This window comes from Tianweitania aestuarii, from assembly GCF_018457165.1.
GTDB lineage: Bacteria > Pseudomonadota > Alphaproteobacteria > Rhizobiales > Rhizobiaceae > Tianweitania > Tianweitania aestuarii.
Map to the genome: position 1 here is coordinate 511002 of NZ_JAFMNX010000001.1, position 55681 is coordinate 566682.

The window sequence follows — 55681 nt, forward strand, 5'->3', positions numbered from 1 at the left end:
GCGCGACATCGCGCGACACGACGGCACCCGCACCGATCACTGCGCCATTGCCAACCGAAACGCCCGGAAGCACGGTTGCGCCATGGCCGATCCACACATCGTGCCCGATCGTCACGCGCAGGCTGCGGCGCTTGGCAAAGAAGTCGGCTTCATCGTCCGCGCCGTCGAAATAGTCGCCGGCGCGATAGGTGAAATGATGCAGCGTCGCACGCTCGGTCGGGTGATTGGTCGCGTTGATGCGCACGGTCGATGCGATGTTGGCGAACTTCCCGATGGTGGCGCACCAGATCGCGCAGTCCTGCATCACGTAGGAATAATCGCCGAGCTCTGTTTCGCTGACGCGCGAACGTTCCTCGATCTCGACGTATCGGCCGAAGGTCACCTTTTCGACCTGAGCGGTCGGGTGGATCAGAGGCGTGTGTTCACTCAGCTTCGGCATTACGCGGCCTCGCGGGCGGAAAAGGCCGAAACGTCGATGATGCGGGTAGCAACTGCTTCGCGCACGGGGATGTCGTGGAAGATGCCAAGAATGGCGGTGCCCACGCCGAGCTTTTCCTTGATCATCGCCACAACGACATCGCGGTTCGCCGCATCGAGCGAGGCAGTCGGCTCATCAAGAAGCAGGATCGGGTGGTCGGTGATGAAGCCGCGCGCGATGTTGACGCGCTGCTTTTCACCGCCGGAGAAGGTGGCGGGCGGAAGCGTGAACAAGGCCGAAGGCAGGTTGAGCCGCTCCAGCATTTCGCCGGCACGGCTGGTTGCCACATTACGCTCGACGCCGCGCGTCACGAGGGGCTCCGCCACCACATCCAGAGCCGATACGCGCGGCACTGCGCGCAGGAACTGACTGACATAGCCGATGCTGTTTTGGCGCAGATCCAGCACAAGGCGTGGGTCGCCGGTGGCCAGATCGGCCATCTCTTGGGTTGTTTGATCGCGCACAAGGATCTGGCCGGCATCCACGGCGTAGTTGCCATAGACCATGCGCAGAATGGACGACTTGCCGACGCCGGATGGGCCGCCCAGCACCACGCATTCACCGGGATGAACGGTAAAGGCGACATTGGCGACCACCGGCAAACGAAGGCCGCCGCGCAGATGCATGGTGAAGGACTTGGCGACGCTCGAAACGTCGAGCAGCGGGGCGGAGGTATCCATGTCTGGCATCTCAGCTCTCATCTTGGTTCTCATCTCAGTTCTCTGGGATCGAGGCGACGAGGAGTTGTGTGTAGGGGTGGCGGGGATCGTCGAGCACGCGGTCCGTCAGACCTTGTTCGACGACATGGCCGCTCTTCATCACGATCATGCGCTGCGACAAAAGACGCGCAACCGCGAGGTCATGCGTGACGATCACCACCGAGAGGCCGAGATCGGCCACCAGCATGCGCAAGAGATCGAGCACGCGCGCTTGAACCGATACATCGAGGCCACCTGTCGGCTCGTCCATGAAGATCAGCCGTGGATGGGTGACCAGATTGCGGGCGATCTGCAGGCGCTGGCGCATGCCGCCGGAAAAGGAGACCGGCTTGTCGTCGATGCGCATGGCGGCGATCTCGACGCGCTCCAGCCAGTCGGCGGCCGTTTGCCGGATGTTGCCGTAATGACGGTCGCCGATCGCCATCAGGCGTTCGCCGACATTGGCGCCGGCTGAAACGCGCATTCGCAATCCATCCGCAGGGTTCTGGTGCACGAAGCCCCAATCGGTGCGGGCAAGAAAGCGGCGTTCGGCTTCGCTGAGATCCTGAAGATCGGGGAAGCGACCGTCTCGCATGCGATAGCGAACTTCGCCGGAACTGCGCTCCATGCGGCCGGAGATGCAGTTCAGCAGCGTGGTCTTGCCGGAACCGGATTCGCCGACAATCGCCACGACCTCGCCCGGCCAGACATCAAAGGAGATGTTTGCGCACGCAACGAAAGCGCCATAGCGCCGCGCCAGATCGCGAATGGAAAGAATGGGTTGCGTGCTCATTCCGCAGCCTCCCGGCTGGTTGAGGCAGTTTCGCCCCCTTCAGTTTGCGGCAGGCCCGTTCCCCGGTGACCCTCAGTGCGGCGGGTTTCGCAGTGATCGGTATCGGAACACACGAACATACGGCCGCCCCGATCGTCGGTGACCACTTCGTCGAGATAAACGTTGCGCGCATCGCACAGGGCGCAATGCGCTTCGAAGCGCTGGATTGCGAAAGGATGATCCTCGAAATCCAGGCTCACCACATCGGTAAAGGGCGGCAGCGCGTAGATGCGCTTTTCGCGACCGGCGCCGAACAGCTGCAATGCGGGCGAGCAGTGCATCTTGGGATTGTCGAATTTCGGGACAGGCGACGGATCCATCACGTAACGATCCTCGACCTTCACGGGATAAGCATAGGTCGTCGCGATATGGCCGTGCTGGGCGATATCCTCGTAGAGCTTCACATGCATGAGGCCGTATTCTTCCAGGCCGTGCATGACCCGCGTTTCGGTTTCGCGCGGCTCGAGAAAGCGCAGCGGCTCCGGGATCGGCACCTGGTAAACCAGGATCTGTCCGGCCTCGAGCGGCGTTTCGGGAATGCGGTGGCGCGTCTGGATGATCGTCGCTTCGGTGGTTTTCGTGGTGGTGGCGACATCGGCGACCTTGGCGAAGAAGGCGCGGATCGACACGGCATTGGTGGTGTCGTCGGCGCCCTGATCGATCACCTTGAGCACGTCATCGGGACCAAGAACCGAGGCCGTTACCTGCACGCCGCCCGTGCCCCAGCCATAAGGCATTGGCATTTCGCGCGACGCGAACGGCACCTGGTAGCCGGGAATGGCGATCGCCTTGAGGATCGCGCGGCGGATCATCCGCTTGGTCTGCTCGTCGAGATAAGCGAAGTTGTAGGCGGGAAGTGCGTCGGTGCCGGTCATTGTGCCGCCTCGCTGAGAGGTGCCTGATCATCGTCGATCGTGGCCGTTGTCGTGTCTTCGTGGAGCTGGCGCAGCAGATCGAGCTCGGCCTGGAAGTCCACGTAATGCGGCAGTTTCAGATGCTCCACGAAGCCGGTCGACTGCACGTTGTCGCAATGCTCCAGAACGAACTCCTCGTCCTGCGCAGGCGCCAGCCGCTGTTCGTCGAACTCATCGGCGCGCAGGGCGCGATCAACCAGGCTCATCGCCATCGCCTTGCGTTCGGAATGGCCGAACACAAGGCCGTAGCCACGGGTGAAGCGCGGTTTAACACCGGCCGAGCCCTTGAACTGCGATACCATCTGGCATTCCGTGACCCGCACGGAGCCGACGGTGACGGCAAAGCCGAGTTCGGGCATGTCGATCTCGACATCCACCATGCCGATGCGGATTTCACCCACGAACGGGTGCGTGCGGCCATATCCGCGCTGGGTGGAATAACCGAGCGCCAGAAGAAAGCCTTCGTCGCCGCGCGCCAGCGCCTGAAGCCGCAGATCGCGATCAACCGGATATTCGGTGGGTTCGCGGGTCAAGTCGGAAGGCTCGGCGTTGCTGAACACATCGGGCTCGATCAGGCCTTCGCCGTTCAGGATGTCCGTGACGCGCGGCGCACAGGCGTCGCTTTCCACGGGCCTGCGATGACCAGGTTCGACCGGACCATCTTCGGTCATCGCCGGATCGATCAGGCGATGCGTGTAATCGAAGGTCGGGCCGAGCAATTGCCCGCCGGGAATGTCCTTATAGGTCGCCGACACGCGCCGTTCGATGCGCATGGTGGCCGTATCGATCGGTGTGCTGTTGTTGAAGCGCGGCAGCGTCGTGCGATAAGCGCGAAGCAGAAAGATCGCCTCGATCAGATCGCCGCGCGCCTGACGCACGGCCATTGCGGCTAGGTCCGGATCATAAAGCGATCCTTCCGCCATGACCCGATCGACCGCGAGCGCCAACTGGCCGGCGATCTGCTCGATCGTGAGACCCGGCACGTTGCGATCGCCACGCCGACGATCCGCCATGAGGCGATGCGCATTGTTGATCGCTGCCTCGCCGCCTTTAACCGCCACATACATGGTCAGTTCTCCATAATGCGGGTGGTGCGCGGCAAGGCAATCAGCTCGCTGCCGCAAACAAGAAGAAGATCGAAACCGAGCGGGAAGAGCTTGGCATTCTCGCCCATTGCAGACGCAAAGCCCTCCGGCAGACCGGCCGGTGCGATGTCGGCCGCGTGTTCGATGCCGGGGCCGTTCAGCGTCAGCCGCTTGCCCGATCGAAGGTCTTCAACCGGCAGAAGGAGCGTGGTCGACCGGTCTGGGAAAGATGATGTGCCAATGGCAAAGTCCGACCATGTTCCAACGGCGCTGCGGGATACAAGAACCGCAAAGGCTGCGTTGGCACGATCGGCGGTGACCGGTGCGCCCGTGTGGAAGGTCAGCCAGGCTGCGGCATCGGCGTTGTTTTGGGCTTCAAAGCAGAGCGGTGTGTCGTAATCGGCCAGTGCTGCAAGAACTGCACCCGCGGCAGGCTCAAGGGGCGCGGGAGCCTGGGTGAGTTGGCCGAGATCGATAACACGACCCGGATTGGCCATTGCATCCATGACCGCGCGGAACACCGTTTGCGAGCCGAAGACCGGATCGGAAAAGCCGCCTTCGTAGATCTGGGTGGAAACCTGCGCGGTCATCAGTCTTCTCCCCGCACCATGGTGAAAAAGTCGACGCGTGTTGCTTCGGTTTCTTCGGCTTGACGCTTGCGCTCGGCGTCCCGCTGAGCGAGCGCCGGTTGCACCACATCCTGTTCGATGCGAGGTGCCCATTCGCTGCGCTGAGCCAAAGCATCGAGATGGGCCACAATCTGCGCCTTGCGCGCATTACGGCCGAGGATGAGCGAATGCCCCACTTCGCCGCTCGCCAATTTGACGCTTGCCCGTGTGACGGATGCTTCACCGAGATTGAAAGGAGCCCCTCCGCCACCTGCGCGACCACGCAGCATGATCATGCCGATTTCTGGACCACGCACGGGCGCAGCGGCCGGAAGATCGCCCAGTGCGTGGTAGCGCTCGGAAAGAAGCACGGGATCACAGGCGGCGAACGCATCCAGCATGCGTTTGCGCTTAGTCGGGACGATTGATGAAGACATCGCTTTCTCCTAAATGTCTATTTGTATAGACAACTAGTCATAGGCGTGTTCTAACGCAGCGATGGTGACGAGCATGTGACACTGTCCGTCACAACAGGAGGAAGCATGGTCTCAGTAGGTGACGGTGTGGCGCGCTGGCGGCGCGTGGCCGATGAAATTAGGAGCGCGATCACCGATGGGACCATCGTCGAGATGCTTCCACCAGAAGTCGACCTCGCGCAGCGATTTGGCGTGAACCGGCACACCGTTCGACGGGCGAAAGCTGCCTTGGCTGATGATGGACTGCTGCGGGCAGAGCGCGGGCGCGGCACCTTCGTCAATGCCGTGCCGAAGCGTCTGGTTTATTCCGTGGGGACGCGAACGCGATTTTCGGAGAACATGCTCAGGCAGTCTCTCGAACCCTCAGGCCGATTGATCCGCTCCGAGCAGGTCGCCGCCGATCGTGACAAAGCCGAGTTGCTGAAGACGAAGATTGGCGCGCCACTTCACCGGCTCGAAAAGCTGTCGGTTGCGGACGGCATGCCCCTGTCGCGTTCAATCTGCTATTTTTCCGTCGAACGCTTCCCCGCCATCATCGAAAGCTACGCCGAAACCGGCTCGATCACGCAGGCTTTGCGGATGTGTGGCGTTCATGATTACCGTCGAGGCGAAACGCGGCTGACGGCGGAGCGGGCGTCTGTCCGAGATATCGAACTCCTGAACTGCGCGGCCGATGCCATCATGCTGATCTCTTCCGCACTGGACATCGATCTTGACGGCAAGCCGATCCAAGCGATCCGCACCAAGTTCTTGGCCGATCGGATGGAACTGGTTTTCGGCGGCTCATGAACAGAACAAGCAATGATCTATGATGCCTTGGCAGACAGCTTGCTGGTGGAGAAACGGCAGGTTCAAGCATCCGTTCAACAGCCGAGAGGGTCATTGTGATTGACTGACTTCCTGACCGCGTCTGGCAGTCCGCTTCAGTGACAGGCAGCGGCGTGACATCGTGGAAACAGGAACGGCAAGGCAACCGATAAGCTATGTAAAGCCGGACGCTTTCATGGACCTGACACGATCGGCAGCCAGAGCCAGAGCGCCATGAGGGTTGCGAGAAGAACAGGCGGGGTCAGAACAAGGCCGACCTTCATGTACTGGCCCCAGGTGATGCGCTGCCCCTTGCCGGCCAGCACATGCAGCCAAAGCAGGGTGGCGAGCGAACCGATCGGCGTGAATTTCGGGCCGAGATCGTTGCCCACGACGTTGGCGTAGACCATCAATTCCTTCGTCATGGAATCGAGGGTGGCGCGGTCGATCGCCAAGGCGCCGACGAGGGTTGCAGGCATGTTGTTCATGACGGAGGCGAGCGCCGCCACGACAAAGCCGGTGCCAACCGTTGCAACGAGCGTGCCCTGGGTGGCAAGCCAATGCAGGACGCCCGCCGCGATGTCGGTGAGCCCCGCGTTGCCCAAACCGTAGACCACGAGATACATGCCGATCGAAAACAGCACGATTTGCCAGGGCGCATCGCGCAGCACTCTCCCAAGCGGCACGACGGCACCGCGCCCAGCCGTGAACCAGCGTCCGGCAATCGCCATGAGAACAAACGCTGCGGCACCCGTGACGAACGCGATCGGGACACCCAGGGGGCCTGTCACGAAGTAAGCCACAAGCAGCAGGCCGAGCAGCGGAAACGCCGCACGGAAAACCGCATGATCGTTGATCGCCGATGCGGGCAGCTCAAGCTCAGACACCGCGTAGGTCTGCGGTATGTCGCGCCTGAAATGGGCCCACAGCACCAGCAGCGTTGCGGCGAGCGATACCAGGTTCACCGGCACCATGACGGCCGCGTAGCGTCCAAACGAGACATCGAAGAAGTTGGCTGTCACGATGTTTACGAGGTTGGACACGACCAGCGGCAGCGAGGTCGTATCGGCCACGAAGCCGCAGGCGACAACAAAGGCGAGCGCGGCGGCGGGCGGGAAGTTCAAGCGCAGAAGGATCGCCAGAACGATCGGCGTGAGGAGGAGTGCGGCGCCATCATTGGCAAAAACGGCGGCAATGGCTGCGCCGAGCAGGACGGTGAGGGGAAACAGCCGCCGCCCGTTTCCACCGCCCCAGCGCGCGACATGAAGTGCGGCCCAGGCGAAAAAGCCCGCCTCGTCGAGGATCAGCGAAATGATGATGAGCGCAACAAAGGTAAAAGTCGCGTCCCAGACGATGGTCCAGACGATGCCGACATCCGCCCAGCCAACCACGCCAGTCAGGAGGGCAACGGCTGCACCCGCAAGCGCGGACCATCCGATGCCCAGATTGCGCGGTTGCCAGATGACGAGAACGAGCGTGGCGACGAAGATCGCAAGGGCGAGCATGGAAGCGTCCGGGGGGTTGAGGGTCAGATGGAGCGCTGGTTGACGCGCCTGGAGAGTTCTTCGGCGTTTTCGACGCGTTCGGAATAGCGGTCCGTCAGGTGAGCGGAGCGGCCGCGCACGAGGTAGGTGAACTTCACCAGTTCCTCGCACACATCGACGACACGGTTGTAGAGAGCCGATGGCTTCATGCGCCCGGCCTCATCGAATTCGAGGAACGCCTTTGGAACAGAGGACTGGTTGGGGATCGTCACCATGCGCATCCAGCGTCCGAGGATGCGCATCTGGTTCACGGCATTGAAGCTTTGCGAGCCGCCCGAAACTTCCATGACAGCCAGCGTCTTGCCCTGCGTCGGTCGCTTGGCGCCCAACGCAAGCGGTATCCAGTCGATCTGGACCTTCAGGATCCCCGTCATGGCACCATGGCGTTCCGGGCTGACCCAGACCATGCCCTCGGACCACTCGGCGAGGTCCCGCAGTTCCTGCACCTTGGGATGGTCCGGCTCCGCTTCATCAGGAAGCGGCAGGCCATGGGGATCGAAGGTCCGCGTCTCGCAGCCGAACCAGCGCAGCAGCCGCCCGGCTTCTTCCGACAGAAGGCGCGAAAAGGATCGCTCCCGCAGCGAGCCATAAAGGATGAGGATGCGCGGGGGATGCGTGGGTTCGCCATCCAGGCCCAGGGCGGCTGGATCGATCGGGCGCAGTTGCTCAAGATCGATGTTCGGCAGGTCCATCGCCAGGGGATCGGTCATCCAGGTGTTCCGGATACAGCCACCGTTTCACCATCCTCCTTGGTGAAGGTCGCGACGGGACGGTCGAGAAGCGGCAGCACTTTTTCGGAGGGACGGCAGAGGGCCGCGCCCTTGTCAGTCACGACGATCGGCCGGTTGATCAGGATCGGGTGGGCCATCATCGCCTCGAGGAGATCGTCATCCGTGAGGGATGCATCCTCCAGGCCAAGCTCGGCGTAGGGCGTGCCTTTTTCACGAAGAAGCTCGCGCGGCCTCATGCCCATGGCGGCGAGCAGTTCGATCAGCTTGTCGCGGCTCGGCGGGGTCTTGAGATACTCGATAACCTGCGGCTCCTCGCTGGACTGGCGGATCATCTCCAAGGTATTGCGCGACGTTCCGCAAGCGGGGTTGTGGTAGATCGTGACCGGCATGGTTTCCTCAGGCAACATGGGGATGGGGAAGGGCAGCGCCTTCGAACGGAGCGATCTCGTGGACTCGGGATGTCAGGCTCGCTCGTTCCAGAGTGGCAGGCTTGGCCGAGTTGCCCTTGCAAAGAAACAAGACGTTCAAGGGTCGGGTGATCATCAGCCCATCTCCGGTGTGCAGGTGGCGGCGAAGTCACCGAGATTTCCACAGATCTCAGGATTTCCTGAACAGCAGTCCTCGGTCAGAAATGCCAGAAGCTGGCGCATGTCGTCATAGCTTGCTGCATAAAGGATGCGCCGGCCGTCCCTCCACGAGCGCAGAAGCTTCGAGCGCTCCAAGATGGCAAGATGGAAGCTCATCCTTGTGGGCGGGATAGACAAGGCATCCGCTATCTCGCCTGACGGCATCCCATTCGGCCCGGCTCGAACCAGCATGCGAAAGGCAGCGAGGCGGTCAGCGTGGGCGAGAGCGGAGAGGGCGGCTACTGCTGAAACATCATTCATATATGCTATTATACAAATAATGTTGTAGGATGCAACTCAGCTAGTCCGCCGGGCAGCCGAATTCAGGCAGCAGCTTCATTCGACAAGGTTTTCGGTGGCGTCATGCGCACGGAGGAGGTCACCGAATGACGCACAGCCAAGTTGCTGCCATCTCAGGCAGGACGCTGGCGCAAAAACCATGAATTTACACCGCTCTGTCATCTAACATGAGCACAAATGCTGTATTCTGCCGGCATTTGACATGACAGCGCATCCGAACTTGACAGAAGCAGCCCCCGCTATTCCACAAACCTCAGGAACCGCTGCACAAGCTGGTGAAGTGTTCCGCGCCTTCTTCAAGCTTGGACTGACCTCGTTCGGCGGCCCAATTGCGCATCTCGGATATTTTCGTGATGAGCTTGTGGTGAGGCGTAAATGGATTGATGAGGCAGGCTATGCTGACCTCGTTGCACTCTGCCAGTTTCTTCCTGGGCCGGCTTCCAGTCAGGTAAGTTTTGCTCTGGGACTGTTACGCGGTGGCCCATGCGGAGCCTTTGTCGCATGGGCCGCTTTTACTCTGCCTTCGGCCATTATCCTCGTGCTGTTCGCCTACAGCGCGGCGGTGTTTGATGGTCAAATCGGCACAGGGTTGCTGCACGGTCTCAAAGTTGTTGCTGTGGCAGTCGTCGCACAAGCTGTCTGGGGCATGGCGCGAACACTTACGCCGGATCGAGAAAGGGCGAGCATTGCTTTGGCGGCTGTTCTGATCGTCGTTTCCATGGCCGGTACGATCGGACAGATTGCAGCTATCGTCGTTGGCGCGCTTGCGGGGCTTTCGCTTTGCCGGACGGCTCCGGCTGCCGCTCCCGGGCATTTGAAAATCCCCGTGTCGGAACGAGCAGCAGGCTTTTCTCTTGTGCTGTTCTTACTGTTGCTGATTGGGTTACCCGTTCTAGCAAGGGCATTGTCGTCGCAGGGGCTGGAGTTGTTTGCCTCCTTCTACCGGACAGGCTCGCTCGTGTTTGGCGGTGGGCATGTGGTTCTTCCCCTGCTGCAATCAGAAGTGGTTGGGCAGGGTTGGGCAGACGAAAACGCCTTCCTCGCGGGATATGGTGCAGCGCAGGCCATCCCGGGTCCGCTATTCACCTTCGCAGCCTATCTCGGCGCAGTTATGAAGCAGGGTCCAAACGGTCCAGTCGGTGCTCTGATCTGTCTGCTGGCAATCTTTTTGCCAGGCTTCTTGCTCTTGATAGGTGCACTTCCGTTCTGGGGCCGGTTCCGCTCACAGTCCAGTATGCAGGCGGCAATGCGTGGAGCCAATGCAGCCGTGGTGGGACTGCTGGGCGCCGCGCTCTATGACCCTGTTTGGACAAGTGCCATCCTCGGCCCTTATGATTTTGCGCTTGCCCTGACTGGTTTTGTTATGCTGACGCTCTGGAAGGCTTCCCCGTGGCTCGTGGTCTTGTTCATGGTGCCGAGCGGGTTGGGTCTGAGCCTACTGACGACGCCCGTCCCGTAAAGGCAGTTACGCTGACAGGCTTAGCTCCCGCCAGCTCAAGATCGGCGTAGACAGTCGCTCTTCAAGAGCAGTGTTACCGGTCTGTCGATGCGGTTTGCAGGTCTGCCAAGGCTTTTGAAAAAGCACTCGAGAACTCTGCAGCGAAATCTGCGGCCAGCGAGGATACGGGGGAGAAGTTGGGTAGGATGATCGACCATTCGAACTGAATGGATGGACGAAACGGTCTGACCTGGATGTTGCGCCACGGCAAATGCATTGCAGTGAAGGGATCGACGACCGCGCAGCCGAAGCCGGCGTCGACCAGGCCGCACAGCATCATGGTCAGCGGGCTTTCCATGCGGATCTTGGGAACGCATCGATGCGTCACCATGACTGCATCAAACGACCGCCGCATCGAGGATGACGAGGCTAAGCCGACGAAGTCCTGATCGTGGATGTCTTGGGGATGGATCACGTCACGGTCCAGAAGCGGGTGTCCACTTGGTGCGATGAACACGGCTTCCATGGGTGGAATGTCGAGCGTCGTGATGGCGGAATGGGGAATGCGCTCATGCACGATGCCCAGGTCGCACCGGCCGGTGATCACCCATTCCAGCACCGAAGGGGAGGTCATGCCATAGAGCGTCATGTCGACGGCGGGGCGTGCCGCTGAAAACTCCGCCGCAACGCTTGGAAGCAAGCTTGTCGCGAGCGCAGGAAGGGCCGCGACCCTCAACTCGCCACCCCGACGCTCCCGAATGTCCTTGGCAGCCTTTTCGATTCGGTTCAGCCCGACAAAGGATCGCTCTACCTCTCGATAGAAGCTGATGCCTTCCGAGGTTGGCAGCAGCTTGCCGCCTTTGCGATCAAACAGCTTCAACTGGATCGCATGCTCCAGATCGCCAAGAAGCCGGCTGATCGCAGGTTGCGTAACACCCATAAAATTCGCGGCTTCCGTTGCCGATCCGCTCAAGATCACGGCACGAAATGCCTCTACCTGCCGGCTGGTGATCATTCACGCCTACTTCTTAATCGATATAACATTGGGTAATGGACTAGTCACGAAATTCGATTTGACGAATGTCTCCGAGTTTAGAACACTTCGCAAGGAGCAACGACAACACAGGGGAAATTCAATGCGCTTTCAGTCCAGCATCCGCCTTCTCTGCACCACGGCAGCCTTCGCCATCGCCGCGACGTCCGCTGTCGTCGCTCAGGAGAAGACGCTTTACGTTGCCGCCTATGGCGGATCCTACGAACAACTCATGCGGGAACAGATCTTCCCTGAGTTCGAAAAGCAGCATGGCGTTCGGATCGAATACACCGCCGGCAATTCGACGGACACCCTCGCGCGCCTTGTCGCCACGCGTGCCAATCCTCAGATCGACGTCGCCATCATGGATGACGGCCCGATGTATCAGGCGATCGCGCTTGGCCTGTGCAAGGACATCGAAGCCGCACCTGTTTATGACGACCTTTACGACACCGCCAAGATCAGCGGCGGCAAGGCAACCGGCCTCGGCGCTGTTGCAACCGGGCTGATGTACAACACCGAATACTTCAAGGAGCAGGGCTGGGGCGCCCCGACCTCTTGGGCGGATCTGAAGGATCCGAAATATGCCGGCAAGCTGGTGGTTCCACCGCTTTCCAACACCTACGGCCTGCACGCATTGGTGATGGAAGCCGAGCTTGGCGGCGGCGACGAGCGCAACATCGATCCGGGCTTCAAGGCTTTCAGCGAGGAGATCGATCCCAACGTCCTCGCTTATGAAGCCTCGCCCGGCCAGATGACGTCGCTGTTCCAGAGCAAACAGGCCGTGCTTGGCGTGTGGGGTTCGGCGCGCATCAACTCGCTCGCCAACACCGGTTTCCCCGTGGAAATGGTTTATCCGAAGGAAGGTGCCGTGTCGCTTGGCATCATCGGCTGCCCGATCGCCGGCCGCGAAACGCCGGAAGCCCAGGCTCTGCTGCAATATCTCCTCAGCCCGGAAGTGCAGGAAAAGGTTGCGAAGGGCTATGGCTACGGACCCGTCAACAAGAAGGCCAAGCTGACCGAGGAAGAAGCCAAGGGCATTCCTTATGGTCCCGAGCAGGTCGGCAAACTGCGCGTGATCGACTGGGACTATGTCAATCCGGTCCGCGAAGAGTGGAACACGCGCTGGACGCGTGAAGTCGAAGGCTGATCATCGATCTGATCACTTCCCGCTATTCCGCCAGACCGGCGGAATAGCCTTTCCTTTGAATGGTAACGATTGATGAGCTTCCTGAAAATCGAGCGCCTCACCAAGCGCTATGATCACATCACTGCGGTAGACGGCATTTCGCTGGAGATCGAACGGGGGGAATTCATTTCGCTGCTCGGTCCGTCAGGCTGCGGCAAGACGACGACGCTGCAGATGATTGCCGGCTTCACCGACGTGACGTCCGGCCGGATCGTGCTGGATGGCCGCGATCTCGCCGAAGTTCCGCCGGCCAAGCGCGGTCTGGGTCTGGTGTTCCAGAGCTACGCGTTGTTTCCGCATATGACGGTTGCCGCGAATGTCGGCTTCGGGCTGGAAATGCGCAAGGTCAATCGTGCCGATCGCGACCGCAGGGTCGCCGCAGCGCTGCAGCTTGTTGGCCTGTCATCGATGGCCGATCGTTATCCGCGCCGCATGTCGGGTGGACAACAGCAGCGCGTGGCGCTGGCGCGGGCGCTTGTGATCGAGCCAAACCTGCTTCTGCTCGATGAACCCTTGTCCAATCTCGACGCCAAGCTGCGCGACGAAATGCAGGGCGAATTGCGCGACATTCAGGAGCGCACGGGTCTCACAACCATTCTTGTGACCCACGACCAGTCAGAAGCCATGGCTCTGTCTGATCGGATCGTTGTTTTGAACAAGGGCGCCATCGAGCAGGTCGGACCGCCCGAAGCCGCCTACAAAACGCCGTCGAGCCATTTTGTTGCGAGCTTTCTCGGCCGCACCAACACGCTGGAGGGCAATCGCGAAGGGCCAAGCGTTTCGGTCAAGGACCAGCGCTGGACGGTCGGCGAAGACGGGAACTCAGGTCCGATCCTCGTGGCCGTACGGCCGGAGCGCATCAGCTTCGGTGAGACAGGCCTGAAGGGCATTGTGCGCAAGCGCGTTTTCCAGGGAAGCCAATGGTTCTTCGAGGTCGAGAGCGAGGCCGGCCCCATCGTCGTGCTGGCGCCTAATGACAGCCGTCGGCTGCCTGGCACCGGCGACACTGTTTGCCTCGCTTGGCAGGCGGAAGACATGCGCGTCCTTCCACGCGACCGGGCGGTGTGACCATGAGCGCCGCTACCACCGACACCGCCATAGCTGCCCCAAAGAGCGCCCCACGTGAGCGCTTTTCGGCAACCCCTTACCTTCTGAACCTTCCAGCCCTTCTGGTGATCGGCACGCTCCTTTTGGTGCCGCTGATCATGACGCTGATCCTGTCTTTGCATTCGTTCGGGATGTACACTGGCGTCACGGACGACATTTCGTTCAAGAACTACGCCGAAATCATCCAGGACTCCTATTTCCACGAGATCTTCCTTCGCACCTTCCGGATCTCGCTTCTCACTACGCTTCTTTGCGCCCTGATTGGCGCACCGGAAGCCTATATCCTGCATCGCATGCGTGCGCCCTGGCGCTCGATCTTCCTGCTCGTGATGCTCGGACCGCTTCTGATTTCGGTGGTCGCGCGTACGCTTGGCTGGGCCATGCTGCTGGGCTCAACCGGCGTCATCAACCAGACCCTGACCGGGCTGGGTATTCTGTCGGCGCCCGTGCAGTTCATGTACACGGAAACCGGCGTCATCATCGCGCTCGCGCATGTGCTGATGCCGTTCATGGTGATTTCGGTCTGGGCAGCCTTGCAGCGCCTCGATCCACAGGTCGAAAACGCTGCGATCTCGCTTGGCGCTTCGCCTTTCACCGTGGTGCGCCGGGTCATCCTGCCACAGATCATGCCCGGCATCCTGTCCGGCTCGATCATTGTCTTTGCCCTCGCAGCGTCTGCCTTCGCCACCCCGGCCATCATCGGCGGCCGTCGCCTCAAAGTGGCTGCCACGCTGGCTTATGACGAGTTCCTTTCGACGCTGAACTGGCCGCTGGGTGCCGCCATCGCGGTGCTTCTCCTGGTCGGCAACATCATCATCATCGTCGGCTGCAACCGCCTGGTCGAACGCCGTTACGCGCAGGTGTTCCAATGAACCGCAACGGTCCTCTTGCACTGGCGTTTCACGCTCTGGTGGTGCTCTTCGTCACGGCGCCGATCCTGGTGGTTTGCGTCGTGGCCTTCACCTCGCGCGGCTATCTCTCGCTTCCCACTGATGGCCTGTCGCTGCGCTGGTTCTACGCGATCGGTGATCGGCCCGAGTTCCTCGCTTCGTTTCGCACCAGCCTTTGGCTGGCCGCACTTTCCTCGACGATCGCGGTGGTTCTGGCTGTGCCTGCAGCACTTGCGATCGGACGGCTGAAGTTTGCAGGACGTGGATTGCTGCTGAGCCTGTTTCAGTCGCCGCTGATGATCCCGCATCTCGTGTTGGGCATCGCGCTGCTGCGCTTCTTCACGGAAGCGGGCCTTGGCATCTCCGGCTGGACACTGGTGGCGGGCCATCTGGTGGTGGTGTTCCCATTTGCCTTGCGCCTGATCCTGACCACATCCGTCGGGCTCGACCAGCAGATCGAAAACGCTGCCGTTTCTCTTGGCGCATCGCGCTGGACCAAGTTCAGACGGATCACGCTGCCGCTGATCCTTCCCGGCGTCGTGTCCGGCTGGATCCTGTCGTTCATTCAAAGCTTCGATGAAGTGACGATGAGCGTGTTCATCTCGACCCCGCACACGACCACGCTTCCGGTCCGGCTGTTTCTCTACATCCAAGACAATATCGACCCGCTCGTCGCATCGGTGTCCGCGATCCTCATCGTGCTGACGGTGATCGTGATGGTCGTGCTCGACCGACTTTTCGGAATGGAACGTCTGCTCGTCGGCCCAGGCCGAAGCTAGGATTTCAGGCAGAAAACATGACAAACAACTTTGATTTCGCCGTTGTTGGCGGCGGCTTGGTGGGGGCCGCCATCGGCTATGGTCTTGCCAAGCGCGGCCTCAAGGTCGCGATGCTGGATGAAGGCGACGTCGCCAAGCGGGCGTCACGTGGCAATTTCGCTCTGGTGTGGGTGCAAAGCAAAGGGCTGGGAATGCCGGCCTATGCCACCTGGACGCGCCGCTCGTCGGACCACTGGGGCACCTTTGCCCGTGAGCTGGAAGAGCGCGTCGGCTTTTCGATGGCTTACCGTCGCCCCGGCGGCTTCCACCTTTGTTTGTCGCAGGACGAGCTTGATCGGCGTGCAGCCAACATCAACCGGCTGCACAACCAGGGTGAAAGCGAGCCTTACCGGATCGACGTTCTGGATGGCGACGAGATCCGCCGACACCTTCCCGAAGTCGGCCCGGAGGTCGTCGGTGGCACCTATTGCGCGCTGGATGGCGACGTCAATTCACTGAAGCTGTTTCGCGCGCTGCATGAAGGCTTCGCTGTCGAGGGCGGCCATTACCGCTCGGGGTCGCTCGTCCAGGAGATTGCAGGAGCACAAGGCGGCTACGCGCTGAAGACGGATGAAGCGGTGGTTCATGCCGATCGCATCGTTCTTGCGGCGGGGCTCGACAATGTGCGCCTCGGCAAGATGATCGGCCTCGATGTGCCGGTTCGCCCCTTGCGGGGGCAGGTGATCGTCACCGAGAAAACCGAGCCTTTCCTCGACATGCCGTTGTCGACCGTCCGCCAAACCGATGAAGGCGGTGTCATGATCGGCGACAGCCAGGAAGAAGCCGACGATTATCGTGTCATGCGCCCTGGCATCAACGCGGTGATGGCGGATCGCGCTGTGCGGATGTTTCCGCGCCTGGCGAACCTCAATGTGGTTCGCACCTGGTCGGCTCTGCGCGTTTACAGCCGCGATGGCTTCCCGATCTACCAGGAATCGCCGACCCATCCGGGCGCCTTCGTGGCGAGCTGCCATTCCGGCGTCACGCTTGCTGCCGCCCATGCCGACCTGCTCGCGCCGCTGCTCGCCCAGGGCAAACTTTCATCCGATCTTGATGCGTTCTCCTCGCGGAGGTTCCATGTTTCAGCGACTGCCTGATCCTTCCGGTTCGCCGGTATCCTTCACACTCGACGGGCGCCCCCTTGAAGGGCGGCAGGGCGACACGGTTTCTTCGGCCCTGCTGGCCGCCGGCGTTGAGACATGCCGGAGCAGTGCGGTCAGCGGTGAGCCGCGAGCGCCTTACTGCCTGATGGGTGTGTGTTTCGAATGCCTCGTCACGATCGATGGCGTCGGCAATCAGCAGGGCTGCCTCGTTGCCCTTCGTCCCGGCATGCAGGTCGAAACGCAGATCGGCCGCGGCAAAAGAGAGCTTGCGCGATGAAGACGCTGTCCCATGTGAACGACCTGGCCGAGCACTATGACCTCGTCGTGATCGGTGCCGGGCCTGCCGGCATGGCTGCGGCGACGCTTGCTGCCGATAAAGGCGCTCAGGTTCTGCTCGTCGACGAGAATCCTACCTTTGGTGGGCAGATCTACCGCGCAGTCAGTTCAACGCCGCTCAAGGATCGCGCATTGCTCGGTGCCGACTACTGGAAGGGCGAAGCGATCGGCGCGGCGTTTTCGCAAAGCCAGGCAGATTATTTCCCAGGCGCAACGGTCTGGCAGCTGTCGCCGGAGCTTGAACTCGGCATCTCGTCAGGAGGGCGCACGGCCGTTCTCCATGCGCGCCGCGTGATCATGGCCACAGGTGCTCTGGAGCGGCCCATGCCGATCAAGGGCTGGACCTTGCCGGGCGTGATGACGGCCGGCGCGGCGCAGATCCTGTTGAAGACCTCGGGAGTTGCCGTTTCGGGCAAGGTGGTTCTGGCGGGGTGCGGACCTCTGCTCTGGCTGATCGCCGCGCAGTATCTCGCAGCCGGCAAGCGGTTCGACGCCATTCTCGACACCACCCCGCGCGGCAACTGGCGCACCGCCATGAAAGACCTGCCGGGCTTCCTTACCTCTCCCTATCTTGCCAAAGGGCTGAAGCTCATGGCCAAGGTTCGGCGGCAGGCGAAGATCATCAGCGGCGTTACGGCTCTTGCTGCCGAAGGCGAGGGGCATCTGGCGCGTGTGCGCTATACCGCAGGCGGCCGCGAGGTGGTGATCGAGGCGGACCACCTTCTGCTGCATCAGGGTGTCACGCCCAACATCAACATGGCGAGCGCCAGCAACTGCGAGCTGGAATGGGACGATGCCCAACTCGCCTGGAAGCCGAAACTCGACGACTGGGGCAACACCACGGTTCCCGGCATCGCCATTTCCGGCGACGGCGCTGGCATTGCCGGCGCGGAAGCGGCAGCCGAACGCGGACGCATCACTGCGCTCGACGCGCTGGCTGGTCTCGGCATCATCTCGATCGCCCAGCGTGACGAGCAGGCAAAGCCGATCCGCTCCGAGCTGAACCGGTATGATCGCGGCCGTGTTTTCCTCGACAGGCTCTACCAGCCTGCCCAGCAATTCCGCGTCGCCGGCGAAGACACGATCGCCTGCCGCTGCGAGGAAGTCACCGGTGGCCAGATCCGAAAGGCCGTCACCACTCTGAACATCGCCGGTCCAAACCAGCTGAAGAGCTTTCTTCGCTGCGGCATGGGACCGTGCCAGGGGCGTTTGTGCGGCCTCACCGTGTCCGAAACGATCGCGGAAGCGCGGGGCAGCACGCCGGAAGCTGTCGGCTATTACCGCCTGCGAGCTCCGGTAAAGCCAGTCACGCTGGCCGAACTCGCCTCGCTGAAGCAAAGCGAAACCGAGATACGAACCGTGGCGCGCGGCTAGCCGATGGTGACTGCAGACGTCATCGTGGTCGGCGGCGGCCTGCATGGCTGTTCGGCAGCGCTCCAGCTTGCCAAGCGTGGCGCGTCGGTGGTGCTTGTCGAAAAGGATTACATCGGCCGTCATGCGTCCGGCGCGAATGCCGGTGGCGTGCGCCAGCTCGGCCGCGTCCTGGCCGAAATCCCGTTGTCCGTTGCGTCGATGGAGATGTGGCATGGCATCGAAGACCTCGTCGATGACCATTGCGGTTTCGAAAGCCACGGTCAGGTCAAGCTGGCCGAGTCCGAAGCCGATCTCGAGACATGTCGGGCAAGGGCTTCCGCCTTGCACACGGCCGGCTTCGAGCATGAAGAGGTCATCGACGAAAAACAGCTGCGCGAACTCGTTCCTGCGGCTGCACCGCATGTGGTTGGTGGAATGGTTTCGCGTGCGGATGGGGCAGCCCTTCCGTTCCGCACCGTGCAGGCGTTTCGCAACAAGGCCGAGCGGCTTGGCGCGCGCATCATCGAAGGTGTGGCTGTGTCGGACATCCGGCGTGATGGCCGCGATTTCGTGGCGCAGCTTGCAGATGGCCAAACACTCTCGGCGCCCAAGCTGGTTAACGCAGCCGGCGCCTGGGCCGGGCGTATCGCCGAACGGTTCGGCGAGCCGGTCCCGCTGGAAGCCGTCGCGCCGATGCTGATGATCACCGAGCGCCGCGCTCCGTTTCTGAAGCCGGTTGTTGGTGCGACGTCGCGGACGCTGTCCTTCAAGCAGTTCGCCAACGGAACCGTGCTGATCGGCGGCGGCTATCTCGGTCGGGCTGAGCCTGACACCAATCGCACCATTCTCGATTACGCCAAGCTCGGCGAAAACGCACGAACCGTCCGCGACCTGTTTCCTGTCATGCACGATGCCCGCATCATACGCTGCTGGGCCGGAATAGAGGCGCGAATGGCCGACGGAATTCCGGTGATCGGGCCGAGCCGGACGGAGGATGGTCTGTTCCACTCCTTCGGTTATTCACTGCACGGTTTTCAGCTCGGCCCGATCTGCGGTTCGATCATTGGTGAACTCGTTACGACGGGTCAGACCAACCTTCCGATCTCGCCATTCTCCATCCGTCGCTTCGCCCCATCAGGCCGGCAAAGCACCGGTTTCTAAGCTCTTCATCCCGCTTTCTCACCAGATAAGCGGACACCTTCCCATGGAAAAAAGGAGTTTCATCATGGTCAACCGTATCCTCCAGACCCCTATCATGCACCGCATCGTCGAGCATAACGGCATCGTCTTTCTCGGCGGCTTGATCGCTGACGATCTGACCCAGTCGATGGGCGGCCAGACCGAGCAGATCTGCGCCAAGCTGGACAAGCTTCTGTCGGAAGCCGGCACCGACAAGACCAAGCTCGTTTCCGCGATGCTTTACGTGACCGACATGTCGCAAAAGGGCGAGATGAACGCTGCTTGGACAAAGTGGATCGCCGCCGCCGACCTGCCGACCCGCGCCACAATCGGCGTTGCTGATTTGGGCAAGGATGTTCTCATCGAAGTCGTCGTCACAGCGGCAGCATAAGAACCAGGCCACGCTTCTATCGCAACGATGAGCCGCCTTCATGCGCCGCTGAATCGATGACGATAGCTGCGTGGCCCGATCGAAATGGAGCAGGATTGAAACGCAGTCTTGCTCACTCGGTAAACAGCTGCGCGATCAAGCAGAGTTGAGTATCGGCCACCTGCGTCAGCGAGGTGGTGAACCGTGTAAGGAAGACGTCTACGGCGTGATGCGCTGGCGCGCAGTGTTCCGCCATGGGAGGTCCGAAACATCCCCATTACTGTCATCTGCAAGTGATGACGTTTGGCCCAGCGGTTCCATCTAAATGGTATGGACAAGCTCATCATCTGGTTTGACGGTTCCTGCCCGCTTTGCAGGCGCGAGATCGCGCTCATGAAGCGCCTCGACCGCCGCGGCGCAATCGACTTCATCGACATCGCTTCATCGGACGTTGAGGACTGTCCCGTTGATCGTGCCGAATTGCTCGCGAGATTTCACGCCTGCGAGAACGGTCAGTTACTCTCAGGTGCCGCGGCCTTTGCTGCGATGTGGCGCGCCATACCGCTTCTGCGCCCACTCGGTAAACTGGCCCGCATCCCGATCATGCTGAGGGTGTTGGAGCATGTCTACAAAGCCTTCCTGCGCGTTCGACCACGGCTCCAGCGGTTCGCCCAATCACTGGAGCTTGCATGAGCAACGCGAAGCACCCTGTTGGACCTGGTCAGGAAAGCGTGTGGTCTTATCCTCGACCTGCGATTGCCCAACAAAGCCGCTGCCACATCGTGATCGAGCATGGCGGTCAAACGATCGCGGATACAAGGTCGGCCGTGCGGACACTCGAAACGAGCCATCCACCCTCCTACTATGTACCAATGGCCGACATCGCTCAGGGCGTGCTGCGCAGGGCCGAGGGAACATCGATGTGCGAGTGGAAGGGAGCTGCCACTTACTGGGATATCGTCATAGGAAGCATGGTGCTGCCGCGTGTCGGCTGGAGCTATGCCAATCCGACACCAGCCTTCGCGCTGCTGCGCGACCATGTCGCTTTCTATGCAGGGCCATTCGACCGATGCACAGTGGATGGCGAACAGGTCACGCCCCAAGCCGGCCGCTTCTACGGCGGTTGGATCACGAGCCGGGTGGTCGGTCCCTTCAAAGGTGGACCGGGAACCATGGGCTGGTGACCTAATGGCGCCTGATCCGCGGCACTGGCGCAAGTTGCATTCTGTCCAATGAACGAAAACCAGGTGTCGGCGATGCGTTTCAAGCGAGCGGTGGTCGTCGGTGCGTCCGGCGGCATAGGAGCCGCCCTTGCCAGCGCGCTGGTGGACCAAGGCGTCGTGGTCCACGCCTTATCGCGTCGAGGAGGAGCGGCGACTACCAAGCTCGTCGCCGGGACCATCGACATAGAGGACGAAACCAGCATTGCCGCTGCCGTGTTGGTCCTGAGTGCTGAAGAGCCGATCGACCTTCTGGTGGTCGCAACGGGGCTCCTGCATGCCGATGGGATCGCGCCTGAGAAGAGCTATCGCCACTACTCCAGCGCTTCTTTCGAGCGCTATTTTGCAGTCAATGCGACCGGGCCTGCGCTTGTAGCCAAGCACTTCCTCCCGCTTCTGCGCAAAGACCGTCCGTCCGTGTTTGCAGCACTATCGGCCAGGGTCGGCAGCATAAGCGACAATCGGCTGGGCGGCTGGTATGGTTATCGTGCTTCGAAAGCTGCGCTCAACATGATTGTGAAAACGCTTGCCGTTGAAATAGCCCGGACGCATCCACAGGCAGCATGTGTCGCGCTGCATCCTGGTACTGTGGCAACCGATCTCAGCCAACCTTTTCAGCGTGGCGTTCCTGCTGAAAAGCTCTTCTCACCTGAGACTGCGGCCAAGCATCTACTTGATGTAATCTCTACCCTGAACGTCTCAAATAGCGGCAGCATCTTGGCTTGGGACGGAACCGAAATCACGCCGTAAGCCCTGGCGCAGGCTGGATCGCCTCGTGTTGTAATCGCCTGAACCGAGAGGCGGAGCCCTGATGGTCTATCGCGACCGACACGATGCTGCCAGATGATCTTGCGCTCTCAGACTTTTCTGAAGCAGCCGGTCAGGCCTCATGCGATTTTAAGATCTCTCATCAGCGGCTCAACTCGAAATCCTATGCCGTAAGTCCGAAATTCGGGCGGCTCGCAACAGCGGGTGATGCAAGAGGTTTCGATCATGAGTGCCATTCATCGATGTGACGACGAGCAGGGTTTAAGCCTGACTCTGACAGTCCGTCGGATCAAGCAGAGCCATTGGCTCGTTTCTACGCCAAACCAGAGCACGGGCGGGTTCTTCCGTACAGCTGACGATGCCAGGCGCTTTGCGCGTGGCGAGGCGAAGTTGCGCAGACATGGCGAAGTCGTTGTCGTCGGTGACGACGGTCTCGATGTCGAAGTGTTCGAGCAAGCTCACAAAGTTCAGGTTCTTCACCTTGATGCACGAAGCCGGACTGGCCAGGAGTGTGCGTCATGATCCTTCCGAAAGGTGTGATGACGGCCCTGATCACTCCGTTTCGCGACGGGCGCATCAATGCCGAAGTTTATGATACCGACGTCGCAAGGCAGGTCAGTTCAGGCATGAACGGGTTGGTTGCCTGCGGCACGACGGCCGAAACGCCGACCCTTGATGAGAAAGAGCGCGATTGGCTGATCCGAGCAGCGGTGGTGGGTGCTGACGGCAAGATCCCCGTCGTGGTGGGAACTGGTACAAACGCCACGACAACCACGATCGAAGCGACGCGCCATGCCCGCAAGCTCGGCGCCGATGCCGCCCTTGTGGTTACGCCCTATTACAACAGGCCTTCGCAGGAAGGCTTGTTCCGGCATTTTGAAGCTGTAGCGCTGCGGTCCGATCTGCCGATCATCCTTTACAATGTGCCGGCGCGTACGGGTGTCGATCTTGACGTGGACACGGTGGTCCGGCTCAGCGAACTGAAGCAGATTGCGGGCATCAAGGATGCCAGCGCTGATCGCGGGCGCTGCCAGGCCATAAAACAGCGCGTGCATGCTGATTTCCGGGTGTATTCAGGCGATGATCGGATGGCTGGTGACGCCATGCTTTCCGGTGCCGATGGCGTGATTTCGGTGATCGCGAACGCTTATCCTGTTGAGTGGCGCACCTTATGCTTACACGCCTTGGACGGCGAGGACAGGAAAGCGCGGTGGATGCTGAGCGTCTTCGGAGATCTGCTCGACGCGCTCTCGCTTGAGACCAATCCTTGCACCATCAAGTATCTGATGTCCCTGACCCATCAAAGCCACTCGGCGGAAGTGAGACTTCCACTTGTGCCGATCACGTCCGAAACGGCAGCTCGCATTAGAGGAGGCCTGGATCTCGCCACGACGCGTTTGTGGGAGACCGATCAGGGTGACGGTGAAACAAATCTGCTTGGTCCAGAGCAATACACGAGGGGTTGGATCGAGGATTTGATGCTGCCGTTTCGTTTGCGGCGTGACAGCAGTCACCGCGGGCTTTCCCAGAACCACAGGGCGCGACCATGATGAGGTTGCAGCTCGTGACGCCGCAGGTCCCCGCCACACAAGTCGGCAAAAGAAAGCCGTCAAGGAAGGAGCGCTCCCGACGAGAGCGTCCAAACGACCTTTGGATCCTCGTTCGCATGGCGATCATCGCGCTGTTGCTTGTCTCGCTCACTGCTTTGGTGCGGTCGAGTGGGCTTTGAGCCTCAACCGGATCAATGATGACTAGGCTGGTATTGGCTTGAACCGAGCTTCGTGGATGGCTCCGGGTATCGTCTAAAGGGAGACCCTTGAGCCTTCTGCCGACGCCGTCGTCATTTTCGGCATCAGGTGCAGGAGGTGTCTCGTATAGTCGTGTTGCGGACGTTCGAAGAGGGTTTCGCTTTCCGCGATCTCGAGGATCTTGCCATGTCGCATCACAGCGACCCGGTCGCACATTTGGCGGATCACCGGCAGATCATGGCTGATAAACAGCATGGTAAGGCCCAGTTCGGCCTGAAGATCCTTGAGCAGGTTGAGGACCTGCGCCTGGATCGAGACGTCGAGCGCGGATGTCGGTTCATCGCAGATGAGGAAACGGGGGCGAGTGGCAAGAGCGCGGGCGATGGAGATGCGCTGGCGCTGACCGCCCGAGAACTCGTGCGGATATTTCGAAGCCGCGCGCTTGCCCAAACCGACGTGATCAAGAAGATCGTCCACGATCCTGCGTGTTTCGTCACGCGAATTCGAGAGTCGATGGAAGCGGATCGGTTCGGCGACAATATCGCGGACCTTCATGCGAGGGTTCACCGACGAATAGGGATCCTGGAAGATCATCTGCATCTGCCGCCGGTAACGGTTCAGCTCCGCGCGTGTCGCGAGCTTGGTCAAATCCGCGCCGGCAAATTGAATCTGGCCGGCGTTGGGTCTGTAGATGCCGGTGATCAGCCGGGCGACCGTGGATTTGCCGGAACCGGATTCGCCCACCAGGCCAAAGGTTTCGCCGTTGTTTATGTCGAAGCTGACGCCGTCCACCGCCCGCACTTCGTGTTGTCCGCCGCCAAACAGCGACCCGGTTCGAAAGATCAGCTGCAGATCGCGGACGGAAAGAAGGGGACCTTCGACACGTTCATAGTTGCGGGTTTGGCCGAGCCAGTGGGTTTTCAGATCAAGCTGACCACGGGCGCCAGCCGCCTCGATATGCTCAACGAGCGGGAAACGGTCGAGCTTTACGTCCGATCGCGGCACGGCGGAAATCAGGCTGCGCGTATAAGCATGATCGGGGTTGCCGAGGATCTTCTGTGTCCGGCCGACCTCCACGACCTCGCCGCGATACATCACGGCGACCCGGTCGGCTATCTCGGCAATGACGCCCATGTCATGGGTGATGATGAGCATGCCAGCGCCCGAATCCTTGACCAGCGAGCGCAGCAGATCAAGGATCTGCGCCTGGATCGAAACATCCAGCGCGGTGGTCGGTTCATCCGCGATAATGACATTGGGTTCGGCGCACAAAGCGAGTGCGATCACCACCCGCTGCCGCATGCCGCCGGAAAACTGATGGGGGTAATGATCAAGGCGCGCGGCGGGGTCCGGAATGCCGACCTGTTCAAGCAGGCGCCGCGCCCGGTTGCGCGCTTCCGTTTCGCTTAAGGGAAGATGCGTGCGGATGGTTGTCACCAGCTGTTCGGCGATCGTGCGCAACGGATCGAGCGATGTCAGCGGGTCCTGGAAGATCATGGAGATCCTGGTTCCGCGGAGCTTACGCATCTCCTCGTCGGCTAAATTGTCGATCCGCCGGCCTTCCAGCGTCACCGTGCCGCCCGCCACGCGTCCGGGGCGCTCTAGAAGACCCATTGCAGCATTGCCGATGGTCGATTTGCCGGCGCCCGACTCGCCGACCACGCCGAGGATCTCGCCGGCGCTGAGCTGCAGCGTGACGTTCTTGGCGGCAACCACATCACCGTGGCGCGAAGCGAACTCGACCTGGAGGCCATCGATATCGAGGAGGATGGTCATGACGGCACTCGCTCTAGCGCAGCTTGGGGTTCAACGCGTCGCGCAGCCAATCTCCCAGAAGATTGATGGCAAGCACCAGGATCACGAGGGCAGCACCTGGAAAGATCGTGATCCACCACTCGCCCGAAAACAGGTAATCATTGCCAACCCGGATCAACGTGCCGAGCGAAGGGGAGGTCGGGGGCACACCGACACCCAAAAAGGACAAGGTCGCTTCGGTGATGATGGCGAGCGCCAACTGGATGGTTGCGATCACCAGGACCGGGCCGAGAACGTTCGGCATGATGTGGCGGAACAGGATTGTGCCCGTTGAAAGGCCGATCACCTGACCGGCCTGTACATATTCCTTTGTTCGCTCGATCATCACCAGTGAGCGCACGGTTCGGGCATATTGCACCCAGAAGCTCAGGCCGATGGCGAGAACAAGAACATACACGGCGATCTGGTCGTAATTGTCGCGTGAAAGCAGGCCACGCAGCACGCCATCGACCAGAAGTGCGATCAGGATTGCCGGAAAGGACAGCTGGACATCTGCGATCCGCATCAGGATGGCATCCGTCACGCCGCCGGCATAGCCCGCGATCAGACCGATGACGACGCCGATGACGGTGGCGAAGATCACCGAAAGAAAACCCACCAGAAGCGAAATGCGCGCACCGTAAAGAATGGTGGACAGAACATCGCGCCCCTGGTCGTCCGTTCCCAACAAGAAGGCGTCTGAGCCGCCTTCCAGCCATGCCGGTGGCAGCAGCGAATCCATAAGGTCGATGCTTGCGAGATCGAACGGATTGTGCGGAGCGATCAGCGGCGCAAACACGGCGGCGGAAAGAGCCACAAGCGTGACAACTGCCGAGATGATCGCAGTCGGTGAATGCAAAAAGGAATAAAGCAGATCGCTTTCGGCAAGGCGCGCACGCCAGCCGATCATCGAGCCTTCGGTGGCGCCTTCGACTTCGCTCATCGGCCCTGAACCCTCAGCCGGGGATCAACCACGAAGTAAAGGACGTCCACCACGAGATTGATCACAACGAAAATGAAGGCGATCAGCAGGAGGTAGGCGGCCATCACGGGGATGTCGACATTCTGGATCGCCTGGATGAAGAGCAGCCCCATGCCCGGCCATTGAAACACGCTTTCGGTGATGATCGCGAACGCGATGATCGACCCGATCTGCAGGCCGATGATGGTCATGACCGGCACGAGCGTATTCTTGAGTGCGATGGAAAAGTTGATGGTGCGCGAGGTAAGGCCGCGCGCCCGGGCAAACTTCACGTAATCCGCCCGTAGGACTTCGAGCATTTCCGCACGGATCAGGCGCACGACCAGCGTCATCTGGAAAATGGCCAGCGTGATCGCCGGCATGATGAGCGACTCGAGACCGCTTTTGGTCAGGAAACCGGTCGTCCAGCCTCCAATCGAAACAACGTCACCACGCCCGAACGTGGGCAGCCAGCGCAAGATGACGCCGAAGATCAGGATCAGAAGAATGCCGATCAGAAAGGTCGGCAAGGAGATGCCCACAAGCGACAGGGTCATGAAGCTGCGACTGAGGATGCTGCGCCGGTTGAGGGCGGTGTAAACGCCCATCGGGATGCCGATCGCGAGCGCCAAAATGGCCGAAACAACCGAAAGCTCGAAGGTGGCGGGGAAGCGCTGCGCTAGGAGATCGGTCACCGGCTCACGCAGGCGATAGGACTGACCGAAATTACCTTGAACGGCATTGCCGATGAAGCGGCCGAACTGAACAAACACGGCATCGTTCAAGCCAAGCTCATCGCGGAGCTGTTCGCGCTGTTCCAGCGTCGTGTCCTGACCCACCATGTTGTTCACGGGATCGCCGACATAACGGAAAAGCGCAAAGGCAATCAGCGCAACGACGAGCATCACGAGAACCGATTGCGCCAGCCGTTTGAGAACAAAGAAGACCATGGACCTCAGGGCTGCAAGAGGACGTGGAAGGCAGCGGCCGACACGACCGCTACAGGGATACTGGGAAACAGGCTTGCCGAGTTCGGATGGACGCAAGCTCGGCGGCGGCAGGTCGAAAAGACGCGATAGCCCTTCCGACCCGCCCGAGCGCTACTTCATCATCACATTGCGGAAATCGAGCACGTCGTCGGCGCGTTGCTGCACCTCCACCGTGTCGCGCACGCCCCAGGACAGTGGCTGCTGATGCACCGGCAGATAGCCGACATCATCCTTCAGCAGCTTGAAAGCCTGGTTGATCAGGTCCTGCCGCTTTGCCTGATCCGTTTCATTCTGGATCTGCGTGATCAGCCCATCGATCTCCGGGTTGGAGTAATGGCCGTAGTTGAACTGGCCGGCGCCACTTTCCTTGCCGAAGGAGTGGACGAGATTGAACAAAGCGTTGTCGGCATCAACCGTGGTCGGTGTCCAGCCGAGCATGTAAAAGGATGTGTCGTTGCCGCTTTGCGGCGAGACCTTCGCGAAGTAGGTCGACTTCGGCTGCGCGTTGAGCTCGATCTTGATGCCGATGCGGGCAAGATAGGTCGCCACGGCGCGACAGATCAGCTCGTCATTGACGTAGCGGTTGTTCGGGCAATCCATGCCGAGTTCGAACCCATCGGGATAGCCGGCATCCGCCAAAAGCTTCTTTGCGGCGTCGGCATCATAGTCATAGGGCTTGCCGAGCTCTTCGTTGTAGCCGTTAACCTGCGGTCCGATCAGGAGGCCGGTCGGGTTCGCCGCGCCACGCATGACCTTCTGGTTGATTGCGCCAAGGTCGATCGCATGCGCCATGGCTTCGCGCACGCGCTTGTCCTTCAGCGGGTTCTTGCCTTTGACGCTGGAATACAGAAGCTCATCGCGGAACTGGTCCATGCCGAGGAAGACCGTGCGCACATCCGGCGCATTCAGAACCTTCACGCCCTGCGCGCCTTCCAAACGCGGCCAATCCTGGATCGGAACGGGATAAACCATGTCCAGATTGCCCGACAGCAAAGCGGCCGTGCGGGTTGCATCCTCGCTGATCGGCGTGAAAACAACGTCGGTGACGTTGGATTTCAGTTCCTTGTTCCAGTAGCCGTCATACAGCTTGAAGGTCGTCTTGACGTCCGGCTGACGTGAAACCACGATGAATGGGCCGGTGCCATTTTCGTGCGAAGCAGCGAAGCTCGAAGCGCCGTTCGCATCCTTCGGACTGGTTGCTTCGCCAGCCTTGTTTTCTTCCGACCATTCCTTGTCCATGATGTAGAACAAGGTGAGATCGCGCGGCAGGATCGCATTGGGCGTCGGCGTGGTCACCTCGATCGTATGATCGTCGACCTTCTTGATATCGCTGATTTTGGCGCTGTAGCCCTTCATGTCGGAACCCGGCGTTTTGCCGCGGTTCCAGCTGAAGATCACGTCATCGGCCGTAAAGGGATTGCCGTTGTGGAAGGTGACGTTCTCACGCAGCTTGAAGCGCCAATGCGTGGGATCGGTGTTCTCCCATTCCGTGGCGAGCAACGGCTGAAGCTCGAGCTTCGCATCATAGGTCGTGAGACCTTCATACACATTGCCCAGGAAGCCCAGTGTGAACGTCTCGTTCAATCCATGGGGATCGAGCGACTGAACATCGCCCTGATAAGCCCAGCTGAACGTTTCGGCCTGAGCCTGTCCGGCCATCATTGTCAGCGCCAGCGCGCCTGTCGTGAACCATCGCTTCATCAAAGTTCTCCCGCAGGTGTTCGAGTGTTCCAGCTCTTTTTTTCTTTGTTCTTCGTCACTGTTTCAGCGGCATGGCCGTTTCGACCAGCCGTGCCCAGAAAGAGCAGCCAATCGGGATCGCCTCGTCGTTGAAGTCAAATTCGGGATGATGCACCGGCGCGCTATCGCCATTCCCGACGAAGATGAAGGCGCCTGGCCGGGCATTCAGAAGATAAGCAAAGTCTTCGCCGCCCATGACGGGTGGTGCATCGGCATTCACGCGGTTCTGGCCCGCCACGTCCTGTGCCACCCGCACGGCAAATTCGGTGCGAGCCGGATCGTTGACCACAACGGGATAATCGCGGCGGTAATCGAGCTTTGCCTTGCCGCCGAGTGCGCGTGCCGTCAGCTCGACGATCTCGTTCATGCGTGCTTCAACGAGATCCTGCACCTGCGGCTTGAGGGTGCGCACCGTCCCACCCAGCGTCGCATGGGGCGGAATGACGTTGTAGGCTTCACCGGCATGAAACCGTGTGACCGACACAACGGCAGACTCGATCGGATCGACGTTGCGGGCAACCACGGTTTGCAGCGACAGCATGATCTGCGCGGCGATCAAGGTGGTGTCGACATTCAGGTGCGGATAGGCAGCGTGGCCGCCGACGCCTTCGATGGTGATGTCGAACTGGTCTGCCGACGCCATGAGTGCGCCGGGTCGTGTGAGAAACTGGCCGATCGGGAGGTCGGGCCGCGTATGCATGCCATAGACTTCCTGGATGCCGAAGCGATCCATCATGCCTTCCTCGACCATTTCCCGGCCGCCACCGCCGCCTTCTTCTGCCGGCTGGAAGATCAGAGCCACCGCACCATCGAAGTTGCGTGTTTCGGCAAGGTAACGCGCCGCACCGAGCAGCATCGCCGTATGACCGTCATGGCCACAGGCATGCATCTTGCCCGGCGTTTGGGAGGCATAAGGCAGGCCTGTCGCCTCATGGATGGGAAGAGCATCCATGTCGGCGCGCAGCCCAACAACCCGGTTCGATCCGGTGTCGCGCCCCTTGATGATGCCGACCACCCCGGTGCGGCCGATGCCGGTGACGACCTCGTCCACGCCAAAGGAGCGCAGCTTGTCCGCGACCAGTCCGGCAGTGCGATGCACGTCAAACAGAAGCTCCGGATTGGTGTGGATGTCGCGTCGCCATTCGGTGATGTCATCGGCGAAATCGGCAAAGCGGTTGATGATGGGCAAAATCACCTCCTCAAACGGATAGTTCGGCGATCAGCCTGCGCTGAAAGTCTTCGCCTGCACGCAGTTGCGCAATTTCGATGAACTCGTCGGGGCCATGACCCTGATCCATGTTTCCCGGGCCGCAAACCACGGTCGATAGTCCGGCATCCTGGAACTGCCCCGCTTCGGTTCCATAGGCGACGACGTGGTCGCCGTTGTCGCCAGTGATCTTGCGCGCGAGCGCTTCGGCCATGCCGTTCGACTCTTTTCTGCACCCGGGCACGTCGCATTCGACGCTGATCTCGATGCCGGCTGCAGGATCAATCCCTTGCATCTCGGCTGTCAGCGCCTGCGCATAGGCGGTGAACTCCGCCAGATAATCGGCAGCCGATTCCGTCGGCAAAGTGCGGATATCCGACACAAGCAAACAGTCGGCTGCCGTGATGTTGAACGCTGTGCCGCCGTGAAGAACGCCTGAATGCAGCGTCGTGTAAGGCGGATCGAAACGCGCATCCGACACACCGCTCTCCCGGTTGCGGCGCATGCGCTCGTCGAGCCAGACAGCCAGACGTGCGGCATAGGTCACGGCAGACACACCTTGATGCACCACGCTCGAATGCACGGCCTTGCCGCGAACACGGCTCGTCATCTTGAGCACGCCCTTATGCCCGGTCACGACCTTCATGCCCGTCGGCTCGCCAACGATCACGGCTGCGGGAGAGGGGAGTGTTTCCACCATCTGCGCGATCATCAGCGGCGCGCCAAGGCAGCCAACTTCCTCGTCATAAGACAGTGCGATGTGGATGGGGCGTTTCAGATCGGCAGCCAACATCTCGGGTACCATCCCGAGCGCAATGGCTGCGAAACTCTTCATATCGGTTGTACCGCGACCGTAAAGCCGATCGCCGCGCCGGGTAAGAACAAAGGGATCGCTGGTCCAGGCCTGTCCCGTCGCCGGCACAACATCGGTATGAGCTGACAACACCACCCCGCCCGCTTGTTTCGGGCCGATCGTAGCAAACAGATTGGCCTTCTGTCCGTCGGGAGAAGGAACACGATGGGATCCAACGCCGTGGCTGTTAAGATAATCCTCCACAAAAGCAATCACTTCCAGATTGCTCTCGTCTGAAACAGAGGCAAAGCCTACCAATTGAGCAAGTATTGCTTCCGTATCGCTCACACTCAATCGAATGTCCTATGAACAACGTGCTTAGACTGCCTGAAAGCCATGTTCCAAGTAGATATAAGCCTTATAGATGCTGTCTTGCATAGGGATACTTTGCTGAGTGTATCGCGATGTCAATTGGTTATTAGGTGGGTGTGACGGTTTTCGGAAAGCGCGGTTCACTGGCGAGCCGGTTGCAGGAGAAACAGAGCGGGTGGGCGCGTGGCGTTCTTCAAGAGGCTCATGCGGGTGTCGAGCCATCTGCCCGCAATCTGCCCGATGAAAGACATTCCGCTTTATCCCGGCCACTCGATTGCAACGCGCAAACCATCGCTTCGATCAGGTGCTGGAGACTGGAAGACCAGTTTGGCGCCCATGGTTGACGCGAGTTGCGAGACGATGGAGAGACCTAGTCCGGAGCCGGGGCTGCTCGTTGCGCCGCGTTTGAAGCGCGTGGTCCAGCCGGCGGTGATGGCGTCCGAAACAACCGGGCCGCAGTTGATCACTGCAACCCCGTTGGGACCTTCGACCCTGACCACGACAGCTTCGTTTTGTGGGCCGTGCCGCAGTGCATTTTCGATCAGGTTGCGAAGGGCGATGGCGAAAGCGTCGATGTCGACCGCTTGGATCAGGCGGGTGCCGGGTGGCAGTTCGAGCTTGAGCCGCGCGTTCTGACCGCCAAGCCGCACGAACTCGTCCACGACCAGACGCAGCGCGGGAACAAGATCGACGGGTGTCTCGGCGGCGCCGATGCCGGCATCGGCGCGGGCAAGTTGCAGCAGCTTTTCAGACAGTCGGGTGATCGCCTTGAGCGATGCTTCGATCTGGCATGCGCGTGCCTGCAGATGTCCCGACGGCAGTTCTGCCAGGAGCCGCTGCGTCTGGGCCAGGGCACCGGCAATCGGCGTGCGCAATTCATGCGCGCTATGGGCGGCGAAATCCCGTTCGGCCTGCAGTGCTGCTCCAAGCCGCAGCAGCAGCGTATCGACGGAGGTCGAGATGCCGGCCAGTTCTTGTGGCATTTCGTCGAGACCCAGCGGCCTCAGGTTGCCGCCACCGCGCTGGCTGATCTCATCCTGCAAAAGGCTGATCGGACGCAACGCTTTGCTGAGGATCAGCCAGATCACCAGCACGCTTGCGGGGATGAGGCCGAGAATAGGCAGAACCAGCGTGCGTGCGCCTTCGAGCATCGCTTCACGGCGGTGATCGAGCGGATCGGCAACCTGCAGGAACAGCGTATCGTTGAGGGCTGCCACCGTATAGGTGCGATGATCCTCATCGTCGAAATAGCCCTGGCGCAAAGGCACCTGAAAGGGCTCGGAGGGCGCATCATGCGAATGTAGCAGCACGCGTCCGGTCTGGTCGCGCAACTGGTAGGTCAGATATTCACGCTTGGCGCCTGGAGGCGAAACCTCGACGGGATCCGCTCCGGAAACAGCAGTGCTTTGAAACTGCTGGTCGATCAGCAGCGACATCAGGCGTTGCGTCGTTTCTTCAAGCGCGCTGTCGAAGACTTCGTCGAATTCCTCCCGCATCACCATTGCGCCCAAGCCAGCACTGAGCAGCCAGAACAGCGCGGTGCCGAGCGTCAGCCAGATCATCAGGCGGCGCGTCATGCTGAAGGATGCGCTCATGCGACATCCATGCGGTAGCCCAATCCACGCACGGTCACGACGTGGCTGCTGCCGAGTTTCTTCCGAAGACGACTGACATAAACCTCGACCGTGTTGCTCTGAACCTCGGAACCGAGCGCATAGAGTGCATCCTCGATGCGGGATTTGGGCACGATCGTGCCGGGATGACGCAGCAGGCAGTCCAGCACGGCCCATTCGCGTCCGGACAGGTCGATCGCCCCGTGCGGACCGGTAAGCCGGCGCTCGGCAGGCTCCACTTCCACGTCGCCCAGCTGGATAATCGGGGTGGTACGCTGGCCGTATCGACGTGCAACCGCATGAATGCGTGCAGCGAGCTCCCCAAGATCGAACGGCTTCACCAGATAATCGTCCGCGCCTGCATTCAAACCCTCGATGCGATCGCTGATCTGATCCCGGGCCGTGAGTACGATAACGGGGGTCATGTTTCTGCGCCCACGCAGGCGCTTCAGAAAGGCTACGCCGCTACCATCCGGAAGTTGCAGATCGAGAAGGATCAGGTCGGAGTCCACGACATCGGAAAAGGCATCGGCCTGCGCGATCGTGGTCGCCCAGTCGACCGCGTGGCCCTGCGAAGCTGCGTGATCGCGCACTGCGTTGCCGATCGTCGGATCATCCTCGACAAGAAGAACCCTCACTTGGCATTCTCCAGGACAGCGGCAGCTTGAACTGGCCTTCGTTGTAGCGGGCAATCACAGCGAGCAAAAACTGCAGCCTTCAGGCTGCTGTCAGCTTGGGCGCACAGAAGCGGCACGGTTGAGTCCTTTCAAAGGTGTCTCGCGTGAAAGCAAGTCTCGCATTTATCGTCTCTTGTGACATCTTTTCCGCCGGCGGCAATAAGCAGGGTCCGTCACGATGATCCGAGCCAGGACCTATTATGTCTGGGATCCGCTGCAGCGTTTGTTTCACTGGTGCCTAGCGATCAGTTTCATCTTGTCTGTCTTTGTGAGCGGACATCAGCATCCTCACCTTCATCGCTGGGTTGGTTGCGTGACTGTGTTGTTGATCTTGTTTCGCCTGGTTTATGGCGCTGCCGGTCCACATTACGCCCGGTTCTCGCAGCTGCTTCGCGGAACCAAGGAAACTTTGACCTACATACGCGGCCTGCGCCATGGCCGCGCGACCCGTTACCTCGGCCATTCGCCGCTGAGCGGGCTGTTCGCTCTTCTCATGCTTGCAGGAATGGCCGTTCTGTCGCTCAGCGGCTGGTTGCTCGGCGCGCCGGGCGAAAACGGAAGCGCTGCCCTGCTTGTGTTCCACCGCAGCATTGCGGTTTCGATGATCGCACTCGTCCTCTTTCATGTCTGCGCCGTGCTTTGGGCCAGCCTTTGGCGCCGTGAAAACCTTGCGCTTGCCATGCTGACAGGCCGCAAGCGCCAGCCGGAACGGGGCGACGTTCTTTGAGGCTGCCATTCGGCGCGGCGATCCGTTCAGTTTCGCCCGACTGATCGAAGCAGGGGACAACGCGTCTCCCCTGATCTCTCCACGATTTTTCAGAGTTCGACATGAAGTTTTTTAGACCGCAGGTCGGAAGCGTCACGATGGCCGTGATCGTTTCTATCTACCTGCTTGTGCTGACGAACAGGACCTTCTTCGACAAAGGCCTGCTTTATTTCAGCGGGCATGAAGTCCAGTTCGCTGGTTTGGTGATCGCGGTGTTCCTCCTTGGCGTGGCCTTGCTCACCAGCCTGTCGTTGAAATACCTGATGAAGCCGGCTTTCATTCTGCTGGTGCTCGTTGCAGGCTCGGCTTCCTATTTCACGGATGCCTTCGGCACGATCTTCGACCGCGACATGATCCAGAACGTGATCGTCACCACGCCGGGCGAGGCGCACAATCTCCTCACGCCCAATCTGTTCGTTCATCTCGCTCTCTATGTCGGCCTGCCGACTGCCCTGATCATGTGGACGCGGATCCAGCATCGGCCGTTTCTTTCCAAGCTCCTGCACAACACGGCCGTTGTCGTTCCATGCCTCTTCGGCGCACTGGCGATCGTGGCGCTGAACTACCCCGCTTTCGCTTCCACCTTCCGCGAACGTGGCGACCTCCTGATGACCCTCAATCCTGGCGGCCCGATCGTGGGCGCTGTGAAATATGTGCGCAAGCTTGCAAGGGAACGCGATATCGTCGTCGCGCCGCTCGGCACCGATGCAAAACAGGGCACGCGCTTTGCATCGGCTGACCTGCGCTCGCTCACCGTGATTGTGGTCGGTGAGACCGCCCGCGCCATGAATTTCAGCCTCAATGGCTACGCTAGGAACACCAATCCTGAGCTCGCAAAGCGGTCGGTTCTGAACTTTACCAATACGTCGAGCTGCGGAACGGCAACCGCGGTTTCGCTCCCGTGCATGTTCTCGGTCTATCCACGATCCGACTACTCGAGCGCAAAAGCGCTCGCGAACGAGAACCTCGTCGATGTTCTCACCCATGCCGGCATCCAGGTCGACTGGTTCGACAACAACACCGGCAGCAAGAATGTTGCGGACCGGATCAACTACGAATTCATGCCCAATTCCGACGACACACGGTTTTGCGACGACGGCGAGTGCAAGGATGAGATCCTGATCGAGCGGCTGAAGACCTACTTGCAACACCGGCCGAAAAGCGGGAATGCGGTTGTGGTTCTGCATCAGTTGGGCAGCCACGGTCCCGCCTATCACAAGCGCTACACGGCAGAGTTCGAGCGCTTCACCCCGGCTTGCCAGACCGCGCAGTTCGCCGATTGCAAGCAGGAGGAAATCGTCGCCGCTTACGACAATACGATCCTTTACACCGACCACATTCTGTCCGAGATCATTGACCTTCTGAAGGCTGAAGATCCACAAACGGCGACGGCCATGATCTATATGTCGGACCACGGCGAATCCTTGGGCGAGAACGGGCTTTACCTCCATGGAACCCCTTATTTCATGGCTCCAAAGACGCAGACCAGCGTGCCGTTCATCACTTGGTTGTCAGACGCCTATACCAAGGCGGACGGTCTCAACATCGACTGTCTGCATGCCGAGCGCGATCACGCCTTCTCGCACGACAACCTGTTCCACACCGTGCTTGGTCTTACCGACGTCTCCACCCAAGTTTACGACGGGGCTCTCGACGCCTTCGCCGCATGTCGGGGTTCGGCGGGACAGATCGCCGGAGATATCCGCAAGGTCGATCCATCGTGATCCAGAGGCCTGAAGATCAACCTGGCAAACCCCTGCCGAAAGGGGGCGTGGCCCATGTTCTAGCAGCGGCGACTTATTCCTTCGCCGGGTTCCAGCGGTTGCTCAAGGAAGCAGCCTTCCGGCACGAACTCATCGCCTTTCTGGCCGTTCTCAGCCTCTTTGCGATTATGAGCGTTCCCGCCTGGAGTTATGCGGCACAGGCCGTCTTGTTCCTGGTTCTGGTTGCCGTTGAAGCCTTGAACACAGCTGTCGAAGTGCTCGTCGACCGGATATCGCCGGAGTATTCCGAGTTTGCGCGACACGCCAAGGATCTGGGCTCCTTCGCCGTCTTCTGCCTGCTCGCGGCCAACGGCATCCATGCCGTCGGAGCGGTGTTCTTCCTCTAGACGGATGAGCACCGCCGTATCGAAGCTGTAGCTGTCGTCCGTGAGTTGATGTTCAACAGCTAGACGCTTGCCAATGCACGGTTCTCGGCCCGGATCCGGATCCACAGCACGATGCCGTTCAGCAGCGTGAAGACCAAAGCGAACAGTGGAAGCCCAAGGCACTGCGGCAGAACTGCGATCTCGCCGACCACGACGCAATAGTTCGGGTGGCTGAGGAAGCGATACGGTCCAGCTTTGACGAGCGTCTCACCCTCCATGACGATGATCCTCGTTGTCCACCGTGATCCCAGTGTCACCAAGACCCAGACGCGCAGGACCTGCAGCAAGGCGAACAGCGCGAGCCATCCCAGATGAACGGGATTGTTCATGCCGTAGAACCACAAGCCGGCGAGCCAGAAGGCATGCAGCGCGACGATCAGCGGGTAGTGGCCTGCTGCGACTTCGACTGCGCCATGTTCCAGAAGCTTGCGCGTGTTGCGTCTCGCAATCACCAGCTCGAGCAGTCGCTCCGCAGTGACTGCCGCCAGCAGAAGGGCTGCCGCGCTCACGATGCGGCTCGCAACATGATGGAACTCGCGGTGAAGCCTGGTCCCATGGCCGACAGCAGCGTTCTCCCGGAAAGCCCTGCGGCAAGGGCGCGTTCAAGAACGAAGATCGCGGTCGGGGCGGACATGTTCCCGAAGTCTGCGAGAACGGATCGTTCGTGAGACAGCGACATGTCGCCAAGATTCAAAGCGCGCTCCAGGGCCTCGATCACCTTGGTTCCGCCTGGATGAAAGAGGAACTGATCGATGTCGGCCTGGCTGACGCCCGCGCGTGCCAGAATGTTGTCGATGGCCGAAGCCATGTTCGCTTCCGCGAATGGAGGAATGGAGCGGTCGAAGATGACGCCGAGCCCTTCCTGGTCGATGCTCCAGCCCATGATGTCGAGCGTGTCCGGCCAGGTATATTCACCGCTGGCCTCCACGCGCAGGCCCTCGTTTGCGCCCGGCCGAAGCACGCAGGCTGCAGCACCATCCCCGAAAAGCGCTGTTGCGACGATGTTTGCCTTTGAGAGCTTGTCCAAACGGAAGGAAAGCGTGCACAGTTCTGCTGCCACCAGGAGCACGGTGTGTCCGCTTCCGGAGCCTGCCAACCGGGCAGCGAGAGACAAGCCGCTGACGCCGCCTGCACATCCGAGCCCGAACACAGGCACGCGCTGAACATCGGGGCGAAAACCCATCCGGGACGAAACGCGCGCTTCCAGACTGGGTGTGGCGATGCCCGTTGAAGAAATCGTCACGACGGTATCAACCGCCGATGCCTCAAGCCCGGCCCGATCCAACGCTTTTCCGGCCGCCTCGACGAACAGATCGCTGGCAACCTCGATATAGGCCTCGTTCCGCTCAGGCCAGCCATGCGGCTGCAGGTACCATTCAAGCGGCCGCGCAGCGTAGCGTGTCTTGATCCCAGAGCTCTTGAAGACTTTCGAGAGACGTTCAAAATCCGGAAAGCGGGAAGCAAATGCGCTGAAAGCGACTTCTGCCGCAGCGTCCTGGCTGATTTCATGCGGCGGCAGTGCGATCCCTGTCGAGACCAGAAACACATCGGGCATCTGACTTCCTAGATGAAGGACACGTTGGTCGCCTCAGTCAGTAACGTTATTTGGAAGAGCGAAGTTGCGCGCCTATGGGATGGCGCCAAAGAAAAACCCAAGCGCTGAAGTCACAGCCATCGCAGCGGTGCCCCAAAACACGACACGCAGAACTGCAGGCGCCTTTGGTGCGCCACCTGTATGGGCGCCAAGTGCGCCGAGCGCCACAAGGCTCACAACAGTGGTCACGATCACCGCAGGGATGATGGATGCCGCAGGAGCGATGATCGCAGCACCCAATGGAACTGCCCCCGCGCAGGAAAACGTAAGCCCTGATGTCAATGCTGCTTGCAGCGGATTGGCGGTGTGTATCTCTGAAAGTCCGAGTTCTTCGCGTATGTGCGCCTGAAGCGCATCGCCATTCGTCAGCTCTTGAGCAACGATGGCCGCTGTTTGTGGAGACAGTCCTCGCGAAACGAAGATGGCAGCGAGTTCCTCCTTTTCTCCCTCAGGATCGTCTAGGAGCTCGGCGCGTTCGCGGGCAATGTCCGCGCGCTCCGTATCCGCTTGAGAACTGACGGACACATACTCGCCGGCTGCCATCGACATTGCTCCGGCTGCAAGTGCTGCGATGCCTGCTACCATCACGGCATGAAGCCCCGGGTTGGCAGCTGCAACGCCGACCAGCAAGGACGACACGGAAACAATGCCATCATTGGCACCCAGCACCGCAGCCCTTAGCCAGCCGGAACGCGTCACAAGATGGGCTTCTGGATGCATGAACGAAGGCCCTGCCGGAGACTGTGGCATCGTTGCCGTCATTGATGCCCGACGCGTATCATCCGCATCAGGAGACCGTCCTTCAGGATGAACTGGTGAAACAAAGCCGTCAACGCATGCCCCAAGGCAACCAGCATCAAAGCGTTGGCGAGGATCGCGTGAACATCCCCAAGCTCTGAAAACCTTTCGAACCAAGTAACTGCGCCGATCGCTGGCACGGCGATCATGAGCAAATAAAGCACCTTGTGGCCAACCTTCGCGATCACCCGAGACCACCCGGTCCCATCAACGGCGGGCACTCCCACCGAAATGCGCAGTGCCAGGCGAAGCAGAGTAAGCACCAGAACCGAAACGCCTACTGCAACATGAACGGTGGGATTGATCGGCAGAGCCGCTCCAACGCGGCCTTGAACCGCCGCGTGGAGTGCAGCCCCCATGCCTTCGCTGTAGAAATAATTGAACAGGATAAGCCCTGCGATCAACCAGTGCAGCGCGATCTGAGACGCACTGTATGTCCTAGGCGCACGCCCAACTTCCATAACGTTTCAGCCTTTCCACGTCGGTCTCAAGCGTCTTGATCTGAAAGACTGACGGGAACCTGAACGCCGGCGGCTTCGACACAGACGTTTGATCTAGGCTCTAGAGGCAGAGTTCCTAAACTATTTGAACAAACCAGTGAGATCGAAACGGTACACTGTCACGTTCTGCGTGGCACCGGTGAACGGTCCTTGCTGCTCCGGCGAACAGAAGGAGGATCGAGAGGCTTGCGCCTGCGCGTTTCCTCTTCATAGGTTGGCTCCTTTCATGGTCACAAAGAGGGTGCGCGTGCAGTGTTCCCGCAGCAGATGGGTGCGCAAGAACTGCCGTAATCTTCTTTAATCCTGCCAATGCCCTGCCAGCTATAAGTTGACGGTAATTGGAAGGAATTTCGGATTAACCTAACCCTTTGGAATATTAACTTGTACTGTTGCAGCAACGAGTGGCTGGCCTACCGCAAGGTGAGCTTGAGGTGTATTGCAACAGCGTGCACCGGCCTCTAGACCCGCCCATGCGACATTTTGCATCTCTGAGACCCTCCATTTCGATGGTCCCGGCAAGTGTGGCACCTCAAGGAGTTATTTTTGATGAGAGATTTACCGGGCGTCCCGTCCCGTCGAACATTCTTGAAAGCGTCTGCCGCCACAGCCGTCATTTCAACGATCCCGCTGTCGTCGCAGGCAGCGACGCCGACCCCGCCGGTTCCATTGGACGAGTATCAGCCGAAGACGCTGTCGCCAGTAGAATGGGCCTTCGTCATGGCTGCCGTTGCGCGGCTCATTCCATCCGACGGCGACGGTCCTGGCGCCATCGAAGTGCGTGTGCCCGTGTTTATCGATAACGAACTGGGTGGCGGCTTCGGAAGTGCTGCCGACTGGTACATGGAAGGTCCCCATCAGGCGGACGCCAGCCCCTTGCGCGGCTACCAGACCCCGCTGACGCCGCTGCAGATCTATCAGCAGGCGATCCCTGTCTTCAACGAGTGGTGCCAGAACACGCACGGCAAGATCTTTGCCGACCTGGATGCGGACACCCAGAACCAGGCGCTGGCCTCGCTTCAAAAAGACGAGATGAAGATCAACCCGGAGCTGCGCGACTTCTTCACGCTGCTGCTGCAAAACACGAAGGAAGGCTATTTCGCCGACCCGATGTATGGCGGCAATCACGGCATGCAGGCCTGGACCTATATCGGCTTCCCCGGCGCACGCGCCAGCTACAAGGAATGGGTCGGCCGTTTCAACGTGCAGTACCCGCTCGGACCGGTCTCGATTTCGGGCGAAAGGGCTTAAACCATGGCACGTACCGAAAAGAAGAAGGACGTGGTCATCGTCGGCCTCGGCTGGACTGGCTCGATCCTGGGCATGGAACTCGCCCAGGAAGGTCTGGAAATCGTTGCGCTCGAGCGCGGCCACGACCAGAACACGGTTCCCGAATTCCAGTATCCGAACATGATCGACGAGCTGAAATACGGCGTTCGTCTCGGTTTGATGCAGAAGCCGCGCAATTCGACGGTCACCATTCGTCGGTCGCTCGATGAAGCGGCGCTGCCTTATCGCAGCCTCGGCTCGTTTCTTCCCGGCAACGGCGTCGGTGGTGCGGGCACCCACTGGAATGGCCTGAACTGGCGGCCGATGCTGTCGGAATACCGTTTGCGCTCTTACGTGGAAGAGCGCTGGGGCGCCGGCATCATCCCGGAAGACATGCAGATCCAGGATTATCCGGTCACCTATGACGAGCTGGAGCCGTTCTTCGACCGGTTCGAGCACGTTGCCGGCATTTCCGGCACGGCTGGCAATATCAAGGGCCAGATCATGGAAGGCGGCAATCCGTTCGAGTCGCCGCGCGCGCGTGCTTACCCGATGCCTGCCATGCCCACGACCTATGACGGCGCCAAGTTCGGCGAAGTCACGAAGGCGATGGGGTATCATCCGTTCCCCCGTCCGGGCGGCATCGCATCGCAGGCCTATGTCAACGAATATGGCATGCAGATGGGACCGTGCAATCATTGCGGTTTCTGCGAACGCTATGGCTGCTACAATTATTCGAAGTCATCGCCGCAGACGGCGATCCTGGATGCGCTGAAGCGCAAGCCGAATTTCGAATATCGCACCAAGTCTGAGGTTCTGCGCATCGAAATGGCGCCGGACGGCAAGACTGCTACGGGCGTGACCTATTTCGACGAGAACACGGAAGAAGAAGTGTTCCAGCCGGCGGATCTCGTGATCCTTGCCGCTTATCAGCTGCACAACGTGCACCTGATGCTGCTGTCAGGCATCGGCCAGCCTTATGATCCGGTAACGGGCGAGGGCGTTACGGGCCGCAACTACGCCTACCAGATGAACGGCGGCTACACGATGTTCTTCAAGGACGAGGTGTTCAACCCGTTCGTGGGAACCGGTGCCAACGGCATGTCGATCGACGACTTCGGCATCGACAACATCGACTTCGGCCAGGAAGGCTTCATCGGCGGCTCCTATATCTCGTCGGGTCAGTCGAATGGTCAGCCGATCCGCAACATGCCGCTTCCTTCGGGAACCCCGGCCTGGGGCGCCGACTGGAAGAAGGCTGTCGGCGACTGGTACGGCCACGTCATGTCGATCGGTTCGCATGGCTCGCACATGTCTTACCGGACCAACTATCTCGACCTTGATCCGACCTACAAGGACCGTCACGGCCGTCCGTTGATGCGCATGACCTTCAACTGGAAGGACAACGACATCCGCATGACGCAGTTCATGAAGAGCAAGATCGAGCCGATCGCCAAGGCCCTGAACCCGACTGTCATGCAGGCAGGCTTCAAGCAGGCAGGCGCGATGTACGACGTGCGACCGTATCAGACGACGCACAATGTCGGCGGTTCGGTCATGGGCGCCGATCCCAAGACGTCGGCCGTGAACCGGTATCTGCAGGCCTGGGACAAGCACAACATCTTCGTGATGGGTGCCGGCGCCTTCCCGCAGAACACGCAATACAATCCAACGGGCATGGTGGGCGGCCTCGCTTACTGGGCAGCCCATGCCATCCGAACGGATTACCTGCGTAATCCGCGTCCGCTGGTTTGAGGAGGAGCGACATGAAAACTCTCCTTCGCGTTATCCTTGCCCTTGTGGTGATCGGCCTGATTGCGCTGGTCGCCTTCATCTATGTGCCGGTTCAAACCACTCAGCCGACCACGCAGCTCGCTGCCGATCACAAGCCGGCTGCAGGTGCCGGCGAATATATGATGCGGGCTTCCGACTGCATGGCCTGCCACACCTCGGAAGGCGGCGAGCCTTTCGCGGGCGGTCGCGCCATCGAAAGCCCGATGGGCACGATCTGGGCCACCAACATCACGCCCGACAAGGAAGACGGCATCGGCAACTACACGCTCGATGATTTCCGTGCCGCGCTTTACGACGGCATCCGCAAGGATGGCGCACATCTCTATCCGGCCATGCCGTATGAGAACTACCGCAAGCTCAATGAAGAAGACGTGGTTGCGCTCTACGACTACTTCATGAACGAGGTTAAGCCGGTTTCCAACAAGGTGGAAGAAACCAAGCTGTCCTTCCCGTTCAACCTTCGTTTCGGCCTGCGTGCCTGGAACTGGGTGGCATTGGGCGACGCTGGCTTCAAGCCGGTCGAGGGTGAAGACGAGCAGTTCAATCGTGGTGCCTATCTCGTCGAGGGTGCCGCTCACTGTGCTGCCTGCCACAGCCCGCGCAACCTGATCATGGCGCAGGACGGTACGGACCAGACGTCGGAAGCCTTCCTGTCCGGCGGCGAAATCGACGGTTACACCGCGCCCGATCTGCGCGGACCGCGCAGTGCACCGCAGCAGTGGACGGTCGAGCAGACCGCCGCCTATCTCGCCACGGGTCGCAACGCGCATTCCACGGCAACCGGTGAAATGATGCTGGTTGTCCGGGATTCGCTTCAGTACCTGACGGACGAAGACAACATGGCCATCGCCGCTTACGTGAAGAAGATCGGCAATGGCGGTCAGGATCAGGCAGCGGCAGAACCCGCGGCCAATCAGACCGCACCTGCGGCCGATCAAAAGGCAGAGGTCACCGAAACCGAAAAGATGCTGACGGACGCCAGCCCCGACATGCCGCTCGGTCCACGGTTGTATCTGGACAATTGCGGCGGCTGTCACTTCGTCAACGGCAAGGGCGCGCCGGAGATCTTCCCCGAACTGGATAACAACTCGCTTGTCACGGCTTCGTCCTCGAAGGGCCTGCTCAGCGTCATCCTGCACGGTGCGGAACTCCCATCCACGCGCAATCGTCCGATGAAGGTCCGCATGCAGGCCTATGCCGATCGTCTGAACGACGAGGAAGTTGCCGCCTTGGCGACCTTCCTGCGCTCGGCCTGGCACAACAACGCCCCGGCGGTGTCTGCCGCTGATGTCGAAGCTGTTCGCGGCAACGCTCACTAGGCTGCAAATCTTCACCCCTGCCGTCAAACGGCCGGGGTGAAGCTGGTATCAAGCAACACCGCTGGGCAAGGCCGATCGCCTCCAGCGGTGTTGCCATTTCTCACCAGGGGAAACCACGATCCCGGCAACGCACAAAAGGTGGAGCGGCGGCCCTTGCTCAAAGCTGAGCTTGCCGCTAGGAAAGCTTTGTGTCGGTTCGCGAAAGCGACGAACAGGGAATTCGAAAACGGGTCCAGCACCCGTCAAACGAAACTGCCCCCGCAACTGTAGGCGGCGAGCATGTCCGGAGAAGCCACTGAGCCGAAAGGTTTGGGAAGGCCGGATCATGCAGCGACCCGTCAGTCAGGAGACCTGCCGGCACACGGAAATGAAACAAGCCGGACGGGGTGTCCGGGGAGGTTGTCGATGACGTTTGCCCTGCTGACACAGCAGTCGCCTTGGTCCGCGCGCGTGCCGGATACAATCATTGCCGTCCTGACCTGGATCTTCTGCGCTGGCATTTTGCCTCAACGGAGATCCGTCCATCATGATGTCGCATCGTTTCCTGCTCGTGGCCCTCGGCCTCGGTGTCTCGACCTTTGCCGCCCAGGCTGAAGCCACCCAATATCCGCTGACCCTGGAAAATTGCGGCCAGACGATCACCTTCGATCATGCGCCGGACAGCGCCGTGACCGTTGGTCAGGCCGCGACCGAAGTGCTGTACACGTTGGGTCTCGGCGACAAGGTGAAAGGCACGTCCGTGTGGTTCACCGATGTTTTGCCGGAATACAAGGAGCTCAACGCCAAGGTCGAGCGCCTGGCGGACAATGATCCGAGCTTCGAAAGCGTCGTCAACAAGCGCCCGGGTCTCGTTGCGGTTCAGTTCGAATGGCATGTCGGTCCGCAAGGCATCGTCGGCACGCGCGACCAGTTCCACGATGTCGGCATCCCCACCTATGTCATGCCCGCCGATTGCGTGGCCAAGGACAATACGGTCGGCATCGACGGCACCAGAACTCAGCTGTTTTCCACCGACAGCATCCACAAGGGCGTGCGCGAACTGGCCGAGATCTTCGACGTTCAGGACAAGGGCGAAGCGGTTGTCGCCGATCTGAAAGCGCGCGAGGAAAAGGCGACCGAGCGCGCCAAGGCTGTTGCGCGTGACGATGTCTCGGCCGTGTTCTGGTTCTCCAGCGCCGAAATGAACATCGATCCCTATGTCGCCGGCCGCAAGGGTGGCCCGGCCTACATGATGGAGAAGACCGGCATCCGCAACATCGTGGAATCCGACGAGGAATGGCCGGTGGTGGGCTGGGAAACCATCGCCAAGGCGAACCCGACCTTCATCGTTGTCGCCAAGATGGATCGCCGTCGTTTTCCTGCCGATGACGTCGAAAAGAAGCTCGAATTCCTCAAGACTGATCCCGTCGCCAGCCAGATGGAAGCCGTAAAGGCCGGTCGCATCGTTGTGATGGACGCGCATGCGATGGATGCCACGATCCGGACCGTCAACGGCATCGAGGTTCTGGCGGATGCGCTGGAGAAGACCGACCTCCCGAAGAAGAACTGAAAACCGGCCGGCCCGCTTGCCTTCGGAGGTGAAGGCAGAGTAGGTGATGTTATTACATGACATGAGGGGATCATGATTTCAGTTCGCCTGGCGCTTGCCGTCACCACGCTCGTTATAGTCGGGCATCAGGCTTGGGCCGAGCCCACGCAATACCCGCTCAGCCTGGAAAACTGCGGCCAAACGGTCCGCTTCGATCACGCGCCGGAAAGCGTCGTGACAGTCGGTCAGACCGGCACGGAAATGCTTTACGCGCTCGGCCTTGCAGAGCGCGTGAAAGGCACCTCCGTGTGGTTCAACGATGTTTTGCCGCAATACAAGGAAGCCAACGCGAAGATCGAGCGGCTTGCCGACAACCATCCGAGCTTCGAAAGCGTGGTCGCCAAGCGGCCGCAGCTCGTCACCAGCCAGTTCGAATGGCATGTCGGCCCGCAAGGCGTGACCGCCACACGAGAGCAGTTCTCGGACCTCGGCATCCCCACCTACATCATGCCCGCCGATTGCGTCGGCAAGGACAACCAAACGGGTGGCGATGGAACGCGCACCAGGGCTTTTTCGATCGACAGCGTCTACAAGGCCGTAAGCGAGCTGTCGGAAATCTTCGACGTCCAGGCCAAGGGCGAGGCGCTGCTTGCGGACATGAAGACCCGCGAAGCCGCGGCTAGCGAAAAGGCCAAAGGGCTGGGCCTGGAAGGCAAGACGGCCGCCTTCTGGTTCTCAAGCGCCGATATCGAGATCGACCCCTACATGGCCGGCCAGAAGGGCATTCCGGCCTATGTCATGAACAAAATCGGCCTGAAGAACATCGTGCAATCCGACGAGGAATGGCCGGTGGTGGGTTGGGAAACGGTTGCCAAGGCCGATCCCGACATCATCTTCGTGGCGCGCATGGACCGGCGCCGTTTCCCCGCCGACGACGTGCAGGTCAAGCTCGACTTCCTCAAAAGCGATCCGGTCACCAGCCAGATGAAGGCCGTGAAGGAAGACCGCATCGTGGTGGTTGATGCCCATGCCATTCACGCAGGCATCCGCATCCCGATGGGGATCGAAGCCATTGTCGACGGTTTAGAAAAGACCTACGCGGCGAAATGAGCTTCTTCGTATCGGATCAAGCGCCGGCAAACCGGGTTTCCGGTCACAAGCGCCGCATCGCCCTTTACTGCCTCGGCGCGCTGCTGCTTTTGCTGCTGGCCGTGGCGATGGGTGCGGCCATTGGCGAAACGGCGATCCCGTTGGACGTCATAGGCAAGACCGTCGCCAACCGCATCTTTGGTGCGGCCTATACGCTTGATCCGATCGAGGAAGGCATCGTGTGGAGTTATCGCATCAGCCGCGCCATTGTTGCGGCAAGCTGCGGGGCAGCCCTTGCCGTCAGCGGCGCGGTGCTCCAGTCGCTCCTTCGCAATCCCCTGGCCGATCCTTACCTTCTGGGCCTTTCGGCCGGCGCATCCACCGGCGCCGTACTGGTCACGGTAATCGGGGTCGGCGGCGGAATGGTGTCGCTGTCTTTCGGTGCCTTCTGGGGTGCAGCACTCGCCTTCGGTCTGGTTGCGCTTCTGGCGAAGGCGGCCGGCGGTGGTGTGAGCGCGCAGGGCACAGGCCAGATCATCCTTGCAGGCATTGCCGGATCGCAGCTCTTCAACGCGCTGACCTCCTTCATCATCACGCGCTCGGCCAATGCCGAACAAGCCCGCGGCATCATGTTCTGGCTGCTCGGGAATCTGAGCGGCGTGCGCTGGGACGATGTCTGGCTTGCGGTGCCGGTCGCCCTTGGCGGCGTCATAGTCTGCATCTGGCACATGCGCGCGCTTGATGCCTTTGCCTTTGGTGCGGAATCCGCCGCGTCGCTCGGCATCCCCGTGCGCCGCGTGCAGGTGGTGCTGATCGCGATGACCGCGCTGATGACGGCTGTGATGGTCAGCCTCGTCGGCTCGATCGGCTTTGTTGGTCTCGTTATTCCGCACGCCGCCCGCTTCCTCGTCGGTGTCCGCCATGGCCGCCTCCTGCCGGTCACCGCCTTGACTGGCGCCGTGTTTCTCGTGATCGCCGACATCGTCTCGCGCACCGCCATTCCCGGTCAGGTTGTGCCGATCGGCGTCATTACAGCGCTAGTGGGCGCACCGGGCTTTGCGCTCATCCTCATTCGCGGAAGAAGCATGCGATGATGCTGCGTGCTGAAAATCTTGGCTGGACCGTGCGCAACACGGCCATCGTCAGCGAGGTCAGCCTGAGCGTGCGGGAAGGGGAGATGCTTGGCATTCTCGGTCCAAACGGCTCCGGCAAATCGACGCTGATGAAGATGCTGGCCGGCATTCTGGCGCCATCATCCGGCACGGTGACGCTAAAGGGGCAACCCATGGCCGCCATGCCACGTCGCGCGATCGCGCAGATCCTCGCGCTGGTTGAGCAGCATGCCGGCACGGCCGAGCGCATCACCGTTCAGGATGCCGTCGAACTCGGCCGCACGCCCTGGCTGTCGGCGATCGAGCCTTGGTCGCCGCGCGACAATGCCATCGTTGCCCAGGCACTCGCTGATGTCGACATGGCCGGCATGACCAGGCGCCATTGGCACACGCTGTCGGGGGGCGAGCAGCAGCGCGTGCATCTCGCCCGTGCGCTGGCGCAGCAACCGACCATCCTGCTCCTCGACGAGCCCACCAACCATCTCGACATCGAGCATCAGCTGGCGATCCTCGGCCTGGTGCGCGCGCTGCCGATCACCACCGTGGTTGCTTTGCATGACCTCAATCAGGCGATGAATTGCGACCGTGTCGCGGTGCTGGACGGCGGCCGTCTCGTTCAGATCGGCCCGCCCGCCGAAGTGCTGACGGCGCAGATCATGCGCGACGTCTTCAATGTCCGCGCGAGCTTTCTCGTTGATCCCGAAGACGGCAGCCGCGTCATCCGCTTCCAGCCGCTTGGGCTACCGGCGGCCAACACGACACTCATCAAGGAGGAGCATTCATGATCCGCACTGCACTTGCCGCAGTTCTGCTTTGCAGCCTGTCCAGCCTCGCTTGGGCCGATACGCATGAAGTGAAGATGCTCAACCGCGGTCCAAACGGCCCGATGGATTATGATCCGGCCTATCTCGTGGTGAAGCCGGGTGACACCGTGAAGTTCCTGCCGACCGTAAAGGGTCACAACGTCGCGACGATCGACGGCTTCATCCCGGAAGGCGCGGAGCCGTTCCTCAGCAAGATCAACCAGGAATTCGAGGTCACGCTCGAAGAGGAAGGCACCTACGGCGTGAAGTGCTCGCCGCATTTCGACATGGGCATGGTGATGCTGATCCAGGTCGGCGAAAGGAAGGCCGAAGAGGTCAAGCTGCCCGAGAAGCTGCCGCCGAGCGCCCGCAAGCGCTTCACCAAGATCATCGAAACCGCAAAGCAGGCCGGGCTCTGACATGACCCGCGTTGCCCCACAAACCGCCAAAGCCATGTCCGAACACTGGACGGCGCGCGCCCATCGTTTCGACGGTGCGGCGTCGCACCTCAAGCAATTCGACACCTGGCTGAACCTGTTCAGGCAGGCACTCGGCGAGAAAAAACTGGACGTGGTCGACCTCGGCACCGGCACGGGTGCCTGCGCGCTTCTTTGCGCCACGCTCGGCCACCGCGTCACGGCCGTGGATGGCGCCTCCGGCATGCTGGATTACGCCCGCGCCCAAGCCAAGGAACGCGGCCTCGACATTCGCTTCATCGAAAACACGATGGACGACGCCGACCTGCCTGACGCCTGCGCCGACATCGTCACCATCCGCAACGTGTTGTGGACGCTGGAACAGCCCGAACAAACGCTGCGCCTCGCTCACCGTCTGCTGCGCCCCGGTGGCCGCATTCTTGTATCAGACGGCCTTTGGCGCACCAGCCCGAACACCAGCGCCGACGCCTTCGGCGCCGAACTGCCCTTCGTCAACGGCCTCTCCGAAACCGAAGCCCGCGCCATGCTCGACCGCGCCGGCTTCGGCGACATCACCGCGTGGCAGCATCTTCTGCCGAATGATCTCTACGGCACGATGTACGATCCCGGCGCGCAGGAGATGATCCGTTTCTTCGTGCTGACGGCCCGGCAAAGGACCGCCTAGGCGGTCAACCGGCCTATCCACGCGCCCCTGAAAAGCGGCGGAGACGGTCAGGCATCCTCCGCCACGCCGCAGACGTTCAGGATCGTCAGCATGTAGACCTTGATCATGTCGATGTAGTCGACGATGTCGACGCGCTCGTCCGGCATGGTGTTGTAGCGTCCGCCGCAGCCGCAAACGATGCCTTCCATGCCGCCGAGCTCGTAGAGATGGCCGGCATCCGAGCCATAGAAGCGAGTCGGCGTGATCGCACCAGTCGGCTGATCCTCGCCACGGACTTCCCTATAGGCTGCATTGATGGCCGCAACGATCGGACTGTCGCGCCGCACCTCATAGGCCGGCATCAGCGAAAGGCCTTTTTCCTCCATCGTGTCCATGGAAATGAGCTTGGTCTTCAAACCGGGAAAGCGGTCCCGCAGCGCGGTCAGTTCTGCTTCCATGTCGGCAAGAACGCCTTCGCGGCTCTGGCCGGGCGCGTAACGCGCGGAACCCTTGAGCACGCAGAAGTCGGCAACCTGGGGAGGGCGCCATTCTTCGAGCTCACGGCCCAGCGCCGACTTGAACACGCCGACATGGCAGCGGTTGACGGAAGCATGTTCGTCGCTGAGCGCACCCGAAAACGTCATCGCATTCAGGCGAGGTACCAGATCGCAGCCGGCCACCAGCGCGTCCACGGATTGCTCGCGCTTGGAAAGATGGCGGGTGTCGCCCGTCAGCTCGATCTGGAACTTGAGGGCGGCCGCATGCATCGTCACGGCAACGAGGTCGCTCGGCTCGCAATTGACGAAATAGTCCGCCTTGAGACCCTCGTGCAGAAGCGCTTCGGTGCCCACGCCACCCTGCAATTCGCCGACCACATAGGTCAGGATCACGTCGCCCTTCAGCTTGACCCCGGCTTCCTTCAGCGTCTTTACAGCGCAGAAATAGGCTGCGTCCGAGGCCTTCATGTTGGACACGCCGATGCCGTAGATGAATTTATCATCGACCAGGCCGCCCCAGGGATCGACCGTCCAGCCTTCCGTTACCGGATTGGTGTCGAGATGCCCGTTGAAGATCAGGCTCTTGCCGGTGCCGTCACCCCGAAATGTGCCGACGCCGTTGCAGCGACCCTTCTCGCCGAAGGGACGGACCTCCGCATCGAGGCCGATCGCCTTCATCTCCTCGACCATTCGGTTCACGAGGATCGTTTCGCCCTCCGTTTCCGAATAGGTCTTGTGCTTCACCATCATCGACACGAAGTCGAGGCACGCTTTTTCATCGACGCGGTCGAGAAGCGCTTTACGGTCCATGATGATCTCCTTGAAAGAGAGAAAAGGCTGATGCTTCAGCCTGGAATGGTCAGGAAAGGGTGGGTTGTGCGCGCTGCGTGGAGGCCGGCGGCGTAACGGCCGCCAGAAGCTCGCGCGTGTAAGGCTTGCGGTCGGGATCGGCGATCGCCGAAGCCGGCGCCACCTCGATCAGGTCGCCGCGATACATCACGGCGATGCGATGGGCGATCTGGCGCACGAGGTTGATGTCATGCGTGATGAAGACATAGGTCGCGCCTGTTTCGCGATGCAACTCCATCAACAGCTCGATCACAGAAGCCTGCACGGAGACATCGAGCGCCGAGGTGATCTCGTCGCAGATCACCAGCCGAGGGTTCGACAGGAAAGCGCGCGCAATCGCGATGCGCTGCTTTTCACCGCCCGATAGCTGGTGCGGGTAACGGTCGATGGTGCTCGCCGGTAGCCGGACGCGTTCCAGCATCGCGACGATCCGGTCCCGCGTCGTGCCGGCATCCTTGTTGCCGTAAAGCTTGATCGGACGCGCAAGGATCTCCGAGATCTTCTGGCGCGGGTTCAGCGATGCGTCGGGATGCTGGAAGATGATCTGCACGTCACGGCGATAGGAGCGGTTCATGTCGGACAGCCCCCGCAAAGGGCGGCCATCGAACTCGATCAACCCTTCAAAAGCGTTGAGCCCCGTCATCGCCTTGGCAAGCGTCGACTTGCCCGAACCGCTTTCGCCGACAATGCCAAGCACCTCGCCCGGCTGAATGTCGAGCGTGATCGAGCGGTTGCCCGCCACTCGCTGAAAGTCGCGCCGCAAAAGCGTGTCGAGCAGCCCCTTGCGACCGTAATGAACCGAAACATCCCTGATGCGCACGAGCGGCGGCGCCGTTGTTCCAACAGGTGCCTCGACCAGCGGCTTTTCGGGATGCGGAACGGCGTCGATCAGCGCACGGGTATAGGGATGAGCAGGCGCGCGGAACAGTGCAGCCGTTTCGCCTTCTTCCACGATCGTGCCTTTTTCCAGCACGGCAACCCGGCGGGCCGTTTGCGACAGCAGCGCCAGATCGTGGGAGATGTAGAGCGAGGCGACGCCGGTTTCGGCCTGCAGCGCACCGAACAGATCGAGGATCTGGCGGGCCGTAATGACATCGAGCGCGGTGGTCGGTTCGTCGAAGATGATCAGTTCGGGATTGCAGGCAAAGGCGGTGGTAATCACAACGCGCTGCTTTTCGCCGCCCGACACTTCATGGGGAAAGCGTCGCATCATTTCGGCAGGCGTCTTCAAGCCGACATGCGCCAGCCGCGCTTCCCCTTCGCGCCAGGCCTGGTCCTTGCTCAAGCCTTGATGTCGGATCAGCACCTCGGCCAGCTGCTCGCCGAGCCGCAGCGTCGGATTGAGCGAGGTCGCCGGATCCTGAAACACCATCGAGATGCGCCGGCCGCGAATATCGGCCATGGCGCGCTGGCTTTGCGCACGCAGATCGGTCTCGCCGAGCCGGATCTCGCCGGCGTTTTCTTCGGCATTGCCGGGAAGATAGCGCATGATGGCGCTGGCAAGGCTCGATTTGCCCGAGCCGCTTTCGCCCACCAGTCCGACGATCTCGCCGCGATGAACAGTGAGATCGATGCCTTTCAGCACCTCGATTTTGCCGGCGGGAACCCTGTAAGCCAGCGAATAATCGCGGATCGTCAGAACGGGCGTGTTGTCTGAGGTCATGATGTCCTCCTCAGGTCCGGGGATTGAGGGCATCGCGCAGCCCGTCGCCCAGGAGGTTGAAGCCGATCGCCGTCAGCGCGATCGCAGCACTCGGCCAAAGCAGGATCCAGTAGGAACGGTGGAGGAACTGCCGGGCTTCCGACACCATCAGCCCCCAGTCGCTCGCGGGCGGCTGCGCGCCGAGGCCGAGAAAGGAAAGGGTGGCGAACAGCATGACGGCAAACGACACGCGGATCGTCATCTCCACCACGATCGGCGCAATGACGTTGGGCAGCATTTCGCGCAACACGATATAAGCGGCGCCCTCGCCACGCGCGACGGCGGCGCTGACATAATCCTGCTTGCGCACGGTCAGAGCAACCGAGCGGCTGATGCGTGCCATGCTGGGAACGAAAGCAATTGCGATGGCCAGCAGCGCATTGGCGGAGTTGGAGCCGAGCAGCGACACAACCAGCAGCGCCAGAAGCAGGGACGGTATCGCCATCACGGCGTCCACCGTGCGCATGATGAACTCATCCGCCCGACCACCGAGATAGGCCGAGCCGGTGCCGAGGATCGCGCCGCCGAGCGTGCCGATAAAGGTCGCGAGAACCGCCATCACCACGGTCGAGCGCGCACCATCGAGCAGGCGGCTCAGGATGTCGCGGCCATACTGGTCCGTGCCCAGCCAATGCGCGGCCGACGGTGCCTTGTAGCGCGCCAGCGCCTGCATGTCGTTGGGGCCATACGGCGTTACCCAGCTGCCGGCCACGACGGCAAGGAGGATCAGACCAACGATCAGGCAACCCAGCAGTCCCTGCGGTGTCCTGAACAGACGGCGCAGAAAATCAGTCATACTGGATCCTCTTGTCGAGCCACGCATAGGTCACGTCGGCGATGAAGTTCACAACCGCATAGGTGGTCGCCATGATCATCACGCCGGCCTGGATCACCGGCAGATCGCGCGCCTGAATGGCCGACATCAGCGAGCGGCCGATCCCCGGAATGGAAAAGATTTCCTCCACCACGATCACGCCGCCGAGCAGATAGCCGACATCGAGCGCAACAATGGTGATGGTGGGAAGAAGCGCATTGCGCAGTCCGTGCCGGAACAGAACGCGGCGCGGGGTCAAACCCTTGAGGCGGGCGGCGCGGATGTAATCGGTGTGCATGACGTCAACGAGTTCGGAGCGCACCATGCGCGACACATGCGCGATCATCATCACGGAAACCACGATCACGGGCAGGATCAGCCGTTCCAGACCGCCCCAGAAGTCCTGCGTCAGCGGCACATAGCCGGCCGGCGGCAAAAGCTTCCACCAGTCGGCAACGAGCACCACAGCCAGGGTGGCGGTCACGAATTCCGGCAGCGACACGCCGATATAGGAAATGAAGCTGACGCTCAGATCCGCAAACTTGCCGCGCCGCACCGCCGCGATGATACCCATCGGGATCGCCAGAAGCAGCATGAAAACCAGTGCGAAGGCTGCAAGCGTCAGCGAGGTACCGAGTGCCGAAAACAGCGCCGGCCCGACCGGCTGCCCGGTGCGCAAGGACGTGCCGAAGTCACCCTGAAGCACGCCGCCGGCCCAATGGAGATATTGCAGCCAGATGGGATCGTTCAAACCCATCTGCTGGCGCAGAGCCTCCAGCGCGTCCGCCGTGGCATTCTCACCCAGCATCATCACCGCCGCATCGGCCGGCAGGATCTGGGTGATGGCGAACACCAGCAGGGAAACAACGACAAGCGTGTAGAAGATCAGCGCGATGCGCTTGAGAATATAGCTTGCTGACACGGCGGTTCAGATCCTGTGAGCGCAACCGGCCCGTTCCAATGAACGGGTCGGCGCGTCATGAAAACAGCCGGTCCGGATGCGAGGAGCAGTCCGGACCGGAACAGGGCTCAGCCCTTGCGGGTCGGCGCTTCGGTGTTCAGCCAGGCGTAATCGAGCCGGAACACGGAAGCGCGCGGATGGATCTGGTAATCCTGAACCCAGCTGCGCTTGGCGCCGAGCACGTCGAAGAAGGCTGGAATGAGCGAGGGCACCTCGTCATGCATCAGCTGCTGCGCCTGCGTGTAAAGCTCGGTGCGCTCGGCCGGATCGGCAACCGCGCGCGCCTTCGCCACGAGATCGTCGAACGTCTTGTTGTTCCACCGCGTTTCGTTCCAGGCCGCGTCGGAAGTGAACAACAGCTTCAGGATGCCATCCGGCGTCGGCTGCATGTTGTAGAAGCCGACATAGAAGGCGCCCTTGGTCCATACCTGATCGAGATAGGTGGCGTGCGGCATCGTGTTGACGTTGATCGTGATGCCCGCTTCCTTCGCCATTTCCTTCAAGGCGACGGCAAGCTGCGTGCGAATGGCCGGGCGATCCGAGGCAACCAGTTCCGCAGTGAAACCATCGGGGAAGCCTGCTTCGGCCAGAAGCTTCTTGGCTTCCTCGATGTTCTTTTCGCGCTGCGGCAAAGCCTTGAAGAACGGATAGGATTCATTCAGCGGCGTGTCGTTGCCCTTCGTGCCGAAGCCTTCAGTCATGAAGTCGACCATGGCATCGCGGTCGATGGTCAGAGCCAGCGCCTTGCGCACGCGCACGTCGTTGAATGGCGCGATATCCGTGCCGAAGTTCACGTTGCAGAACTGACCGGATGCCGCCCGCAGCGTATCGATGCCGTCCTGGCCCTCAAGACGCATGAAATCGTTCGGTGCGACCGTCGACACCATGTCGATGTCGCCTGAAATCAGCGAGGAGATCTGCGCGCCGAGATCGGGGAAGACATGCAGTTCGATGCGGTCGAGATAAGGACGCTCCGGATCATAGAAGTCCGGGTTGCGCTCCACCACCAGCAGGCGATCCGGCTCATAGGACACCAGCTTGAACGGACCTGTGCCGACAGCCTTGCTGCGCAGGCTCTGGAAGTCGCTGGAAATCACCGCGGCTGGAATGATGCGGGCATTGTTGTAGCTCAGCGCCACCGGTAGATCGGCATAAGGCGTCGACAGGGTGAAGCGCACCGTCGTGTCGTCGACCGCCTCGATCTTGTCGATCGGTCCGACATTGTTGCGCGCGGGTGAAGCCATTTCGGGGTTCAGGATGGCC

57 protein-coding genes and 1 riboswitch (2 of these 58 only partly in view) are annotated in these 55681 nt (G+C 60.8%); of the genes, 27 read left to right on the forward strand and 30 right to left on the reverse strand.

Annotated features, from left to right (window positions below):
• The 7 genes in view from JYU29_RS02415 to phnG are tightly spaced (at most 25 nt apart) and all read right to left on the reverse strand, a layout consistent with a single transcriptional unit that may run on beyond the window.
• A protein-coding gene (locus JYU29_RS02415; protein WP_213983162.1) for a DapH/DapD/GlmU-related protein crosses the window boundary here: on the reverse strand, positions 1 to 439 show its 5' portion. Its footprint begins 179 nt before the window's first position; only the first 439 of its 618 coding nucleotides appear in the window; its start codon is at positions 437 to 439; its stop codon lies off the left edge, out of view.
• Positions 439 to 1167 (reverse strand): phosphonate C-P lyase system protein PhnL, encoded by a 729-nt coding sequence (gene phnL / locus JYU29_RS02420; protein WP_213983163.1) that lies wholly within the window; start codon positions 1165 to 1167, stop codon positions 439 to 441. The genes JYU29_RS02415 and phnL overlap by 1 nt, the downstream gene beginning before the upstream one ends.
• A 25-nt stretch (positions 1168 to 1192) precedes the next feature.
• Positions 1193 to 1969 (reverse strand): phosphonate C-P lyase system protein PhnK, encoded by a 777-nt coding sequence (gene phnK / locus JYU29_RS02425; protein ID WP_213983164.1) that lies wholly within the window; start codon positions 1967 to 1969, stop codon positions 1193 to 1195.
• Positions 1966 to 2883: an alpha-D-ribose 1-methylphosphonate 5-phosphate C-P-lyase PhnJ gene (locus JYU29_RS02430; RefSeq protein ID WP_213983165.1), complete on the reverse strand. Its 918-nt coding sequence runs from the start codon at positions 2881 to 2883 to the stop codon at positions 1966 to 1968. The genes phnK and JYU29_RS02430 overlap by 4 nt, the downstream gene beginning before the upstream one ends.
• A complete protein-coding gene (locus JYU29_RS02435) occupies positions 2880 to 3989 on the reverse strand; it encodes a carbon-phosphorus lyase complex subunit (RefSeq protein ID WP_213983166.1) in 1110 nt (369 codons plus the stop codon). The genes JYU29_RS02430 and JYU29_RS02435 overlap by 4 nt, the downstream gene beginning before the upstream one ends.
• Before the next feature lie 2 nt (positions 3990 to 3991).
• Positions 3992 to 4597: a phosphonate C-P lyase system protein PhnH gene (gene phnH, locus JYU29_RS02440; RefSeq protein WP_213983167.1), complete on the reverse strand. Its 606-nt coding sequence runs from the start codon at positions 4595 to 4597 to the stop codon at positions 3992 to 3994.
• Positions 4597 to 5052: a phosphonate C-P lyase system protein PhnG gene (gene phnG / locus JYU29_RS02445; RefSeq protein ID WP_213983168.1), complete on the reverse strand. Its 456-nt coding sequence runs from the start codon at positions 5050 to 5052 to the stop codon at positions 4597 to 4599. The genes phnH and phnG overlap by 1 nt, the downstream gene beginning before the upstream one ends.
• A 105-nt stretch (positions 5053 to 5157) precedes the next feature.
• Here phnG and phnF point away from each other — a divergent pair, with 105 nt between their 5' ends.
• Entirely contained in the window at positions 5158 to 5880 is a 723-nt protein-coding gene (gene phnF / locus JYU29_RS02450; protein ID WP_213983169.1) for a phosphonate metabolism transcriptional regulator PhnF, read from the forward strand.
• A gap of 212 nt (positions 5881 to 6092) precedes the next feature.
• Here phnF and JYU29_RS02455 read toward each other — a convergent pair whose 3' ends face one another.
• From JYU29_RS02455 to JYU29_RS02475, 5 genes are read right to left on the reverse strand one after another with little or no spacing between them, the layout of a single operon-like run.
• Positions 6093 to 7403: an arsenic transporter gene (locus JYU29_RS02455; RefSeq protein WP_213983170.1), complete on the reverse strand. Its 1311-nt coding sequence runs from the start codon at positions 7401 to 7403 to the stop codon at positions 6093 to 6095.
• 23 nt (positions 7404 to 7426) lie between these two features.
• Positions 7427 to 8152 (reverse strand): arsenical resistance protein ArsH, encoded by a 726-nt coding sequence (arsH, locus tag JYU29_RS02460; RefSeq protein ID WP_213983171.1) that lies wholly within the window; start codon positions 8150 to 8152, stop codon positions 7427 to 7429.
• Positions 8149 to 8562 carry an arsenate reductase (glutaredoxin) gene (gene arsC, locus JYU29_RS02465; RefSeq protein ID WP_213983172.1) on the reverse strand — a complete coding sequence of 138 codons (414 nt, stop codon included), beginning with the start codon at positions 8560 to 8562 and terminating at the stop codon, positions 8149 to 8151. The genes arsH and arsC overlap by 4 nt, the downstream gene beginning before the upstream one ends.
• 7 nt (positions 8563 to 8569) lie before the next feature.
• Entirely contained in the window at positions 8570 to 8716 is a 147-nt protein-coding gene (locus JYU29_RS02470; protein ID WP_213983173.1) for a hypothetical protein, read from the reverse strand.
• A complete protein-coding gene (locus JYU29_RS02475; protein WP_213983174.1) occupies positions 8716 to 9060 on the reverse strand; it encodes an ArsR/SmtB family transcription factor in 345 nt (114 codons plus the stop codon). Before JYU29_RS02475 ends, JYU29_RS02470 begins: the two co-directional genes overlap by 1 nt.
• 241 nt (positions 9061 to 9301) lie before the next feature.
• Here JYU29_RS02475 and chrA point away from each other — a divergent pair, with 241 nt between their 5' ends.
• Positions 9302 to 10558, forward strand: a complete 1257-nt coding sequence (chrA, locus tag JYU29_RS02480) for a chromate efflux transporter (protein ID WP_213983175.1) — start codon at positions 9302 to 9304, stop codon at positions 10556 to 10558.
• Positions 10559 to 10631: 73 nt separating this feature from the next.
• Here chrA and JYU29_RS02485 read toward each other — a convergent pair whose 3' ends face one another.
• The gene (locus JYU29_RS02485; RefSeq protein WP_213983176.1) at positions 10632 to 11552 is read right to left on the reverse strand and encodes a LysR substrate-binding domain-containing protein; all 921 of its coding nucleotides are present in this window, start codon (positions 11550 to 11552) and stop codon (positions 10632 to 10634) included.
• Between the two features lie 121 nt (positions 11553 to 11673).
• Between JYU29_RS02485 and JYU29_RS02490 the strand changes: the two genes are divergently transcribed.
• The 13 genes from JYU29_RS02490 (at position 11674) to dapA (ending at position 23453) form a co-directional block, all read left to right on the forward strand.
• The gene (locus JYU29_RS02490; protein ID WP_213983177.1) at positions 11674 to 12720 is read left to right on the forward strand and encodes an ABC transporter substrate-binding protein; all 1047 of its coding nucleotides are present in this window, start codon (positions 11674 to 11676) and stop codon (positions 12718 to 12720) included.
• Between the two features lie 72 nt (positions 12721 to 12792).
• Positions 12793 to 13827 carry an ABC transporter ATP-binding protein gene (locus JYU29_RS02495; protein WP_213983178.1) on the forward strand — a complete coding sequence of 345 codons (1035 nt, stop codon included), beginning with the start codon at positions 12793 to 12795 and terminating at the stop codon, positions 13825 to 13827.
• A 2-nt stretch (positions 13828 to 13829) separates the two neighbouring features.
• Positions 13830 to 14738 carry an ABC transporter permease gene (locus JYU29_RS02500; RefSeq protein WP_213983179.1) on the forward strand — a complete coding sequence of 303 codons (909 nt, stop codon included), beginning with the start codon at positions 13830 to 13832 and terminating at the stop codon, positions 14736 to 14738.
• On the forward strand, positions 14735 to 15535 hold the full coding sequence (locus JYU29_RS02505; protein ID WP_213983180.1) for an ABC transporter permease: 801 nt from the start codon (positions 14735 to 14737) through the stop codon (positions 15533 to 15535). Before JYU29_RS02500 ends, JYU29_RS02505 begins: the two co-directional genes overlap by 4 nt.
• Before the next feature lie 17 nt (positions 15536 to 15552).
• Positions 15553 to 16671, forward strand: coding sequence for an NAD(P)/FAD-dependent oxidoreductase (locus JYU29_RS02510; RefSeq protein ID WP_213983181.1), 1119 nt, complete (start codon positions 15553 to 15555; stop codon positions 16669 to 16671).
• Complete coding sequence (locus tag JYU29_RS02515; RefSeq protein WP_213983182.1) at positions 16652 to 16954, forward strand: (2Fe-2S)-binding protein; 303 nt, start codon at positions 16652 to 16654, stop codon at positions 16952 to 16954. Before JYU29_RS02510 ends, JYU29_RS02515 begins: the two co-directional genes overlap by 20 nt.
• On the forward strand, positions 16951 to 18387 hold the full coding sequence (locus JYU29_RS02520; protein WP_213983183.1) for an FAD/NAD(P)-dependent oxidoreductase: 1437 nt from the start codon (positions 16951 to 16953) through the stop codon (positions 18385 to 18387). The genes JYU29_RS02515 and JYU29_RS02520 overlap by 4 nt, the downstream gene beginning before the upstream one ends.
• A 3-nt stretch (positions 18388 to 18390) precedes the next feature.
• Positions 18391 to 19527: an NAD(P)/FAD-dependent oxidoreductase gene (locus tag JYU29_RS02525; RefSeq protein WP_213983184.1), complete on the forward strand. Its 1137-nt coding sequence runs from the start codon at positions 18391 to 18393 to the stop codon at positions 19525 to 19527.
• A 64-nt stretch (positions 19528 to 19591) separates the two neighbouring features.
• Positions 19592 to 19936 carry a RidA family protein gene (locus JYU29_RS02530; RefSeq protein ID WP_213983185.1) on the forward strand — a complete coding sequence of 115 codons (345 nt, stop codon included), beginning with the start codon at positions 19592 to 19594 and terminating at the stop codon, positions 19934 to 19936.
• Between the two features lie 309 nt (positions 19937 to 20245).
• The gene (locus JYU29_RS02535; RefSeq protein WP_213983186.1) at positions 20246 to 20608 is read left to right on the forward strand and encodes a thiol-disulfide oxidoreductase DCC family protein; all 363 of its coding nucleotides are present in this window, start codon (positions 20246 to 20248) and stop codon (positions 20606 to 20608) included.
• A complete protein-coding gene (locus JYU29_RS02540) occupies positions 20605 to 21099 on the forward strand; it encodes a DUF427 domain-containing protein (RefSeq protein ID WP_213983187.1) in 495 nt (164 codons plus the stop codon). The genes JYU29_RS02535 and JYU29_RS02540 overlap by 4 nt, the downstream gene beginning before the upstream one ends.
• A gap of 48 nt (positions 21100 to 21147) precedes the next feature.
• Positions 21148 to 21885, forward strand: coding sequence for an SDR family NAD(P)-dependent oxidoreductase (locus JYU29_RS02545; RefSeq protein ID WP_250157154.1), 738 nt, complete (start codon positions 21148 to 21150; stop codon positions 21883 to 21885).
• 536 nt (positions 21886 to 22421) lie between these two features.
• Entirely contained in the window at positions 22422 to 23453 is a 1032-nt protein-coding gene (gene dapA / locus JYU29_RS02550) for a 4-hydroxy-tetrahydrodipicolinate synthase (protein ID WP_213983188.1), read from the forward strand.
• A 252-nt stretch (positions 23454 to 23705) separates the two neighbouring features.
• Here dapA and JYU29_RS02555 read toward each other — a convergent pair whose 3' ends face one another.
• From JYU29_RS02555 to JYU29_RS02590, 8 genes are all read right to left on the reverse strand, one after another.
• Positions 23706 to 25427 (reverse strand): dipeptide ABC transporter ATP-binding protein, encoded by a 1722-nt coding sequence (locus tag JYU29_RS02555; RefSeq protein ID WP_213983189.1) that lies wholly within the window; start codon positions 25425 to 25427, stop codon positions 23706 to 23708.
• A gap of 13 nt (positions 25428 to 25440) precedes the next feature.
• Positions 25441 to 26388, reverse strand: a complete 948-nt coding sequence (locus JYU29_RS02560) for an ABC transporter permease (protein ID WP_213983190.1) — start codon at positions 26386 to 26388, stop codon at positions 25441 to 25443.
• Positions 26385 to 27356, reverse strand: coding sequence for an ABC transporter permease (locus JYU29_RS02565; protein WP_213983191.1), 972 nt, complete (start codon positions 27354 to 27356; stop codon positions 26385 to 26387). Before JYU29_RS02565 ends, JYU29_RS02560 begins: the two co-directional genes overlap by 4 nt.
• 150 nt (positions 27357 to 27506) lie before the next feature.
• Positions 27507 to 29096: an ABC transporter substrate-binding protein gene (locus tag JYU29_RS02570; RefSeq protein WP_213983192.1), complete on the reverse strand. Its 1590-nt coding sequence runs from the start codon at positions 29094 to 29096 to the stop codon at positions 27507 to 27509.
• Between the two features lie 55 nt (positions 29097 to 29151).
• Positions 29152 to 30324, reverse strand: coding sequence for a M20 aminoacylase family protein (locus tag JYU29_RS02575; protein WP_213983193.1), 1173 nt, complete (start codon positions 30322 to 30324; stop codon positions 29152 to 29154).
• A 10-nt stretch (positions 30325 to 30334) separates the two neighbouring features.
• On the reverse strand, positions 30335 to 31483 hold the full coding sequence (gene argE / locus JYU29_RS02580) for an acetylornithine deacetylase (RefSeq protein WP_213983194.1): 1149 nt from the start codon (positions 31481 to 31483) through the stop codon (positions 30335 to 30337).
• Positions 31484 to 31764: 281 nt separating this feature from the next.
• Positions 31765 to 33102: a sensor histidine kinase gene (locus JYU29_RS02585; RefSeq protein ID WP_213983195.1), complete on the reverse strand. Its 1338-nt coding sequence runs from the start codon at positions 33100 to 33102 to the stop codon at positions 31765 to 31767.
• Positions 33099 to 33758: a response regulator transcription factor gene (locus JYU29_RS02590; RefSeq protein ID WP_213983196.1), complete on the reverse strand. Its 660-nt coding sequence runs from the start codon at positions 33756 to 33758 to the stop codon at positions 33099 to 33101. The genes JYU29_RS02585 and JYU29_RS02590 overlap by 4 nt, the downstream gene beginning before the upstream one ends.
• A gap of 217 nt (positions 33759 to 33975) precedes the next feature.
• Between JYU29_RS02590 and JYU29_RS02595 the strand changes: the two genes are divergently transcribed.
• The 3 genes from JYU29_RS02595 to JYU29_RS18255 all read left to right on the forward strand — a co-directional run bounded on the left by JYU29_RS02595 (position 33976) and on the right by JYU29_RS18255 (position 36673).
• Positions 33976 to 34524: a cytochrome b/b6 domain-containing protein gene (locus tag JYU29_RS02595; protein WP_213983197.1), complete on the forward strand. Its 549-nt coding sequence runs from the start codon at positions 33976 to 33978 to the stop codon at positions 34522 to 34524.
• A 101-nt stretch (positions 34525 to 34625) separates the two neighbouring features.
• Positions 34626 to 36287: a phosphoethanolamine transferase gene (locus tag JYU29_RS02600; RefSeq protein WP_213983198.1), complete on the forward strand. Its 1662-nt coding sequence runs from the start codon at positions 34626 to 34628 to the stop codon at positions 36285 to 36287.
• A gap of 47 nt (positions 36288 to 36334) precedes the next feature.
• Positions 36335 to 36673 (forward strand): diacylglycerol kinase, encoded by a 339-nt coding sequence (locus JYU29_RS18255; RefSeq protein ID WP_347879836.1) that lies wholly within the window; start codon positions 36335 to 36337, stop codon positions 36671 to 36673.
• Positions 36674 to 36732: 59 nt separating this feature from the next.
• Here JYU29_RS18255 and JYU29_RS02610 read toward each other — a convergent pair whose 3' ends face one another.
• From JYU29_RS02610 to JYU29_RS02625, 4 genes are all read right to left on the reverse strand, one after another.
• Positions 36733 to 37221 (reverse strand): isoprenylcysteine carboxyl methyltransferase family protein, encoded by a 489-nt coding sequence (locus JYU29_RS02610; RefSeq protein WP_213983200.1) that lies wholly within the window; start codon positions 37219 to 37221, stop codon positions 36733 to 36735.
• Positions 37218 to 38267 carry a type III polyketide synthase gene (locus tag JYU29_RS02615; protein ID WP_213983201.1) on the reverse strand — a complete coding sequence of 350 codons (1050 nt, stop codon included), beginning with the start codon at positions 38265 to 38267 and terminating at the stop codon, positions 37218 to 37220. Before JYU29_RS02615 ends, JYU29_RS02610 begins: the two co-directional genes overlap by 4 nt.
• Before the next feature lie 72 nt (positions 38268 to 38339).
• Positions 38340 to 39056, reverse strand: a complete 717-nt coding sequence (locus JYU29_RS02620) for a VIT1/CCC1 transporter family protein (protein WP_213983202.1) — start codon at positions 39054 to 39056, stop codon at positions 38340 to 38342.
• A gap of 8 nt (positions 39057 to 39064) precedes the next feature.
• A complete protein-coding gene (locus JYU29_RS02625) occupies positions 39065 to 39565 on the reverse strand; it encodes a cytochrome b (protein WP_284144889.1) in 501 nt (166 codons plus the stop codon).
• 585 nt (positions 39566 to 40150) lie between these two features.
• Here JYU29_RS02625 and JYU29_RS02630 point away from each other — a divergent pair.
• The 9 genes from JYU29_RS02630 to JYU29_RS02670 all read left to right on the forward strand — a co-directional run bounded on the left by JYU29_RS02630 (position 40151) and on the right by JYU29_RS02670 (position 49616).
• Positions 40151 to 40852: a gluconate 2-dehydrogenase subunit 3 family protein gene (locus JYU29_RS02630; protein ID WP_213983204.1), complete on the forward strand. Its 702-nt coding sequence runs from the start codon at positions 40151 to 40153 to the stop codon at positions 40850 to 40852.
• Positions 40853 to 40855: 3 nt separating this feature from the next.
• Positions 40856 to 42625, forward strand: a complete 1770-nt coding sequence (locus JYU29_RS02635) for a GMC family oxidoreductase (protein ID WP_213983205.1) — start codon at positions 40856 to 40858, stop codon at positions 42623 to 42625.
• Positions 42626 to 42636: 11 nt separating this feature from the next.
• Positions 42637 to 43983 carry a cytochrome c gene (locus JYU29_RS02640; RefSeq protein WP_213983206.1) on the forward strand — a complete coding sequence of 449 codons (1347 nt, stop codon included), beginning with the start codon at positions 42637 to 42639 and terminating at the stop codon, positions 43981 to 43983.
• A gap of 175 nt (positions 43984 to 44158) precedes the next feature.
• Positions 44159 to 44356: riboswitch (cobalamin riboswitch) on the forward strand.
• 153 nt (positions 44357 to 44509) lie between these two features.
• Positions 44510 to 45532, forward strand: a complete 1023-nt coding sequence (locus tag JYU29_RS02645; RefSeq protein ID WP_213983207.1) for an ABC transporter substrate-binding protein — start codon at positions 44510 to 44512, stop codon at positions 45530 to 45532.
• Between the two features lie 72 nt (positions 45533 to 45604).
• Complete coding sequence (locus JYU29_RS02650) at positions 45605 to 46621, forward strand: ABC transporter substrate-binding protein (protein WP_213983208.1); 1017 nt, start codon at positions 45605 to 45607, stop codon at positions 46619 to 46621.
• Positions 46618 to 47694: a FecCD family ABC transporter permease gene (locus JYU29_RS02655; RefSeq protein WP_213983209.1), complete on the forward strand. Its 1077-nt coding sequence runs from the start codon at positions 46618 to 46620 to the stop codon at positions 47692 to 47694. Before JYU29_RS02650 ends, JYU29_RS02655 begins: the two co-directional genes overlap by 4 nt.
• Positions 47691 to 48497: an ABC transporter ATP-binding protein gene (locus tag JYU29_RS02660; RefSeq protein ID WP_213983210.1), complete on the forward strand. Its 807-nt coding sequence runs from the start codon at positions 47691 to 47693 to the stop codon at positions 48495 to 48497. Before JYU29_RS02655 ends, JYU29_RS02660 begins: the two co-directional genes overlap by 4 nt.
• Positions 48494 to 48934 (forward strand): pseudoazurin, encoded by a 441-nt coding sequence (locus JYU29_RS02665; protein ID WP_213983211.1) that lies wholly within the window; start codon positions 48494 to 48496, stop codon positions 48932 to 48934. The genes JYU29_RS02660 and JYU29_RS02665 overlap by 4 nt, the downstream gene beginning before the upstream one ends.
• 1 nt (position 48935) lies before the next feature.
• A complete protein-coding gene (locus JYU29_RS02670) occupies positions 48936 to 49616 on the forward strand; it encodes a class I SAM-dependent methyltransferase (protein ID WP_213983212.1) in 681 nt (226 codons plus the stop codon).
• A gap of 47 nt (positions 49617 to 49663) precedes the next feature.
• Here JYU29_RS02670 and JYU29_RS02675 read toward each other — a convergent pair whose 3' ends face one another.
• From JYU29_RS02675 to JYU29_RS02695, 5 genes are all read right to left on the reverse strand, one after another.
• Positions 49664 to 50902 (reverse strand): M20 family metallopeptidase, encoded by a 1239-nt coding sequence (locus tag JYU29_RS02675; protein ID WP_213983213.1) that lies wholly within the window; start codon positions 50900 to 50902, stop codon positions 49664 to 49666.
• 49 nt (positions 50903 to 50951) lie between these two features.
• Complete coding sequence (locus JYU29_RS02680; RefSeq protein WP_213983214.1) at positions 50952 to 52604, reverse strand: dipeptide ABC transporter ATP-binding protein; 1653 nt, start codon at positions 52602 to 52604, stop codon at positions 50952 to 50954.
• 10 nt (positions 52605 to 52614) lie between these two features.
• Entirely contained in the window at positions 52615 to 53439 is an 825-nt protein-coding gene (locus JYU29_RS02685; RefSeq protein WP_213983215.1) for an ABC transporter permease, read from the reverse strand.
• The gene (locus tag JYU29_RS02690; RefSeq protein ID WP_213983216.1) at positions 53432 to 54379 is read right to left on the reverse strand and encodes an ABC transporter permease; all 948 of its coding nucleotides are present in this window, start codon (positions 54377 to 54379) and stop codon (positions 53432 to 53434) included. Before JYU29_RS02690 ends, JYU29_RS02685 begins: the two co-directional genes overlap by 8 nt.
• A 107-nt stretch (positions 54380 to 54486) precedes the next feature.
• Positions 54487 to 55681, reverse strand: the 3' portion of a protein-coding gene (locus tag JYU29_RS02695; protein ID WP_213983217.1) for an ABC transporter substrate-binding protein. Its footprint extends 365 nt past the window's final position; the window shows 1195 of its 1560 coding nt (coding positions 366-1560); the start codon falls outside the window, past its right edge — the gene reads right to left on this strand; the stop codon is at positions 54487 to 54489.

Excerpts from the sequence above, each read along its gene's own strand:
- JYU29_RS02635 (WP_213983205.1), top strand. The coding sequence starts at position 40,856 with ATGGCACGTACCGAAAAGAAGAAGGACGTGGTCATCGTCGGCCTCGGC.
- JYU29_RS02510 (WP_213983181.1), top strand. The coding sequence starts at position 15,553 with ATGACAAACAACTTTGATTTCGCCGTTGTTGGCGGCGGCTTGGTGGGG.
- JYU29_RS02455 (WP_213983170.1), bottom strand. The coding sequence starts at position 7,403 with ATGCTCGCCCTTGCGATCTTCGTCGCCACGCTCGTTCTCGTCATCTGG.
- JYU29_RS02565 (WP_213983191.1), bottom strand. The coding sequence starts at position 27,356 with ATGGTCTTCTTTGTTCTCAAACGGCTGGCGCAATCGGTTCTCGTGATG.
- JYU29_RS02495 (WP_213983178.1), top strand. The coding sequence starts at position 12,793 with ATGAGCTTCCTGAAAATCGAGCGCCTCACCAAGCGCTATGATCACATC.
- JYU29_RS02555 (WP_213983189.1), bottom strand. The coding sequence starts at position 25,427 with ATGACCATCCTCCTCGATATCGATGGCCTCCAGGTCGAGTTCGCTTCG.
- phnF (WP_213983169.1), top strand. The coding sequence starts at position 5,158 with ATGGTCTCAGTAGGTGACGGTGTGGCGCGCTGGCGGCGCGTGGCCGAT.
- JYU29_RS02535 (WP_213983186.1), top strand. The coding sequence starts at position 20,246 with ATGGACAAGCTCATCATCTGGTTTGACGGTTCCTGCCCGCTTTGCAGG.
- JYU29_RS02645 (WP_213983207.1), top strand. The coding sequence starts at position 44,510 with ATGATGTCGCATCGTTTCCTGCTCGTGGCCCTCGGCCTCGGTGTCTCG.
- JYU29_RS02585 (WP_213983195.1), bottom strand. The coding sequence starts at position 33,102 with ATGAGCGCATCCTTCAGCATGACGCGCCGCCTGATGATCTGGCTGACG.
- JYU29_RS02435 (WP_213983166.1), bottom strand. The coding sequence starts at position 3,989 with ATGTATGTGGCGGTTAAAGGCGGCGAGGCAGCGATCAACAATGCGCAT.
- JYU29_RS02515 (WP_213983182.1), top strand. The coding sequence starts at position 16,652 with ATGTTTCAGCGACTGCCTGATCCTTCCGGTTCGCCGGTATCCTTCACA.
- JYU29_RS02595 (WP_213983197.1), top strand. The coding sequence starts at position 33,976 with ATGATCCGAGCCAGGACCTATTATGTCTGGGATCCGCTGCAGCGTTTG.
- dapA (WP_213983188.1), top strand. The coding sequence starts at position 22,422 with ATGATCCTTCCGAAAGGTGTGATGACGGCCCTGATCACTCCGTTTCGC.
- chrA (WP_213983175.1), top strand. The coding sequence starts at position 9,302 with ATGACAGCGCATCCGAACTTGACAGAAGCAGCCCCCGCTATTCCACAA.
- phnG (WP_213983168.1), bottom strand. The coding sequence starts at position 5,052 with ATGTCTTCATCAATCGTCCCGACTAAGCGCAAACGCATGCTGGATGCG.
- phnH (WP_213983167.1), bottom strand. The coding sequence starts at position 4,597 with ATGACCGCGCAGGTTTCCACCCAGATCTACGAAGGCGGCTTTTCCGAT.
- JYU29_RS02560 (WP_213983190.1), bottom strand. The coding sequence starts at position 26,388 with ATGAGCGAAGTCGAAGGCGCCACCGAAGGCTCGATGATCGGCTGGCGT.
- JYU29_RS02520 (WP_213983183.1), top strand. The coding sequence starts at position 16,951 with ATGAAGACGCTGTCCCATGTGAACGACCTGGCCGAGCACTATGACCTC.
- JYU29_RS02670 (WP_213983212.1), top strand. The coding sequence starts at position 48,936 with ATGACCCGCGTTGCCCCACAAACCGCCAAAGCCATGTCCGAACACTGG.
- JYU29_RS02685 (WP_213983215.1), bottom strand. The coding sequence starts at position 53,439 with ATGACTGATTTTCTGCGCCGTCTGTTCAGGACACCGCAGGGACTGCTG.
- JYU29_RS02485 (WP_213983176.1), bottom strand. The coding sequence starts at position 11,552 with ATGATCACCAGCCGGCAGGTAGAGGCATTTCGTGCCGTGATCTTGAGC.
- arsC (WP_213983172.1), bottom strand. The coding sequence starts at position 8,562 with ATGCCGGTCACGATCTACCACAACCCCGCTTGCGGAACGTCGCGCAAT.
- JYU29_RS02470 (WP_213983173.1), bottom strand. The coding sequence starts at position 8,716 with ATGATCACCCGACCCTTGAACGTCTTGTTTCTTTGCAAGGGCAACTCG.
- JYU29_RS02570 (WP_213983192.1), bottom strand. The coding sequence starts at position 29,096 with ATGAAGCGATGGTTCACGACAGGCGCGCTGGCGCTGACAATGATGGCC.
- JYU29_RS02530 (WP_213983185.1), top strand. The coding sequence starts at position 19,592 with ATGGTCAACCGTATCCTCCAGACCCCTATCATGCACCGCATCGTCGAG.
- JYU29_RS02505 (WP_213983180.1), top strand. The coding sequence starts at position 14,735 with ATGAACCGCAACGGTCCTCTTGCACTGGCGTTTCACGCTCTGGTGGTG.
- JYU29_RS02625 (WP_284144889.1), bottom strand. The coding sequence starts at position 39,565 with ATGGAAGTTGGGCGTGCGCCTAGGACATACAGTGCGTCTCAGATCGCG.
- JYU29_RS02430 (WP_213983165.1), bottom strand. The coding sequence starts at position 2,883 with ATGACCGGCACCGACGCACTTCCCGCCTACAACTTCGCTTATCTCGAC.
- JYU29_RS02655 (WP_213983209.1), top strand. The coding sequence starts at position 46,618 with ATGAGCTTCTTCGTATCGGATCAAGCGCCGGCAAACCGGGTTTCCGGT.
- JYU29_RS02650 (WP_213983208.1), top strand. The coding sequence starts at position 45,605 with ATGATTTCAGTTCGCCTGGCGCTTGCCGTCACCACGCTCGTTATAGTC.
- JYU29_RS02675 (WP_213983213.1), bottom strand. The coding sequence starts at position 50,902 with ATGGACCGTAAAGCGCTTCTCGACCGCGTCGATGAAAAAGCGTGCCTC.
- JYU29_RS02475 (WP_213983174.1), bottom strand. The coding sequence starts at position 9,060 with ATGAATGATGTTTCAGCAGTAGCCGCCCTCTCCGCTCTCGCCCACGCT.
- phnL (WP_213983163.1), bottom strand. The coding sequence starts at position 1,167 with ATGCCAGACATGGATACCTCCGCCCCGCTGCTCGACGTTTCGAGCGTC.
- phnK (WP_213983164.1), bottom strand. The coding sequence starts at position 1,969 with ATGAGCACGCAACCCATTCTTTCCATTCGCGATCTGGCGCGGCGCTAT.
- JYU29_RS02665 (WP_213983211.1), top strand. The coding sequence starts at position 48,494 with ATGATCCGCACTGCACTTGCCGCAGTTCTGCTTTGCAGCCTGTCCAGC.
- JYU29_RS02500 (WP_213983179.1), top strand. The coding sequence starts at position 13,830 with ATGAGCGCCGCTACCACCGACACCGCCATAGCTGCCCCAAAGAGCGCC.
- JYU29_RS02615 (WP_213983201.1), bottom strand. The coding sequence starts at position 38,267 with ATGCCCGATGTGTTTCTGGTCTCGACAGGGATCGCACTGCCGCCGCAT.
- JYU29_RS02525 (WP_213983184.1), top strand. The coding sequence starts at position 18,391 with ATGGTGACTGCAGACGTCATCGTGGTCGGCGGCGGCCTGCATGGCTGT.
- JYU29_RS02545 (WP_250157154.1), top strand. The coding sequence starts at position 21,148 with ATGAACGAAAACCAGGTGTCGGCGATGCGTTTCAAGCGAGCGGTGGTC.
- JYU29_RS02620 (WP_213983202.1), bottom strand. The coding sequence starts at position 39,056 with ATGCCACAGTCTCCGGCAGGGCCTTCGTTCATGCATCCAGAAGCCCAT.
- JYU29_RS02630 (WP_213983204.1), top strand. The coding sequence starts at position 40,151 with ATGAGAGATTTACCGGGCGTCCCGTCCCGTCGAACATTCTTGAAAGCG.
- JYU29_RS02640 (WP_213983206.1), top strand. The coding sequence starts at position 42,637 with ATGAAAACTCTCCTTCGCGTTATCCTTGCCCTTGTGGTGATCGGCCTG.
- JYU29_RS02680 (WP_213983214.1), bottom strand. The coding sequence starts at position 52,604 with ATGACCTCAGACAACACGCCCGTTCTGACGATCCGCGATTATTCGCTG.
- JYU29_RS02490 (WP_213983177.1), top strand. The coding sequence starts at position 11,674 with ATGCGCTTTCAGTCCAGCATCCGCCTTCTCTGCACCACGGCAGCCTTC.
- JYU29_RS02600 (WP_213983198.1), top strand. The coding sequence starts at position 34,626 with ATGAAGTTTTTTAGACCGCAGGTCGGAAGCGTCACGATGGCCGTGATC.
- JYU29_RS02660 (WP_213983210.1), top strand. The coding sequence starts at position 47,691 with ATGATGCTGCGTGCTGAAAATCTTGGCTGGACCGTGCGCAACACGGCC.
- arsH (WP_213983171.1), bottom strand. The coding sequence starts at position 8,152 with ATGACCGATCCCCTGGCGATGGACCTGCCGAACATCGATCTTGAGCAA.
- JYU29_RS02540 (WP_213983187.1), top strand. The coding sequence starts at position 20,605 with ATGAGCAACGCGAAGCACCCTGTTGGACCTGGTCAGGAAAGCGTGTGG.